Source organism: Maribacter aestuarii, from assembly GCF_027474845.2.
In the GTDB taxonomy this organism is placed as follows: Bacteria; Bacteroidota; Bacteroidia; order Flavobacteriales; family Flavobacteriaceae; genus Maribacter; species Maribacter aestuarii.
This window is the reverse complement of the sequence record NZ_CP107031.2, coordinates 518,505-576,175: the sequence shown is the minus strand read 5'-3', so window position 1 is coordinate 576,175 and position 57,671 is coordinate 518,505. Positions and strand designations below refer to the sequence as shown.

General features: G+C 42.2%; 35 protein-coding genes and 1 pseudogene (1 of these 36 only partly in view). 20 read left to right on the top strand and 16 right to left on the bottom strand.

What is annotated here, in order from left to right; genetic code table 11:
- The first annotated feature begins 55 nt into the window (after positions 1 to 55).
- The 3 genes from rpoB to N8A89_RS02405 are packed head-to-tail and all read left to right on the top strand — an operon-like array spanning position 56 to position 8,588.
- On the top strand, positions 56 to 3,865 hold the full coding sequence (gene rpoB / locus N8A89_RS02415) for a DNA-directed RNA polymerase subunit beta (protein ID WP_281540825.1): 3,810 nt from the start codon (positions 56 to 58) through the stop codon (positions 3,863 to 3,865).
- 58 nt (positions 3,866 to 3,923) lie between these two features.
- Positions 3,924 to 8,222, top strand: coding sequence for a DNA-directed RNA polymerase subunit beta' (gene rpoC, locus N8A89_RS02410; protein ID WP_281540824.1), 4,299 nt, complete (start codon positions 3,924 to 3,926; stop codon positions 8,220 to 8,222).
- A gap of 51 nt (positions 8,223 to 8,273) precedes the next feature.
- Positions 8,274 to 8,588: a DUF3467 domain-containing protein gene (locus tag N8A89_RS02405; protein WP_281540823.1), complete on the top strand. Its 315-nt coding sequence runs from the start codon at positions 8,274 to 8,276 to the stop codon at positions 8,586 to 8,588.
- 33 nt (positions 8,589 to 8,621) lie between these two features.
- Here N8A89_RS02405 and N8A89_RS02400 read toward each other — a convergent pair whose 3' ends face one another.
- Positions 8,622 to 10,211, bottom strand: a complete 1,590-nt coding sequence (locus N8A89_RS02400; RefSeq protein ID WP_281540822.1) for a peptide chain release factor 3 — start codon at positions 10,209 to 10,211, stop codon at positions 8,622 to 8,624.
- A 371-nt stretch (positions 10,212 to 10,582) separates the two neighbouring features.
- On the opposite strand from N8A89_RS02400, the gene N8A89_RS02395 reads away from it, so the two are divergent.
- The 13 genes from N8A89_RS02395 (at position 10,583) to N8A89_RS02335 (ending at position 39,916) form a co-directional block, all read left to right on the top strand.
- Positions 10,583 to 14,458, top strand: coding sequence for an Ig-like domain-containing protein (locus N8A89_RS02395; protein ID WP_281540821.1), 3,876 nt, complete (start codon positions 10,583 to 10,585; stop codon positions 14,456 to 14,458).
- 12 nt (positions 14,459 to 14,470) lie between these two features.
- On the top strand, positions 14,471 to 15,424 hold the full coding sequence (locus N8A89_RS02390; RefSeq protein WP_281540820.1) for a PorP/SprF family type IX secretion system membrane protein: 954 nt from the start codon (positions 14,471 to 14,473) through the stop codon (positions 15,422 to 15,424).
- A gap of 13 nt (positions 15,425 to 15,437) precedes the next feature.
- On the top strand, positions 15,438 to 17,378 hold the full coding sequence (locus N8A89_RS02385; RefSeq protein WP_281540819.1) for an OmpA family protein: 1,941 nt from the start codon (positions 15,438 to 15,440) through the stop codon (positions 17,376 to 17,378).
- 241 nt (positions 17,379 to 17,619) lie between these two features.
- Positions 17,620 to 21,249: a beta strand repeat-containing protein gene (locus N8A89_RS02380; protein WP_289644851.1), complete on the top strand. Its 3,630-nt coding sequence runs from the start codon at positions 17,620 to 17,622 to the stop codon at positions 21,247 to 21,249.
- 235 nt (positions 21,250 to 21,484) lie between these two features.
- Positions 21,485 to 26,491, top strand: a complete 5,007-nt coding sequence (locus tag N8A89_RS02375) for a GEVED domain-containing protein (protein WP_281540816.1) — start codon at positions 21,485 to 21,487, stop codon at positions 26,489 to 26,491.
- A 510-nt stretch (positions 26,492 to 27,001) separates the two neighbouring features.
- A complete protein-coding gene (locus tag N8A89_RS02370) occupies positions 27,002 to 34,120 on the top strand; it encodes a DUF7151 family protein (RefSeq protein WP_281540815.1) in 7,119 nt (2,372 codons plus the stop codon).
- Between the two features lie 26 nt (positions 34,121 to 34,146).
- The gene (locus N8A89_RS02365) at positions 34,147 to 36,165 is read left to right on the top strand and encodes a T9SS type B sorting domain-containing protein (protein ID WP_281540814.1); all 2,019 of its coding nucleotides are present in this window, start codon (positions 34,147 to 34,149) and stop codon (positions 36,163 to 36,165) included.
- A 4-nt stretch (positions 36,166 to 36,169) separates the two neighbouring features.
- On the top strand, positions 36,170 to 37,123 hold the full coding sequence (locus N8A89_RS02360) for a PorP/SprF family type IX secretion system membrane protein (RefSeq protein WP_281540813.1): 954 nt from the start codon (positions 36,170 to 36,172) through the stop codon (positions 37,121 to 37,123).
- An 87-nt stretch (positions 37,124 to 37,210) separates the two neighbouring features.
- Complete coding sequence (gene idi, locus N8A89_RS02355) at positions 37,211 to 37,744, top strand: isopentenyl-diphosphate Delta-isomerase (RefSeq protein WP_289644850.1); 534 nt, start codon at positions 37,211 to 37,213, stop codon at positions 37,742 to 37,744.
- Entirely contained in the window at positions 37,741 to 38,148 is a 408-nt protein-coding gene (locus N8A89_RS02350) for a 6-pyruvoyl trahydropterin synthase family protein (RefSeq protein WP_281540812.1), read from the top strand. The genes idi and N8A89_RS02350 overlap by 4 nt, the downstream gene beginning before the upstream one ends.
- On the top strand, positions 38,148 to 38,594 hold the full coding sequence (locus tag N8A89_RS02345; protein ID WP_281540811.1) for a peroxiredoxin: 447 nt from the start codon (positions 38,148 to 38,150) through the stop codon (positions 38,592 to 38,594). Before N8A89_RS02350 ends, N8A89_RS02345 begins: the two co-directional genes overlap by 1 nt.
- A gap of 32 nt (positions 38,595 to 38,626) precedes the next feature.
- Positions 38,627 to 39,589 (top strand): type I phosphomannose isomerase catalytic subunit, encoded by a 963-nt coding sequence (locus tag N8A89_RS02340; RefSeq protein ID WP_281543326.1) that lies wholly within the window; start codon positions 38,627 to 38,629, stop codon positions 39,587 to 39,589.
- Between the two features lie 57 nt (positions 39,590 to 39,646).
- Positions 39,647 to 39,916 (top strand): hypothetical protein, encoded by a 270-nt coding sequence (locus N8A89_RS02335; protein ID WP_281540810.1) that lies wholly within the window; start codon positions 39,647 to 39,649, stop codon positions 39,914 to 39,916.
- Between the two features lie 47 nt (positions 39,917 to 39,963).
- On the opposite strand, the gene N8A89_RS02330 is transcribed toward N8A89_RS02335, so the two are convergent.
- The 8 genes and pseudogenes from N8A89_RS02330 to N8A89_RS02295 form a co-directional block, all read right to left on the bottom strand.
- Positions 39,964 to 40,662: a DUF4369 domain-containing protein gene (locus N8A89_RS02330; RefSeq protein WP_281540809.1), complete on the bottom strand. Its 699-nt coding sequence runs from the start codon at positions 40,660 to 40,662 to the stop codon at positions 39,964 to 39,966.
- Between the two features lie 85 nt (positions 40,663 to 40,747).
- Positions 40,748 to 42,020, bottom strand: a pseudogene (locus N8A89_RS02325) (DUF819 family protein).
- A 35-nt stretch (positions 42,021 to 42,055) separates the two neighbouring features.
- Positions 42,056 to 42,859 carry a Cof-type HAD-IIB family hydrolase gene (locus N8A89_RS02320; RefSeq protein WP_281540808.1) on the bottom strand — a complete coding sequence of 268 codons (804 nt, stop codon included), beginning with the start codon at positions 42,857 to 42,859 and terminating at the stop codon, positions 42,056 to 42,058.
- Between the two features lies 1 nt (position 42,860).
- A complete protein-coding gene (locus N8A89_RS02315) occupies positions 42,861 to 45,059 on the bottom strand; it encodes a DUF5916 domain-containing protein (protein ID WP_281540807.1) in 2,199 nt (732 codons plus the stop codon).
- An 87-nt stretch (positions 45,060 to 45,146) separates the two neighbouring features.
- Complete coding sequence (locus N8A89_RS02310) at positions 45,147 to 47,345, bottom strand: DUF5916 domain-containing protein (RefSeq protein WP_289644849.1); 2,199 nt, start codon at positions 47,343 to 47,345, stop codon at positions 45,147 to 45,149.
- A gap of 61 nt (positions 47,346 to 47,406) precedes the next feature.
- On the bottom strand, positions 47,407 to 47,574 hold the full coding sequence (locus N8A89_RS02305) for a type II toxin-antitoxin system antitoxin (RefSeq protein ID WP_281540806.1): 168 nt from the start codon (positions 47,572 to 47,574) through the stop codon (positions 47,407 to 47,409).
- A gap of 74 nt (positions 47,575 to 47,648) precedes the next feature.
- The gene (locus tag N8A89_RS02300) at positions 47,649 to 48,500 is read right to left on the bottom strand and encodes an SPFH domain-containing protein (RefSeq protein WP_281540805.1); all 852 of its coding nucleotides are present in this window, start codon (positions 48,498 to 48,500) and stop codon (positions 47,649 to 47,651) included.
- 57 nt (positions 48,501 to 48,557) lie between these two features.
- Entirely contained in the window at positions 48,558 to 50,819 is a 2,262-nt protein-coding gene (locus N8A89_RS02295) for a transglycosylase domain-containing protein (RefSeq protein ID WP_281540804.1), read from the bottom strand.
- An 88-nt stretch (positions 50,820 to 50,907) separates the two neighbouring features.
- Between N8A89_RS02295 and N8A89_RS02290 the strand changes: the two genes are divergently transcribed.
- On the top strand, positions 50,908 to 51,681 hold the full coding sequence (locus N8A89_RS02290) for a S1/P1 nuclease (RefSeq protein ID WP_281540803.1): 774 nt from the start codon (positions 50,908 to 50,910) through the stop codon (positions 51,679 to 51,681).
- Positions 51,682 to 51,696: 15 nt separating this feature from the next.
- Here N8A89_RS02290 and N8A89_RS02285 read toward each other — a convergent pair whose 3' ends face one another.
- From N8A89_RS02285 to N8A89_RS02275, 3 genes are all read right to left on the bottom strand, one after another.
- Entirely contained in the window at positions 51,697 to 51,975 is a 279-nt protein-coding gene (locus N8A89_RS02285) for a TIGR03643 family protein (protein ID WP_281540802.1), read from the bottom strand.
- 163 nt (positions 51,976 to 52,138) lie between these two features.
- The gene (locus N8A89_RS02280) at positions 52,139 to 52,735 is read right to left on the bottom strand and encodes an alpha-ketoglutarate-dependent dioxygenase AlkB family protein (RefSeq protein WP_281540801.1); all 597 of its coding nucleotides are present in this window, start codon (positions 52,733 to 52,735) and stop codon (positions 52,139 to 52,141) included.
- On the bottom strand, positions 52,735 to 53,607 hold the full coding sequence (locus N8A89_RS02275; protein ID WP_281540800.1) for an AraC family transcriptional regulator: 873 nt from the start codon (positions 53,605 to 53,607) through the stop codon (positions 52,735 to 52,737). The genes N8A89_RS02280 and N8A89_RS02275 overlap by 1 nt, the downstream gene beginning before the upstream one ends.
- Before the next feature lie 218 nt (positions 53,608 to 53,825).
- On the opposite strand from N8A89_RS02275, the gene N8A89_RS02270 reads away from it, so the two are divergent.
- The gene (locus N8A89_RS02270) at positions 53,826 to 54,410 is read left to right on the top strand and encodes a T9SS type A sorting domain-containing protein (RefSeq protein WP_281540799.1); all 585 of its coding nucleotides are present in this window, start codon (positions 53,826 to 53,828) and stop codon (positions 54,408 to 54,410) included.
- 55 nt (positions 54,411 to 54,465) lie between these two features.
- On the opposite strand, the gene N8A89_RS02265 is transcribed toward N8A89_RS02270, so the two are convergent.
- From N8A89_RS02265 to N8A89_RS02255, 3 genes are all read right to left on the bottom strand, one after another.
- The gene (locus tag N8A89_RS02265; RefSeq protein ID WP_281543325.1) at positions 54,466 to 54,825 is read right to left on the bottom strand and encodes a DoxX family protein; all 360 of its coding nucleotides are present in this window, start codon (positions 54,823 to 54,825) and stop codon (positions 54,466 to 54,468) included.
- 2 nt (positions 54,826 to 54,827) lie between these two features.
- Positions 54,828 to 55,463, bottom strand: coding sequence for an MOSC domain-containing protein (locus tag N8A89_RS02260; RefSeq protein WP_281540798.1), 636 nt, complete (start codon positions 55,461 to 55,463; stop codon positions 54,828 to 54,830).
- Between the two features lie 67 nt (positions 55,464 to 55,530).
- A complete protein-coding gene (locus tag N8A89_RS02255; protein WP_289644848.1) occupies positions 55,531 to 55,884 on the bottom strand; it encodes a DUF6249 domain-containing protein in 354 nt (117 codons plus the stop codon).
- 127 nt (positions 55,885 to 56,011) lie between these two features.
- On the opposite strand from N8A89_RS02255, the gene N8A89_RS02250 reads away from it, so the two are divergent.
- Both N8A89_RS02250 and N8A89_RS02245 read left to right on the top strand, forming a co-directional pair.
- Positions 56,012 to 56,593 (top strand): RNA polymerase sigma factor, encoded by a 582-nt coding sequence (locus tag N8A89_RS02250; protein ID WP_281540797.1) that lies wholly within the window; start codon positions 56,012 to 56,014, stop codon positions 56,591 to 56,593.
- Between the two features lie 42 nt (positions 56,594 to 56,635).
- Positions 56,636 to 56,998, top strand: a complete 363-nt coding sequence (locus N8A89_RS02245; protein WP_289644847.1) for a hypothetical protein — start codon at positions 56,636 to 56,638, stop codon at positions 56,996 to 56,998.
- On the opposite strand, the gene N8A89_RS02240 is transcribed toward N8A89_RS02245, so the two are convergent.
- Positions 56,995 to 57,671, bottom strand: the 3' portion of a protein-coding gene (locus tag N8A89_RS02240; RefSeq protein ID WP_281540795.1) for a hypothetical protein. The gene runs 661 nt beyond the window's last position; the window shows 677 of its 1,338 coding nt (coding positions 662–1,338); its start codon lies beyond the right edge, outside the window; the stop codon is at positions 56,995 to 56,997. The two genes, N8A89_RS02245 and N8A89_RS02240, sit on opposite strands and share 4 nt — an antisense overlap.

The following is a 57,671-nucleotide window of genomic DNA, read 5'->3' as shown; positions in this document are numbered from 1 at the left end:
TATATGAAGATATATGCCACCTAGTTAGTACTCACGATCAAAACACTGTCCGTAGATGTTCACAAATCAGACTGAAAGAATAAATTTTGCCTCAGCTAAGAATACGCCAGACTATCCGGATTTCTTAGATATTCAGATAAAGTCCTTTCAAGACTTTTTCCAATTGGAGACTAAATCTGACCAAAGAGGCGATGAAGGTTTATATAACACCTTCATGGAAAATTTTCCAATAACTGATACAAGAAATCAGTTCGTTCTGGAATTTTTAGATTACTTCATCGATCCGCCTAGATACTCCATCCAAGAGTGTATAGAGCGTGGTCTTACCTATAGCGTTCCGTTAAAGGCTAGGCTCAAGCTTTACTGTACCGATCCTGAGCATGAAGATTTTGAAACAATTGTTCAAGATGTATATTTGGGCACCATTCCCTACATGACTCCTAGTGGGACATTTGTAATTAATGGCGCCGAGCGGGTCGTTGTATCTCAACTTCACCGATCGCCAGGGGTTTTCTTTGGTCAATCATTCCATGCTAACGGGACTAAATTATATTCTGCTAGGGTAATTCCTTTTAAAGGCTCTTGGATAGAATTTGCTACCGATATCAATGGCGTCATGTATGCCTATATCGATAGAAAGAAAAAATTACCGGTCACTACACTGTTCAGGGCTATTGGTTTTGAACGTGATAAGGATATCTTAGAGATTTTCGACCTTTCAGAAGAAGTTAAGGTTTCCAATGCCGGACTTAAAAAGGTGTTGGGCCGTAAGTTAGCCGCTAGGGTATTGAACACATGGCATGAGGATTTTGTGGATGAGGATACCGGGGAGGTTGTTTCCATTGAAAGAAATGAAATAATCCTGGACAGGGATACCGTTCTTGAAAAAGACCATATTACACAGATTTTAGAGGCTGATGTAAAAACTATCCTTTTACATAAAGAAAATAATGCGCAAAGTGATTATGCTATTATTCACAATACGCTTCAAAAAGATCCTACAAACTCTGAAAAAGAAGCTGTCGAACACATTTACAGGCAGTTGCGTAACGCTGAGCCGCCCGATGAGGAAACGGCTCGTGGTATTATAGATAAATTGTTCTTTTCAGATCAGCGTTACAACTTAGGTGAGGTTGGTCGTTATAGAATGAACAAGAAATTACAGTTGGATATTGGAATGGACAAGCAGGTCTTGACCAAGGAAGATATCATAACTATCATAAAATATTTGATTGAGCTGATTAATTCCAAGGCTGAGATTGATGATATTGATCACCTTTCCAATCGTCGTGTTAGAACGGTAGGGGAGCAACTGTCTTCACAGTTTGGAGTTGGTCTTGCGAGAATGGCGAGAACTATTCGTGAGCGCATGAACGTTCGTGATAATGAGGTATTTACACCAATTGATTTGATTAATGCCAAGACCTTGTCTTCGGTCATAAATTCTTTCTTTGGTACGAACCAATTGTCTCAGTTTATGGATCAAACCAATCCATTGGCAGAGATTACGCATAAAAGAAGATTGTCTGCATTAGGACCAGGTGGTCTTTCCAGGGAAAGAGCAGGATTCGAGGTTCGTGATGTTCACTATACGCATTACGGTCGTTTATGTCCTATTGAAACTCCTGAAGGACCCAATATTGGATTAATCTCTTCACTTTCAGTGTTTGCCAAAGTAAACCCAATGGGCTTTTTGGAAACACCATATAGAAAGGTCGAGAATTCCAAAGTTGACATCAATAATTATGTTTATCTAAGTGCAGAGGAGGAGGAAGGTATGAAAATAGCCCAGGCTAACATTCCTCTAAAAGATAATGGCACCATTGATACGGATAAGGTAATTGCTAGGGAAGAAGGAGATTTCCCAGTAGTGGACCCAAGTGAAATTCACTATACGGATGTTGCCCCTAATCAGATTGCGTCCATTTCGGCCTCGTTAATTCCATTTTTGGAACATGATGATGCCAACCGTGCCCTGATGGGATCTAACATGATGCGTCAGGCAGTACCATTATTAAAGCCACAGTCCCCTATTGTAGGGACAGGATTGGAGCGACAAGTCGCTTCAGATTCCAGGGTATTGATAAATGCCGAGGGCGATGGAGTTATCGAGTATGTAGATGCGGAAAAAATCACTATTAAATACGATAGAACGGATGCTGAGCGATTAATCAGCTTTGAAGAAGATCAGAAGACGTATTTCTTGGTGAAATTCAGAAAAACCAATCAAGGTACAAGCATCAACCTTAAGCCAATTGTTAAGAGAGGTGATAAGGTTAAAAAAGGACAAGTACTTTGTGAAGGTTATGCTACTGAAAAAGGTGAATTGGCTTTAGGTAGAAACCTTACCGTTGCATTTATGCCATGGAAGGGGTATAACTTTGAGGATGCCATCGTGATTTCTGAGAAAGTGGTGCGCGAAGATATTTTTACCTCTATCCACGTGGACGAATATTCCTTGGAAGTGAGGGATACGAAACTAGGTGCTGAAGAATTGACGCATGATATTCCTAACGTTTCTGAAGAGGCTACAAAAGACTTGGACGAAAATGGAATGATTCGAATCGGTGCCGAAGTAAAACCTGGTGATATTTTAATCGGTAAGATTACACCAAAAGGTGAATCGGATCCAACTCCTGAAGAAAAATTGTTACGTGCCATCTTTGGTGACAAAGCAGGTGATGTAAAAGATGCTTCGTTGAAAGCTTCCCCTTCCTTAAGAGGTGTGGTTATTGATAAGAAGTTGTTTTCAAGGTCTGTAAAGGATAAGCGCAAACGTTCTGAGGATAAAGAGGATCTTTCCAAATTGGAATTGGAATATGAAGTAAAGTTCCAAGAATTAAAGGATATTTTGGTAGAGAAGTTGTTTACGCTGGTAAACGGTAAAACATCACAAGGTGTCTTGAACGATTTGGGTGAAGAAGTATTGCCAAAAGGTAAAAAGTATACCATGAAAATGTTGAATTCGGTTGACGATTTCGCGCATTTGGTAAGTGGTAGCTGGACAACGGATAGCAAAACGAACGATTCGGTTGCGGATTTACTTCACAATTATAAAATAAAGCTTAACGACCTTCAAGGAAATCTAAGAAGGGACAAGTTTACCATTTCTGTGGGTGATGAATTACCTGCCGGAATTATGAAGTTGGCCAAAGTTTATATCGCTAAAAAGCGTAAGCTAAAAGTTGGTGATAAAATGGCAGGTCGTCATGGTAACAAAGGTATCGTTTCTAGAATTGTACGTCAGGAAGATATGCCATTCTTAGAGGATGGAACACCAGTTGATATCGTTTTAAATCCGCTAGGTGTACCTTCTCGTATGAATATTGGACAGATTTACGAAACTGTTTTAGGATGGGCTGGTCTCAAACTAGGCAAAAAGTATGCTACACCAATATTCGACGGAGCTACATTGGATCAGATTAATGAGTATACCGATGAAGCGGGTATTCCAAGATTTGGACATACTTACCTTTATGATGGTGGTACAGGTCAACGTTTTGATCAGCCTGCAACGGTAGGGGTCATTTATATGTTGAAACTAGGTCACATGGTAGATGATAAGATGCACGCACGTTCTATTGGACCTTACTCCTTAATTACGCAACAACCATTAGGTGGTAAAGCCCAATTTGGTGGTCAGCGTTTTGGAGAAATGGAAGTGTGGGCATTAGAGGCCTATGGTGCTTCTGCCACGTTGCGTGAAATTCTTACGGTGAAGTCCGATGATGTTATCGGAAGGGCTAAAACGTATGAGGCAATTGTTAAAGGAGAGACTATGCCAGAACCTGGTTTACCAGAATCTTTCAATGTTTTAATGCACGAACTTAAGGGATTAGGTTTAGATATTAGACTTGAGGAATAAGTACATAGTTGAAAGACTATCAAGAAACAAAAATTAAAATCATTATCAGCACGCTATTATGGCTAGAATAAAAGATAATAACCCAATAAAAAGGTTTGATAAAATTTCAATTGGATTAGCTTCCCCGGAAGCAATTTTAGCAGAATCCAGAGGTGAAGTTTTAAAGCCTGAAACAATTAACTATAGAACGCACAAGCCGGAACGTGACGGGCTTTTCTGTGAACGCATTTTCGGTCCTGTAAAGGATTACGAGTGTGCCTGTGGAAAATACAAGCGTATCCGATACCGTGGTATTGTTTGTGACCGTTGCGGTGTGGAGGTTACAGAAAAGAAAGTACGTAGAGATAGGGTAGGGCATATCAATTTGGTAGTGCCTGTTGCTCATATTTGGTACTTCCGCTCTTTGCCCAACAAGATTGGATACTTACTTGGACTTCCGTCCAAGAAATTGGATATGATAATCTACTACGAGCGTTATGTGGTTATACAGCCAGGTATTGCCAAAGGCCCTGAAGGTGAGGAAGTACAGAAAATGGACTTCTTAACAGAGGAAGAATACCTAAACATTCTGGAATCAATTCCTCAGGAGAATCAATACCTAGAGGATTCCGACCCTAACAAGTTCATCGCTAAAATGGGCGCCGAGTGTTTGATTGACCTTTTAGGAAGAATCAATTTAAAGGAACTTTCCTTTGAACTTCGTCACAAAGCGAATACGGAAACTTCTAAGCAAAGAAAAACCGAGGCCTTGAAACGTCTCCAAGTGGTTGAAGCTTTAAGGGAATCCCAAGACAATAGGGAAAACCTTCCGGAATGGATGATAATGAAGGTGATACCTGTTATTCCGCCGGAATTGAGACCATTAGTACCGTTGGATGGTGGTCGTTTTGCGACATCGGATTTGAACGATTTATACAGAAGGGTGATTATTCGTAACAATCGTCTAAAAAGATTGGTTGAAATCAAAGCTCCTGAAGTAATTCTGAGAAATGAGAAACGTATGCTTCAAGAAGCGGTGGATTCGCTATTTGATAATACGCGAAAAGCTTCTGCTGTTAAGACCGAGTCTAACAGACCCTTGAAATCCTTATCGGATTCACTTAAAGGAAAGCAAGGTCGTTTTCGTCAGAACTTATTAGGAAAGCGTGTGGATTATTCTGCGCGTTCCGTAATCGTGGTTGGTCCAGAAATGAAATTGTTTGAGTGTGGACTTCCAAAGGATATGGCTGCTGAACTTTACAAACCTTTCGTAATCAGAAAATTGATTGAAAGAGGTATTGTTAAGACGGTAAAATCTGCCAAGAAAATAATTGACAAGAAAGAGCCCGTAGTTTGGGATATTTTAGAAAATGTATTGAAAGGACACCCGGTATTATTGAACCGTGCGCCTACATTACACCGTTTAGGTATTCAAGCTTTTCAGCCGAAATTAATTGAAGGAAAAGCGATTCGTTTACACCCATTGGTATGTACAGCATTTAACGCGGATTTTGATGGTGACCAAATGGCAGTGCATTTACCACTAGGCCCTGAAGCTATTTTAGAGGCACAATTGTTAATGCTTGCCTCTCATAATATATTGAATCCTGCCAATGGTTCTCCAATTACGGTACCATCTCAGGATATGGTCTTGGGTTTATATTATATGACCAAAGAGCGTAAATCTACACCCGAAGTACCTATTAAAGGTGAAGGAATGACTTTTTATTCCTACGAAGAAGTGGAAATTGCCTTTAATGAGGGAATGGTAAACTTGAATGCGGGCATTAAGGTTAGGGCTAAGGATTTCAATGAAGAAGGAGAGTTAGTAAACAAGATTATTCCAACAACGGTTGGTAGGGTTTTGTTTAACATGGAAGTGCCGGAAGCTGCCGGTTACATCAACGATGTATTGAACAAAAAGTCTTTAAGAGATATCATCGGTGGTATTTTGGCGGTGACCGATGTTCCGACTACAGCAGATTTCTTGGATAAGATCAAGACCATGGGATATGAGTTTGCCTTTAAGGGTGGACTATCCTTTAGTTTAGGAGATATTATTATTCCTGAAGAAAAGCACGAGATGATTTCCGATGCTAACGGACAAGTGGACGGTATTATGGCCAATTACAATATGGGTCTTATTACCAACAACGAACGTTACAATCAGGTTATTGATGTTTGGACTTCAACCAACGCTATGTTGACGGAGTTGGCCATGAAGCGAATTCGCGAGGACCAGCAAGGCTTCAACTCGGTTTATATGATGCTTGATTCTGGTGCAAGGGGTTCTAAGGAACAAATTCGTCAGTTGACAGGTATGCGTGGACTAATGGCCAAACCTAAAAAATCTACTGCGGGTGGGGGTGAAATTATTGAAAACCCTATTCTTTCTAACTTTAAGGAAGGATTATCCATTTTGGAATACTTTATATCAACACACGGTGCGCGTAAAGGATTGGCGGATACGGCTTTAAAAACTGCGGATGCGGGTTACCTAACCCGACGTTTGGTTGATGTTTCACAAGACGTAATCATTAATACAGAGGATTGTGAGACACTTAGAGGCGTAGAGGTACAAGCGCTTAAAAAGAACGAAGAGATTGTAGAGACGCTGGGAGAACGTATCCTTGGTAGAGTTTCATTGCACGATGTTTACAATCCTATGAATGAGGAATTGTTGCTCACCGCCGGTCAGGAAATCATGGAGTCCGATGTTAAGAAAATAGAGGCATCCCCAGTTGAGAGAATTGAGGTAAGGTCAGCATTAACTTGTGAAGCGGACAAAGGTATTTGTGCCAAATGTTATGGTAGAAACCTATCTACGAACAAAATGGTTCAACGAGGTGAGGCAGTTGGTGTTGTAGCGGCCCAATCTATTGGGGAGCCGGGAACTCAGTTGACGCTGAGAACCTTCCACGTAGGTGGTATTGCAGGTAACATTTCAGAGGACAATAAGCTTGAAGTTAAGTTTGCCGGTATAGCGGAAATTGAGGATTTAAGAACTGTAAAAGGGGAAAATTCAGAAGGAAAGCCTGCCGAAATTGTAATTTCTAGAACTTCGGAAATCAAAGTAGTTGATGCCAAGACAGGGATTACATTAAGTACCAATAACATTCCGTACGGTTCTCAACTTTTCGTGAAGGACGGAGCTAAGGTCAAGGAAGGTGAGGTCATCTGTTCATGGGATCCGTACAACGGTGTAATCGTTTCGGAATTCCCAGGTAAAATTGCTTATGAAAATATTGAGCAAGGAGTTACCTACCAAGTAGAGATTGATGAACAAACTGGTTTCCAAGAAAAAGTTATTTCAGAATCGAGGAATAAGAAGTTGATACCCACCTTGTTAATTCAAGATGGTAAAGGCGAAACCCTTCGTTCGTATAACCTACCGGTAGGATCACATATCATGGTAGATGATGGGGATAAGATTAAGGAAGGTAAGATTTTGGTGAAGATTCCACGTAAATCTGCAAAATCCGGTGATATTACCGGTGGTCTTCCAAGAGTAACGGAGCTTTTTGAAGCTCGTAATCCTTCTAATCCAGCGGTTGTTTCTGAAATTGACGGAGTAGTATCCTTTGGCAAAATCAAAAGAGGTAACCGTGAAATCATTATAGAATCCAAATTAGGCGAAGTCAAAAAGTATTTGGTGAAGCTTTCAAATCAGATTTTGGTTCAAGAAAATGATTATGTGCGTGCCGGAATGCCACTTTCTGACGGGTCTATTACCCCAGAGGATATTTTGGCGATAAAAGGACCATCGGCAGTACAGCAATATTTGGTGAACGAAGTACAGGAAGTTTATCGTTTGCAAGGTGTTAAGATAAACGATAAACACTTTGAGGTTGTAGTGCGTCAAATGATGCGTAAGGTTCGAATTGTAGATCCAGGAGATACCATATTCCTTGAGAATCAATTGATACACAAGGACGACTTTATACGCGAAAATGATGAAATTTACGGTATGAAGGTAGTGATGGAAGCTGGTGAATCCGAAAACCTTAAAGCTGGTCAAATTATTAGTCCAAGAGATTTAAGGGATGAAAACTCATTGTTAAGACGAGCGGATAAAACATTGGTTGAAGCCAGGGATGCGGTTGCAGCCACTGCGACTCCAATACTACAAGGTATCACTAGAGCATCGTTACAGACAAAATCTTTCATTTCCGCGGCTTCTTTCCAAGAAACCACAAAGGTGTTGAACGAGGCTGCTGTAAGCGGTAAGGTAGACACCCTGGAAGGACTAAAGGAAAATGTAATTGTTGGTCATAAGATTCCTGCAGGAACGGGAATGCGAGACTACGAAAACATTATCGTGGGTTCTAAAGAGGAATACGATGAAATCATGGCCAGAAAAGAGGCCTTAAGATTCTAAAACTAAACCCTCAACTATGTTGGGGGTTTCTTTTTGTATAATTTTCAAGATATGAGCGATAGTAAAAAACAAAATCAAAAACAGATAAATATAGAATTGGACGAAAAAGTGGCAGAAGGTATCTATTCCAACTTGGCCATTATTAATCATTCCGTTTCTGAATTTGTCGTTGATTTTATTAGTATGATGCCCGGTGCTCCAAAGGCTAAGGTGAAAAGCAGAATAGTGCTTACCCCACAGCATGCCAAGAAATTTTTAAAGGCCTTGAACGATAACGTTCAGCGCTTTGAGAAAGCACACGGGACCATTAAAGATTATGAGCAACCCCCAATTCCGATGAATTTTGGACCGACAGGGGAAGCATAAAAAAACCCAGCTAAGTTTTAGCTGGGCTTTTTTTTAGTCGAACTCCGATGTAAAATGGAGTTTCACGGACGGATATTTTTGCTGTGTCATTTGTAAGGAAAACTGGGAATCTGCAAGGAAAACAAGTTGTCCACGTTTGTCTTTTGCAAGAAATTTTTGTTTTACCCTTACAAATTCCTTGAACTCGTCACTTTTTCTATTCTCCGTGCCTACCCAGCAAGCTTTGTATACCGGAAAATTTTCATAGCTGCATTTGGCACCATATTCATGCTCCAATCGATACTGAATGACTTCAAATTGCAGGGCACCCACTGTACCTATTACTTTGCGTCCGTTCATTTCCAACGTAAAAAGTTGAGCGACACCTTCATCCATTAACTGGTCTATACCCTTATTCAATTGCTTGGATTTCATTGGGTCTGCATTATTGATATACCTAAAATGCTCCGGAGAAAAACTCGGAACACCTTTATAGTGTAAAACTTCCCCTTCAGTAAGGGTATCACCTATTTTAAAGTTACCGGTATCATGTAAGCCTACAATATCACCGGGAAACGATTCGTCCACAATTTCCTTTTTTTCCGCAAAAAATGCGTTGGGACTGGAAAATTTTAATTTTTTGTTGTGCCTTACATGAAGATAGGGCTTGTTTCGCTCAAATTTACCGGACACAATTTTCACAAAAGCTAATCGATCTCTGTGCTTGGGATCCATATTGGCATGAATTTTAAACACGAAGCCGGTTAATTCCGGTTCATCCGCAGTTACCAATCTTTCCTCTGCCATTTTTGGCTTTGGTGCCGGGGCAATTTCTATGAAACAATCCAATAGTTCCCGTACTCCAAAATTATTTAATGCCGACCCAAAGAAAACAGGTTGTTGTTCCCCGGCTAAATAAGCTTTTTTATCGAAAGGCGGGTAAACGCCCCAAACCAATTCTAAATTATCCCGTAGTTCCTGAGCGGCTTTTGAGCCGATAATCTTTTCCAGTTCCGAACTGTTGATATCGTCAAAAGCGATGGTTTCTTCAATATTCTTCTTGTTGTCCCCTGTAAATAGATTTATATTTTTCTCGTATATATTGTATATGCCTTTGAAGTCATAACCCATCCCTATTGGAAAACTCAATGGTGTAACAGATAAACCTAATTTCTGCTCTAGCTCGTCCAATAGGTCAAAAGCGTCCTGTCCTTCCCTGTCAAGTTTATTTATGAATACAAGCATAGGTATGTTTCGCATCCGGCAAACTTCTACTAGTTTGACGGTTTGTTCCTCAACACCCTTTGCGACATCAATAACAACGATAACGCTGTCCACAGCAGTTAATGTGCGAAAAGTGTCCTCGGCAAAGTCCTTGTGTCCGGGGGTATCTAGAATGTTTATTTTTTTATCCTTATAGATAAAGGCCAAAACAGAGGTAGCAACAGAAATTCCTCTTTGCCGCTCTATCTCCATAAAATCACTGGTAGCAGTTTTTTTGATTTTGTTATTCTTAACTGCACCGGCCTCTTGTATGGCTCCCCCAAACAATAGTAGTTTTTCGGTAAGTGTAGTCTTACCGGCATCGGGATGTGAAATAATTCCAAACGTCCGCCTCCTTGCTATTTCTTGCTTAAATGTCATTCATAAAATTTGGGCAAAACTATACAATTTATAGCTATTGTGATAAAACCTATGAGCATAATACATAGGCACCCTTAGTAGTCCTATTCTATAGATTTTTCACAACATGCCAAGTGCCTTATGTTTTTGGTCGAATAATATTACTTTTCAAAGTATAAAAAACTAGGTAGAATATTGTGGAACCTCAATAATATGGTAGTTTATCGAATAAATTTGCTATTGGAAGTGTTACGATTTTTTATCGATACAAACAATTTGAGGTTTATGATATAAGAATTATCTTGCGTTGTATTTTTGAAAGGTAAGCCCCACTTCTTACAACTATTTTTTTCCTACATGCCATGGTGATCAGTTGACTAAAACTATCATTTATGGAAAATATTACAATTCCGATTATTGGTTATAAATGGCTTACCAAGGCTTTGCTAATAGCCCTTTTCCTTACTGCTCAAACAAGCTTTTCCTTTACTATGGAAACTGAGAGTTCTTTGGAAGACGTTTCACTTACGTTATATACGGATACGGATGGCGATAAAGTTCCCAATCATGTTGATATAGATGATGATGGTGACGGAATCATAGATAGCGTGGAAGATGCCAATGAAGATGAAGATAACGACCCATCCACTCATCCTACAGATACGGACGGAGATGGTATTCCTGATTATTTGGACATTGATTCTGACAATGATGGAATTCTTGATAATGTAGAAGCGCAGTTGTCTGAAAATTTTATTGCTCCGTGTGGTATAGATTCAGATGGAAATGGATTGGATGATCATTATGAGGAGACTCCTGGAAGTTGTGGTGGACTTATTCCTGTTGATACTGATAGAGACCATATTCCTGATTATTTGGACATCGATTCTGATAATGATGGAATCTTGGACAATGTAGAGGCCCAGACAAGCACGGATTATCAAGCTCCATGCGGAATGGACAGTGATGGTAATGGTATTGATGATCATTATGAGCATAAACCAGGGTCTGGAGAAGGTCTAACGCCAGAGGATACCGATAGTGATGCTAGACCCGATTTTAGGGACTTGGATTCGGACAACGATGGAATCTTAGACAATGTTGAAGCGCAATCACCGGATGATTTTCAGGCTCCCTGCGGAATGGATAGCGATGGAAACGGACTGGATGATCACTATGAAAATACGCCAGGTTCAGGTGAAGGAATTACTCCGATTAATTCGGATAATGATACAAATCCAAATTTTAGGGACATCGACAGTGACGACGACGGCATCCCCGACAACGTTGAGGCGCAGACTACCGACGGCTATGTTGCCCCTAACGATGACGACGCGGCGACCTACGCCTCGAACGACGGTATCAACAGTGCGTACGCCCCCGAGGGTCTCGACCCCGTGAACACGGACGGTACGGACGCGCCCGACTACCTTGACGGTGACAGTGACAACGACCTTGTACCGGACAACAACGAGGGCAACGACTTCAACTTCGACGGTGTCCCCGACCAGGCCTATACGGGCACGGACACGGACGGCGACGGGCTGGACGACGGCTACGAGGGCAGCGATGTTGACGACGGCTTCGACGTTAACGATGAGATCGACGACCCCGCGAACGACCTTCCTGACACGGACGGGACGGAGGACGTGAACTACAGGGACCTTGACGACGACGGCGACGGTATAGACACCCCCGACGAGGACGCGGACGGTGACGGCGACCCTACCGACGACGATACGGACGGCGACGGTACGCCGGACTACCTCGACCCTGACCCAGACCCTTCTCCTGACCCTGATACCGATGGTGACGGCGTAACGGACAGCGTCGACCTTGACGACGACAACGACGGGGTACTGGATACTACGGAAGACCCCAACATCGACGGCGACAACGATCCGTTGACCGACCCTATCGACACGGACGGTGACGGTTACCCTAACCATTTGGACATCGACAGTGACGACGACGGCATCCCCGACAACGTTGAGGCGCAGACTACCGACGGCTATGTTGCCCCTAACGATGACGACGCGGCGACCTACGCCTCGAACGACGGTATCAACAGTGCGTACGCCCCCGAGGGTCTCGACCCCGTGAACACGGACGGTACGGACGCGCCCGACTACCTTGACGGTGACAGTGACAACGACCTTGTACCGGACAACAACGAGGGCAACGACTTCAACTTCGACGGTGTCCCCGACCAGGCCTATACGGGCACGGACACGGACGGCGACGGGCTGGACGACGGCTACGAGGGCAGCGATGTTGACGACGGCTTCGACGTTAACGATGAGATCGACGACCCCGCGAACGACCTTCCTGACACGGACGGGACGGAGGACGTGAACTACAGGGACCTTGACGACGACGGCGACGGTATAGACACCCCCGACGAGGACGCGGACGGTGACGGCGACCCTACCGACGACGATACGGACGGCGACGGTACGCCGGACTACCTCGACCCTGACAGTCCAATGATTTTAGATGTAGTAGACGATGTCGCTTCCACGGAAGAGGACACTCCCGTTGACATAGCTATATTGGACAATGATACTGGTATCCCCAGCGATGGTACCTTGACGGTAACCGATGCATCGAACGGGATCGTAACGATAAACGACGGCCGAACCCCGGACGATATTACGGACGATACAATCACGTACACACCTAACGACGGCTTCAACGGTACGGATACTTTCGAGTATACGGTGTGCGACGCCATGGACAACTGCGATACCGCCACGGTCACTATAACCGTGGGCACACCTCCAATGCCGGATGTAGTGGACGATGTCGCTTCCACGGAAGAGGACACTCCCGTTGACATAGCTATATTGGACAATGATACTGGTATCCCCAGCGATGGTACCTTGACGGTAACCGACCCTTCTAACGGAACGGTTACGGTAAACGACGGCGGAACCCCGGACGATATTACGGACGATACAATCACGTACACACCTAACGACGGCTTCAACGGTACGGATACTTTCGAGTATACGGTGTGCGACGCCATGGACAACTGCGATACCGCCACGGTCACTATAACCGTGGGCACACCTCCAATGCTGGATGTAGTGGACGATGTCGCTTCCACGGAAGAGGACACTCCCGTTGACATAGCTATATTGGACAATGATACTGGTATCCCCAGCGATGGTACCTTGACGGTAACCGACCCTTCTAACGGAACGGTTACGGTAAACGACGGCGGAACCCCGGACGATATTACGGACGATACAATCACGTACACACCTAACGACGGCTTCAACGGTACGGATACTTTCGAGTATACGGTGTGCGACGCCATGGACAACTGCGATACCGCCACGGTCACTATAACCGTGGGCACACCTCCAATGCCGGATGTAGTGGACGATGTCGCTTCCACGGAAGAGGACACTCCCGTTGACATAGCTATATTGGACAATGATACTGGTATCCCCAGCGATGGTACCTTGACGGTAACCGACCCTTCTAACGGAACGGTTACGGTAAACGACGGCGGAACCCCGGACGATATTACGGACGATACAATCACGTACACACCTAACGACGGCTTCAACGGTACGGATACTTTCGAGTATACGGTGTGCGACGCCATGGACAACTGCGATACCGCCACGGTCACTATAACCGTGGGCACACCTCCAATGCCGGATGTAGTGGACGATGTCGCTTCCACGGAAGAGGACACTCCCGTTGACATAGCTATATTGGACAATGATACTGGTATCCCCAGCGATGGTACCTTGACGGTAACCGACCCTTCTAACGGAACGGTTACGGTAAACGACGGCGGAACCCCGGACGATATTACGGACGATACAATCACGTACACACCTAACGACGGCTTCAACGGTACGGATACTTTCGAGTATACGGTCTGCGACGCCATGGACAACTGCGATACGGCTACGGTTACCATAACGGTAAGTGCTCCAGAAGTTTCTGCAATAGAAGTCAATCAATTGGTTACGCCTAATTCGGATGGAAGGAATGATTTCCTATTTATCCGTGGAGTTGAAAACATAAGAAATAGTACATTAAGAATTTTCAATAGATGGGGTGTTGCGGTGTATGAAGGTGAAAACTACAATAATCAAAACAATGTATTCGATGGTCGTTCAAGAGGTAGGTCCACGCTAAGTGTAGAGGAATATTTACCTTCGGGGATATATTTTTACATTTTTGATTACACAACTTTGGATGGAGTTAATAATGTGGATAGTGAGTATCTTTACATCAGTAGATAATAGCATAACTATATGAATATCAGGAATAAGTTTTCAGCTTTATTAATTTTATTGTTCGTAGGTCTTGTCACGGTCAGCGCCCAACAAGATGCCCAATATACCCAGTACATGTTCAATACTATGAGTGTAAATCCAGCATACGCAGGATCTCGTGGACAATTGAGCATTGCCGCCTTGTACAGGGCACAATGGGTTGGGTTAGACGGTGCTCCGACCTCTCAGACACTTAACCTGCATTCACCTATAAGGAACAGTAAACTTGGTTACGGTATTTCTATCGTAAATGACGAAATTGGGGACGGCACGGTGCAAGAAACTTATTTTGACGGTGTCCTTTCCTATACGATTGATGTTTCTGCAGAAGGCAAGCTATCCTTTGGACTAAAGTTCGGAGGTAACCTCTTGAATCTTGATTTTAATAAACTTAGAAATTTTGATTCGGAACCAGTGAATTCCGATAACATTGAAAATAGATTTTCACCAAATTTTGGACTTGGTCTTTATTATCACTCCAATAAGTTTTATGCCGGTCTTTCTGCTCCCAATCTCTTACAAACGGAACACTTTGATAATTCACAAAGGGATGCCAATTCCGTACAGTTTTTATCGCAAGAGCGGATCAATTTCTATTTTATTACGGGCTATGTGTTCGATTTGAATGGGAACTTAAAATTTAAGCCCGCATTATTGACTAAGGTAGTTGGAGGAGCACCGCTACAGGTAGATTTTTCGGCAAACTTTATGTTCAATGAAAAATTCACTTTTGGAGCAGCCTATCGCTGGGACGCAGCTTTAAGTGCCATGGCAGGTTTTCAAATCTCAGATCAATTTATGTTGGGCCTAGCATATGACAAGGAAACAACAGAATTGGGTGGAACACAATTTAACGATGGTTCATTTGAGGTTTTCTTAAGGTTTGAGTTGGTCAAATCTTTCCAAAGATTAGTATCACCCCGTTTCTTCTAATATGAACAAATAGATGATGAGAAAATTACAGTTTTTGCTTTTTGTTTTTTTACTATGTGGTTTGGGTAGTAGCTTAGCACAGGAAAGACTCATTAATAAAGGAAACGAGAAATATGAGGAATATTCCTTTAGCCCCGCTATAGATATTTATAAGAAAATTATTGATAAGGGCTATGTTTCTGCCGAGATTTTAAAAAAATTAGGTAATTCCTACTACTATAATGCGGATTATAAAGACGCCGCCGAGACCTATAGGCGTTTGGTAACGGATTATGCCAGTGATGCCTCTCCAGAAGACTGTTTTAAATATGCACAAACTTTAAAATCCCTTGGGGATTACGAGGGTTCCAATCTTGTAATGGCCAAGTTCGTAGAGCTTACCAGTAACGACGTTCGTGCTCAATCCTATAAAAATGAAAGAGACTACCTAAAAGAAATCAAAGAAAATTCAGGTAGATACGATATTAAGTCATTTGAGTACAATTCGCCTTACTCTGATTTCGCTCCGTCATATTATAAAGAAGGGCTAATTTTTTCTTCGGATAGGGATACCGGTAATTTTGCCCGTTATCGCCATACATGGAATGCAAAGGACTTTTTGGATTTGTACAAGGTGAATTCCGATAGCACATCGATTAACGAAGTTATCAAAATAGGCGAAAATGTAAATACAAGATTGCATGAATCTACCTCGGTAACCACTAAAGACGGTCAGACATTATATTTTACTAGGAATAATTTTATCGATGGTGATTATATCAAGGACGAGAAAGGAATAATAAGGCTCAAAATTTTTAGAGCACAGATGGTTGATGGTGTATGGTCGGAAATTGAGGAACTTCCGTTTAATAACAATGCGTATTCGGTTGCCCATCCGTCCTTAAGTCCTGATGAGAAAACTTTGTACTTTGCTTCGGATATGCCCGGAACTTTGGGGGAATCAGATCTTTTTATGGTGACCATAAACGACGATGGCACATTTGGTACCCCTCAGAATTTGGGTCCAAACATTAATACGGAGGCTCGGGAAACTTTTCCTTTTATGACCAATGAGGAAATATTATATTTTTCATCCGATGGTCATCCGGGACTTGGTGGTTTGGATGTTTTTGCTACAAAGACAAAGCGGCAAGATTTTACCGGAAAAGTTTTAAATGTTGGGGAACCTGTAAACGGTAAAAACGATGATTTTACTTTCATCTTCAAAGAAGAAGATAAAACAGGATACTTTGCCTCTGACCGTGAAGGTGGATTGGGAGCGGATGATATCTACGGCTTTGTAGAAAAGGAACCGTTGGTATTTGACTGCATTCAAAAAGTTACAGGAACTGTCAGGGATAAAATCTCAAATGAAGTGCTTGTTGGTGCTACCGTCAAGGTTATAGATGAGAACAACAATGAAATCATGACAACAATAACGGATTCTGATGGCAATTATAGTCTGCAACTGGATTGTAACAAAGGGAACTTTGTAAGAGCGCTTATGGATGGTTACATTCCCTTTGAAGAGTACATTGGAGAATCCGATGGCAAACCAAAGATTATAGATTTTTATCTAGAACGTGATACGATAACCGCCGGATTTGGAGATGACTTGGCCAAATTACTTCAATTGAGTACCATCTATTTTGACTTCGATAAATATAACATCCGAAAGGATTCCGAAATAGAAATAGAAAAGGTAATTGCCGCAATGGAGAAATACCCTAGTTTGAAATTAAAGGTTAACTCGCATACGGATAGTAGAGGTCCGGCAGCTTACAATTTGTGGTTGTCTCAAAAGAGAGCTGAATCTACAATTAACTATATGATTTCCAAAGGTATTGCTAGTAATCGATTAGAAAGTGAGGGTTACGGCGAAACGAAGCTCATCAACGAATGTGCTGATGGGGTCAAATGCTCCTCTGAAAAACATGACCTGAACAGGCGTTCGGAGTTTATCATTTTAGAATAGCCGAAAAAATAGTTTAATAAGAAGGGGGTCTATAAAAGGGCGCCCTTTTTATTTTTTAGTCTATATGCGTATATTCTTATATCCCAGAGTAAGGGCATAATAAAACCTAAAAATTGCCAAACCCCAGTTTTATTGGACTACACTCCGTGTATAACCACTTATACAACAATTATTTATTAGAACCCTTTGATAAGTATAGCTTTACCTAAAATCCAGGTTGTTTCAAACCCTTTAGCAGTTTATGAAGATTTTAGGAAGAATAGTATTTTTAGTTTTATTTTCTCTTGGTTACACGTATGGCCAGTGCCCAAATTCCGGCACGAATTCTGGAATAACCGTAACGCCCACTACTACTTCCCAATTTACTGGGGACATAAGGGCAGGCCGTTATTTTACCATGAACGTGACCAATGGTAGAAGTTATACGGTGAGTACTTGCGGATTAGCTACCTGGGACACACAATTAACTATATACAGGACAACCGGGGCATTCGTTGCCTATAATGATGATGCTTGTGGTACGCGATCATCTACAACATTTACGGCCAATTTTACAGGACAGGTAAGGGTAATTGTAAATGAATTTAATTGTGGGTCAGCAAATAATAGGCGGACCCAAGTAGAATATTTTCAGTTACCTATTAGTGTTGCCGTTTCCAACGTAACAGTTGCAGAGGAGGATGGGAATGCGGTTTTTACATTAACACTCAGTGGTGATGTTTCAGGAGGTTTTTCAGTGGATTATCAATCCTTTGATAACTCCGCTTACGCTGGGGTAGATTACTCAGCTGTTTCGGGAACCGTGAGTTTCTCTGGTACGGATGGAGAAACGCAGACAGTAAGCGTTCCACTAATTGACGATGCATTTGGTGAACCAACAGAGTTCGTCGGCTTATTTTTAAATAATGCTACGAACGGCGTTTCGATATCGGATAATACTGGTTTCGCAACCATTACCGATACTGATACTGCAAATGTTCCCCTAGATCTGTTTGAAGAGTTCAATGGGTATTTTGACTACGCAGTTACGGGGGGAACCTTACGAACAAACGATAATGTTACTGATCCTTGTTCCATAACTACAAGTTCTTCCAATACGTTGACCACAGCCATCCCTGGAACAGCAACTATTAAAAAAGCTTATTTATACTGGGCGCATTCCGGTCTAAATATAGACAACCAGGTTACTTTTGAGGGTCAGACCGTTACGGCAGATGTAGAATATAACAGCTATTTAACCGGTGGAAGGAATCTATTTGGATTAGTGAGTGATGTTACGACTATTGTACAAGGTGTTGCAAATCCTTCAACGAATTCATATGATTTTTCAGATTTAACGATTGATAATGATGATATAGGACCTGATTATTGTTCAACCTCAGTGGTACTAGGAGGTTGGTCCTTGATGATTTTCTATGAAGAACCTACTTTACCAGCGGTAACCATTAATCTGTACCAAGGATTCAATGGCTTGAGCAATGCTGGTACTTCATTTACCCTAGACTCGTTTTTTGCTATTGCGGGTGCTGGGGCAAAAGCCACGTTTTTATCATGGGAAGGCGATAGTACTTTGGATGGTGCTAGTGCGGGCTCGACCAATCCTGAGGAACTTTCGGTAACCAATCAGTTGGGATTTACAAATGTACTCTCAGGTGATGGGGGAAACCCAGGTAATAATGCCTATAATTCCACTATTTTTGACAATACAGCAGGTATAAATTTGAGCAATATTCATGGCTTGGACCTTGATACTTTTGATATTTCAGGATTTATTAATCCGACGGATAATCAGGTGACCGTAAATGTGGATGTAGGGCAGGATTTTGTTATTTCCAATGCTGTAGTAATTAAGGTGCCTTCTAACCTCATATCGGGTACAGTTTTCGAAGATGTGAATTATGGTGGTGGAGATGGTAGAAACCAAACGGATGCTTCAGGAATTTCTATTGCAGGAGCCATCGTGGAACTATATAATAGTCTTGGAGCGCTGGAGGCTACTACAACCACCGATATTAACGGAGATTATTCTTTTGGTGGTATGGCAAATGGTACGTATTCCATTCGTGTAGTAAATTCTTCATTGGTATCCAATAGGGGCGGGGGCAGTAGCTGTACCACATGCTATGCAGTACAAACGTATAGAAGTGAAAACATAACTGGGCCATCTGAGATTATTGGTGAAGTAGGAGGGGCAAACCCCGCTTCGCAAGATGTAGGTCCGGGAACATTAACAGGTGCCCAGTCTATAAGTACGGTTTCCATTGCGAGTAATGGAAAAGGAAATATAGATTTTGGCTTCAACTTTAATACTATTGTGAATACGAACGAAGATGGCCAAGGTTCTTTGGAACAGTTTATTGTAAATTCCAATAACCTGGACGAAACAGGTCTTGATATTGAGTCCAATAGTATTTTTGACCCCGCTCCTGGAGAGGATACTTCTATATTTATGATTCCACCCACGGGTGACCCTCAAGGCCGAACAGCGGATGCCAATTTTGGTAGTGGCTATTTCGATATTTTTATTTCTAATGCAAATCCTCTAAGCGCCATATCATCGGACAACACCAAAATTGATGGACGTACACAGACCGCTTATTCATCCAATACAAATGCTGGAGCGGTCGGTTCCGGCGGGACTTCTGTAGGTACTTCTGCCGTAGTTTTGCCAACGTATGAGAGGCCAGAGATACAGGTACATAGAAATGCAGGTGATGTTTTTATAGTGGATGCCAATGACATAGTAATCCGTAATTTATCGGTGTATGCCAATAACAATGCGGGGATACGGTTAGATGGAGGTTCTCTTGACATAATTTCTAATTTAATAGGGGTTAATGCCGCGGGAGCAAACGCAGGAAATATAAAGGACGGAATAGAAATTAGAGGAGGCCAAACGGTTGTTGATAGTAACTACATTGCCACCAATACCGATTCGGGTATATGGATTCAAGGTGGTTCTTCTACCCTGGTTCAAAATAATCATATTGTCTCCAATGGAAATGCTCCTTGCGATGATAATATTACGTTGATTAGCGGTTCGAATATAAGTATTCAACAAAATTTAATTGAGAATGCGGCTTCCTTGGGCATAGACGGGGACGGTATTGCTGGAAATATCGCTATTACTGAAAATACGATTACTGGTTCGGGTCAGGATGGGGGAACTTGCTCAGGAAATATTGAGAATGCCGGTATTCTGCTAGACGGAGACAATTCAACCATAAGCAACAATATCATATTTTCTAATGGAGGCCCTGGACTTGTATTGGCGGGTGGAACGACTTCCGGGAATCTAATTTCTCAAAATTCTTTCTACGCTAATGGAACTGCGGCAAACTCCCTTGGAATTGATTTAGATAATTCAGACTCGATAGGGGACGGGGTTACACTTAATGATAGCGGTGACGCAGACGCCGGTCCCAACGATTCTCTAAATTTCCCATTAATATCTGGTACATATTTAGCCGGCCCTAATTTGATTGTTGAGGGATGGTCTAGACCTGGCGCAATCATAGAATGGTTTATTACGGATATCACCGAGGGGACCGCAACGGCTGGTGATAATCAACTAGGTTTGATCAATGATTACGGTGAGGGGCAGACTTTTATTGGCTCTTTTGTGGAAGGTAGCGCTGATGATACCGATACAAGACAAAGTAATTATGTCGATAATGATGGAAATACGGATAATACCAATAAATTTAAATTCACGATACCCGCGCCACCTGGTATCACTTTGGCAAATCTTGTGACCGCTACGGCAACCATTTCCAATTCTACCTCCGAGTTTTCTCCTGTTAGTGAGGTAAGGACCTATACCGTAATCACCAACCGTAAGATTACGTATAGGGTCAAAAAAGACCAATAGTAATAAATTACTTACAATTGTATTAGTTAATACTTACCTATATAATATTGGTTATCAATCCTTTAAAGAATAATTATTGCTTAGCCACCTCACTATTAAATAGTTTTACCTTGATATAACCCACTTTCGCAACAAAATTTTTAACACTTCCATCAAATAGTTAATCTTTAAACTCGAAAAGAACTGTTTGAAGTATGCTTTCCCCCAGATTCGTACAGCTTTAGAGTCATTAAGAATGTATAGAAGTCTATTGGTTAAAATAATACTATTTCTTTGTTTGGGAACCTGCATGTATTCAGGTGCACAAACTACGATTTCCTCCCAGGTATCACAGGGTAGTGATGATGCAGAAGAACGTATTTCTAGTGGAAACATTAGCCTCACGAGTTCCGATTTGGAAATTACAAGTGACGGGGCTAACAACCAATTGGTCGGTATACGTTTTCAGAATATTTTCATCCCACAGGGCACAACTATATTAAGCGCGAGTATTCAATTTACGACGGATGAAACCGATAGTGGAACCACCTCCGTGGTTATAACCGGGGAAGATGCAGATAATGCCTCGACCTATACATCATCTATCGGCAATATTTCTTCGAGAACCTTAACGACTGCTTCAGTTGCATGGAATACTATACCGGCATGGAACACCGTTGGGCAATCTGGTTTTAATCAGCGAACACCGGATTTGACGAATATTGTACAGGAAATTGTAAACAGGGGTGGTTGGACTTCAGGTAACGCGATGGCCTTTATCATTAATGGCATAGGGGAAAGAACAGCTGAATCGTACAATGGCGATCCTGCGCGAGCACCAGTACTAAACATTGTTGCCGATTTTATTACCGATCCGTTGCCGTCTATTGTTCCTAATTCAAATAGAGGCTTACCTTTTATCTATTATATTGCCGACAATAGATCCGAACTTTATTCAGTGGCTCCAGACCCAACGGCATCGCCACTTCCTTCACCAACCTTTACCAACATCACCTTGGGTGGATCACCTATCACTTTTTCTGGAGAAGGCGGGGGTTATAGATCTACGGATCGTTTGGTTTACGTATTTATTGGCGCCGACCCCACAAATTCATCCGACTTATATTCCATAGACCCGGCCACAGGTGTAGCTACTTTGGTAAAGTCCAATATTGTACCCGGTCATGTTGATGGGGCTGAATTTTACATCAATAATGCAACTGGTGAGGAGGTTTTTCTAATACTGTATCAAAACGGGACCAGTGGTGGACCCGACCGGATTATGGCGGTAAATCCCAATGCAAGTGCAACAAGACCAGCCTGGTCTCCTTATGCAGGATATCCGGTTGTTCTTTCAGGTGCACGCACGCAAGCGGATGGTCTCTCATGGAACCCTGATACTGCAGAGTTCTATATTCAAAATGATAACAATGTTGATTATTATACGGTAGACATAACCACTGGAAACACAACGTTCGCCTTTACAACTTCCTTGGGAGTTGATGGCGAGGGAATAACTTATGCTAGTGATGGAACGAATTATATTGAGGATGAAAATATTGCAGGGCAGGGGCGCACGATTTTCATTGTTGATACCGATACCGGTAATTTGATTCCTGCAGCCCAATTAGGAAGTACCGGAGATGTGGAATCGATTATGGGCAACTTGGGCGTTAGAAACGACGCAGGTGATGCTCCGTCCTCGTATGGCTATGCCGCTCATATTTTACCAGTTTTAACGGCAACGGGGGTATCTATTTATTTGGGGAATGTTCCTCCAGATAGTGAGGATCCCTTTGGTAACTTCAGTATTGGTACTGCCGATGACAACAATGGTGACGATGAGGATGGGGTGACAAGCGGAGGTTCTGAAATTAGTGGGCAGGTTTTTGATCTCGGTCAGACCAAAACCCTTGATATAGTGGCAAATGGATCAGGATTACTTAATGCATGGATCGATTTTAATCGTGATGGTGATTTCAACGATGGTGGTGAGCAAATTGCTTCTAATGTTGCACCTTCAGGAGGCTCCATCACGTTAAATGTGCCTATACCAATTACTGCAAATAGTGGTACGTCTTACGCTCGTTTTAGATATTCATCAGAAGCAGGACTATCCCCCGGAAACTCAGAAGCGACCGATGGTGAGGTCGAAGATTATAGAATAGTTTTAAGGGATGCGACGGCATGTTCCGCGGGGTTTACCTTATATGAGCGTACGCACTATAATTATATATCTGCAACAGCAGTAATTATTGATAATAGTGTGGGTAATGAGAACAACGCACTCGGTAGTAACAATAATACAACGGCTTCCTTTAATAATAATAATGACGAATTAATTTTAGAAATGGCCTCCATCATCAATAGTGGTGATCTTGCCACCGTGAACGGTCCAGACGGGGATAGTTTTGATGTCTGGATATCATCCAGTAGTACGGGACCGTGGACATTTCTAGGTTCTAACGCACTTGATTACTCCTTTACTTCACCCATAGACTGGCAATATATAAGACTGAGAAGGGCGTCGGGCAGCACTGTAGAAATAAGTTATATCGAAGCTGAGAAATCAATTTCATCGTATACCTGTGAAGCCGATTTTGATGGGGATAGCATTCCGGATTTTGCGGACTTAGATGACGACAATGACGGAATCACGGATTGCGTTGAATCTTCCGATCAGGTTACTTCGGGATTTGCATGGTCGTTGAACAATCCCGCCGGTAATTTGACCATGGACACGGTGTATGATTCAAAAATCACGGATTGGGCCATTGATGCAACCACTAACATGGTCTTGACTACCGGGATATATTCAGTTGTGGGTTCCAATGTGCATATCACCAGTATGTCCGCCACCAGCCTGGAGAGTGCCATAATCAATAACGACTTTATCGAGGTGTCCTTTACAACAGGTATTCAAACCAGTTCTTATGTCATTGATAATATTATATCCGGATGGTTTCAACCTACGCAAGGGGATTCATACCGTTCTACACTAATGTATTCTGAAGGAACTACGGGAACTTGGTATACCTTGGCTAAAGACGTATTTCATACAAATGACGGTAGCGGCAGTTCGTACCTGACTTTTGACCATCTTAATGCCTCAGCTCTAGAATTAAAATCCAACACACAATATAAGTTCAGGGTCTACACTTATGGTCAAATAGATGATTCTTCGGAAAGCTACTCTATTTTTGATGATTTCACTTTTAATATTTCGGCATGCCGAGCCCAGGATATTGATACGGATGCATCAAGTGATCATCTTGATGGTGATAGTGATGGAGATGGGTGTAGTGATGCCAATGAGGCTTATGCCGATTCGAATGCTGATGGAGGGGATAATGATTACTTTGGTAATGGGAATCCGCCACCTACAAATGCAGACGGTACCGTAATTAGCGCTTCTTATGCAACCCCAGCGGATACTGACAGTAACGGCATCCCTGATCATGAAGAGGCAGGCGCAACGCCCATGGTAAATACCCAACCTCAAGATCAAGAGGTAGCTGACGGGGCTGATGCTACGTTTTCGGTTTCGGCGAGTGGGGGTATTTTAAGCTATCAATGGCAGGTAAGTACGGACAGTGGTATCAATTACTCGGATATATCGGGTGCTACGGCCAATTCATATACCGAGAACGGAGTGTCAGCAGCGGAAAACGGTAGTTTTTATCGTGTCATAATTTCAGATGGCAGTTTTGTCTGTGGAACGACAACCTCGAGCTCTGCTCTGCTCATTGTCTCAGCCGATTCAGATGGCGATGGAATTATTGACAAGACCGATTTGGACGACGACAATGATGGTATTCCAGATAATGAGGAATTAAGCACCGTAGCAGGTAATTCCCAGCCAGCCTGTGGAGGGGACACTTCAATGGATTTTAGTGCAAGTGCCACCCTGGTTTCAGGAACAGCCTTGCTTCAAGGAGCCGTTTACCGAATTGCGAATGTAACGACGGGTGTGGATGCCCTGGTAACGATTGCAAAAACGGTAAACGCCACGCCTACCAACATCGATAACAACTCTTCCGATACTTCGGCCTTTCGACCACAGACGGCTTTTAACCTAACCAATATAGGAGATCGCGGATATATAGAGTATAACATTCAGTTTGTTAGTGCTGGAGGTTCATCCCCTGTGGTCATCAATAAATTTTTCATGAATTTGAATGATATTGACGGGAACTCCAATTATGCTGAGCAAATATGGACGGATAATCCAACGAGTTATACCATTTCAAATCCTACGGAACTGACCATGACTACGGACGGCTCCTGGGTAATTGGTACCGCCGGAACCAGTGAGTTTCCCGGAGCTGGAAATACGTTTCCAGAAGTGAATTTTGGAGTAAGTTATACCTCCAAGTCTTCAATGTCCATAAGAGTAGGTGCTGAGGCAAGAGTGGCGGGTGCGAATGCAGGTGGAAGACAGCATAATATAGAATTTAGTTGCCTTACCAATTACAACAACCCGGAGAACTATGGTATTGATATTGACTCCGATGGGGTGGCAAATCACTTAGATTTAGATAGTGATAATGACGGTATTTATGATGCGGTAGAAGCTGGACATAACAGACCCCATAACAATGGGGTGCTCATAAGTACCTTTGGAGGAAACGGGTTGGCGGATTTGGTCGAAACGCTTCCTGAAAGTGGTACGTTGAACTACACTATTCTTGATACTGATGGTTCGGCCCCGCCAAATTATTTGGATACGGATAGCGATGATGATGGTTGTAGTGATGCCAATGAAGCTTATGCAGATGCCAATGCAGATGGAGGCGACAACGAGTATTATGATGTAGGGGATCCACCTACCACAGATGCCAATGGTAGGGTTACTTCTGCCACGTATCCAGTCCCGGTAGATTCTGGTGGTAATGGTACACAGGACTATGTGGAAGATACCGCTCCGGTGATTTTAACTCAACCTTTTGATGTAGCAATCTGTCCCGGTTGTAGCACACAATTTCCCGTAGTGGCCTCCAATGCGGATAGCTACCAATGGCAACTGTTTAATGGTTCAATTTGGGTCGACTTGACGAATACAGGAATTCATAGTGGTGCAACAACGGATACTTTAATCATCACTAATGCCACCCCGGCTGACAATGGCAATGAATATAGGGTGCTCATTTCTTCTGACGACTATATTTGCGGCCCAATCATATCGGATACGACAATCTTAACAGTTCGAGTAACGACCGTCATTACAAATCGTAGAATTACATATCGGGTTCGTAAAAATTAAAAAAAATTCTATTCAAAGGATTTGAGGGCGTAAAGCAACACCCAGAATTATTACCAACGCACAAATAGATTATCGACGTAATTCTTTTTGGAATTTGTAGCTCAATATTGAAGGTCAAACCCCGTAAATAATTTTGAATATACGCAATTGCGAAGTGAAAATTCTGATGCAATTCTCATCTCACTTTAACAAATTTATAGCACGTTTCAACGAGTTTTCAGAGGATTCAAAGAATGCGGAAAGATTATATAATTCAATGGGTCTTCGACGAAAAGTACTTCTTTGTTTGAACTATTTCTTCAAACCTAAACCTCATGTTTGCGTACATATACTGTGCAAATATACCTCTACACAACATTTATTTTAAGGAGCTGTCTTTATAATGAATATTTGTGGGATGTGATTGCAGGTAATCCATTTTGTCAAAGGCAATAGGAAAATCTGGAATTATTAATTATAGATACCAATATGACTATCGAAATTCTGAAAGTGAACTTGAATTTTAAAATTATGAAGAGTCAAGCAAATACAACTAGGAGCTGTTCCATTAAGGGTTTAATGGTAATTGCAGCTTTATTGTTGTCTACTATCTCTATAGCCCAAACAACCGTAACATTAGAAGACCAATGTAATTGTGAAGTACTACAGGGCACTGATGTATCCGCACCGGGAGCTACCACTCCAATTGGGGCCGACTTAGGTGATTTATATGTAAATACTACAACGGGTACTATCTATTTCTGGGATGGGGATTCATGGGAATTAACAACAGCAGCAAATACAGACAATCAGCAACTTCAAAATTTCAGTTTTGACACAACTACCAACGAATTAACGTTAACCCTTGAAAACGGTGGAACGGTATCGGCTGATTTAAGCACTTTGCAGGATGTTTTTACAGACACCAATACTACTAATTTCAGATTTGAGGTTGTTGGGGCGAATTTAGTAATTACGGACTCGGACAATAATATAGTTAGTGTTCCTTTGGCGGATATTGCTGCACAGGTAAATACCGATAATCAACTTTTAGAAAATTTCCAAGTCAATGGTGCAAATTTAGAAATTGGTATCTCCAATGGTAATACAGTTAGTATTCCATTGAATACTATAAGTAGCGATGATCAGACTTTAGCTGAGGTTTTAACGGAAGGAGCCGATGCGGCCGGTACGGTAATCACGGGACTCGGAACACCCGTTGCGGGAACCGATGCCGTGACAAAGGACTATGTGGACGCCCTTGCGGACGACGATGTGAGCGCCGCCGTTCTCGACGCGCCGACGAACGTACTGACGATCAGCGAGGGGACGACCGACGTAACGGTGGACCTGAGCGACCTGGACGACTCCGCCGGAGTGGCCGCCAACGCAGCCGATATCGCCACGAACACTACGGACATTGCGACCAACGCCGCGGACATCGTGAACAATTCCAACGACATCGCCACGAATGCCACGGACATTGCTGACCACATCGCCAACGACAACGATACCGATGACCAGAACGAGATACAGGACTTGGCCAACGTACTCGGTGAGGGCGCCGATGCGGCCGGTACGGTAATCACGGGACTCGGAACACCCGTTGCGGGAACCGATGCCGTGAACAAGGCGTATGTTGACGCCCTTGCGGACGACGACGTGAGCGCCGCCGTTCTCGACGCACCGACGAACGTACTGACCATCAGTGAAGGGACGACCGACGTAACGGTGGACCTGAGCGACCTGGACGATTCCGCCGGGGTTGCCGCCAACGCAGCCGATATCGCCACGAACACTACGGACATTGCGACCAACGCCGCGGACATCGTGAACAATTCGAACGATATCACCACCAACGCCACCAACATTGCGACCAATACAACGGACATAGCGACGAACGCCGTTGACATCGTGAACAATTCCAACGATATTACGACCAATGCTGCGGACATCGTGAACAATTCCAACGACATCGCCACGAACACTACGGACATTGCGACCAACACTACGGACATAGCGACGAATGCTACGGACATTGCTGACCATATCGCCAACGACAACGATACCGATGACCAGAATGAGTTACAGGATCTGGAAGAGGTAGTGCTTCGGGACCCAAGTGCTGGCGGGAACGTAATCACGAACCTGGGCGCGCCGACCAATCCTAACGATGCCGTGAACAAGGCGTATGTGGACGCCCTTGCGGACGACGACGTGAGCGCCGCCGTTCTCGACGCGCCATCTAACGTGCTGACAATCAGTGAAGGAACGACCGACGTATCGGTGGACCTGAGCGACCTGGACGACTCCGCCGGAGTGGCCGCCAACGCAGCCGATATCGCCACGAACACTACGAACATCGCTACGAATACAACGGACATCGCGACCAACGCAGCGGATATCGTGAACAATTCCAACGATATCACCACGAACGCCAACAGTATTGCGACCAATACAACGGACATCGCCACGAATACCGCTGACATCGTAACCAATGCCAACGATATTACGACCAATACTTCGAACATTGCCACGAACACTACGGACATAGCGACCAACGCAGCGGATATCGTGAACAATTCCAACGATATCACCACGAACGCCACCAACATTGCGACCAATACAACGGACATCGCCACGAATGCCACGGACATTGCGACCAACACTACGGACATAGCGACGAATGCTACGGATATTGCTGACCATATCGCCAACGACAACGATACCGATGACCAGAACGAGATACAGGACTTGGCCAACGTACTCGGTGAGGGCGCCGATGCAGCTGGTACGGTAATCACGGGACTAGGAACACCCGTTGCGGGAACCGATGCCGTGACAAAGGACTACGTGGACGCCCTTGCGGACGACGACGTGAGCGCCGCCGTTCTCGACGCACCGACGAACGTACTGACGATCAGCGAGGGGACGACCGACGTAACGGTGGACCTGAGCGACCTGGACGATTCCGCCGGAGTTGCCGCCAACACAGCCGATATCGCCACGAACACTACGGACATTGCGACCAACGCCGCGGACATCGTGAACAATTCCAGCGACATCGCCACGAACACTACGGACATAGTGACGAACGCCACTAACATTGCGACCAACACAACGGACATCGCCACGAATGCCACGGACATTGCTGACCATATCGCCAACGACAACGATACCGACGACCAGAACGAGTTACAGGATCTGGAAGAGGTAGTACTTCGGGACCCAAGTGCCGGCGGGAACGTGATCACGAACCTGGGCGCGCCGATCGATCCTAACGATGCCGTGAACAAGGCGTATGTTGACGCCCTTGCGGACGACGACGTGAGCGCCGCCGTTCTCGACGCGCCATCTAACGTTTTGACAATCAGTGAAGGAACGACCGACGTAACGGTGGACCTGAGCGACCTGGACGACTCCGCCGGAGTTGCCGCCAACGCAGCCGACATCGCCACGAACGCCACCAACATTGCGACCAATACAACGGACATCGCGACCAACGCAGCGGATATCGTGAACAATTCCAACGACATCACCACGAACGCGAACAATATTGCGACCAATACAACGGACATCGCCACGAATTCCGCTGACATCGTAACCAATGCCAACGATATTACGACCAATGCTTCGAACATTGCCACGAACACTACGGACATAGCGACAAACGCTGCGGACATCGTGAACAATTCCAACGATATCACCACGAACGCCACCAACATTGCGATCAATACAACGGACATCGCCACGAATACCACGGACATCGCTGACCATATCGCCAACGACAACGATACCGACGACCAGAACGAGTTACAGGACTTGGGATTATCAGGTGATAATCTTTCCTTGAGTAACGACCCAACGCCTACGGTAATAGACTTATCTGATTATAGAGAGACTGTCACCGGAATTAACGATATAACGGTAACGGATGATGGTAACGGGAACTATACTGTCGACTACGTCGACGGGGATAAAGATTCAACCAATGAGCTCACGCTTAGGGGTACTGGAGGTCCCACGGGAGCACCTGCAGAAGGGACCACATATGTGGACACGGCAAGCGGACAATTATATGTATATGACTCAGGTGCTTGGATACCAGTTGGTGGTAGTGCCACACCTGGTGACGCTAGCGATACGAACGAACTTATTACTTTTTTCGGTATAAACGGAACCGATCTTCGTATCACGGAGGCGGGTACGGACTTCGATGTTCCCTTGAGTAGTATCGGAACCGACGAACAGGACATCAGTACGGACAATAGTCCGGGTAACATAACCATAGACAACGGTAGTACGCTGACCTTGAACGTGAATGATGCAGATTCGGATATAACAAATGAAATCAACACTAGATTTCAGGTGGTTGGTAGTGACTTGGAAATAGAAGATGATAACGGTATTTTGTCTGTACCTCTGGCTGATATTGCTGCTGGTGGTGCGGTGGGTCCCCAGGGTCCAATGGGTCCGCAAGGCCCGATAGGTCCACAAGGCCCCGATGGTAATCAAGGTCCACAAGGTCCCGACGGTAACCAAGGTCCTGACGGTAACCAAGGGCCACAAGGCCCGATAGGTCCACAAGGCCCCGACGGCAACCAAGGTCCTGACGGTAACCAAGGCCCGATAGGTCCGCAAGGACCCGACGGTAACCAAGGTCCCGACGGTAACCAAGGTCCCGATGGTAATCAAGGTCCACAAGGCCCGATAGGTCCACAAGGACCCGACGGTAACCAAGGTCCCGATGGTAATCAAGGTCCGATAGGTCCACAAGGACCCGATGGCAACCAAGGTCCTGACGGTAATCAAGGTCCGATAGGTCCACAAGGCCCCGATGGTAATCAAGGTCCACAAGGTCCAATAGGTCCGCAAGGCCCGATAGGTCCACAAGGCCCCGATGGTAATCAAGGTCCTGACGGTAACCAAGGGCCACAAGGCCCGATAGGTCCACAAGGACCCGACGGTAACCAAGGTCCCGATGGTAATCAAGGTCCGATAGGTCCACAAGGACCCGATGGCAACCAAGGCCCAGATGGTAACCAAGGTCCGATAGGTCCACAAGGACCCGATGGCAACCAAGGTCCTGACGGTAATCAAGGTCCGATAGGTCCACAAGGCCCCGATGGTAATCAAGGTCCACAAGGTCCAATAGGTCCGCAAGGCCCGATAGGTCCACAAGGCCCCGATGGTAATCAAGGTCCTGACGGTAACCAAGGGCCACAAGGCCCGATAGGTCCACAAGGCCCCGACGGCAACCAAGGCCCCGATGGTAATCAAGGTCCACAAGGCCCTATAGGTCCACAAGGACCCGACGGTAACCAAGGTCCCGATGGTAATCAAGGTCCACAAGGTCCCGACGGTAATCAAGGCCCCGATGGTAATCAAGGTCCACAAGGCCCAATAGGTCCACAAGGACCCGATGGCAACCAAGGTCCTGACGGTAACCAAGGTCCGATAGGTCCACAAGGACCCGATGGTAATCAAGGTCCACAAGGTCCCGACGGTAATCAAGGCCCCGATGGTAATCAAGGTCCACAAGGCCCAATAGGTCCACAAGGACCCGATGGCAACCAAGGTCCTGACGGTAACCAAGGTCCGATAGGTCCACAAGGACCCGATGGCAACCAAGGTCCTGACGGTAATCAAGGTCCGATAGGTCCACAAGGTCCAGATGGTAATCAAGGTCCTGACGGTAATCAAGGTCCACAAGGCCCGATAGGCCCGCAAGGCCTCGACGGCAACCAAGGTCCTGACGGTAACCAAGGACCCGACGGTAACCAAGGTCCACAAGGCCCCGATGGTAACCAAGGCCCCGATGGTAATCAAGGTCCAATAGGTCCGCAAGGTCCTGACGGAAATCAAGGTCCACAAGGCCCGATAGGTCCGCAAGGTCCTGACGGTAACCAAGGTCCTGACGGTAACCAAGGTCCTGACGGTAACCAAGGTCCAATAGGTCCGCAAGGTCCTGACGGTAATCAAGGTCCAATAGGTCCACAAGGCCCCGATGGTAACCAAGGTCCTGACGGTAATCAAGGTCCGATAGGTCCACAAGGACCCGATGGCAACCAAGGCCCGCAAGGCCCGATAGGTCCACAAGGTCCCGACGGTAATCAAGGCCCCGATGGTAATCAAGGTCCACAAGGCCCCGATGGTAACCAAGGTCCTGACGGTAATCAAGGTCCGATAGGTCCACAAGGTCCTGACGGCAACCAAGGTCCTGACGGTAATCAAGGTCCACAAGGCCCGATAGGTCCACAAGGTCCCGACGGTAATCAAGGCCCCGATGGTAATCAAGGTCCACAAGGTCCAATAGGTCCACAAGGACCCGATGGCAACCAAGGTCCTGACGGTAACCAAGGTCCGATAGGTCCACAAGGACCCGATGGCAACCAAGGTCCTGACGGTAATCAAGGTCCAATAGGTCCACAAGGCCCCGATGGTAACCAAGGTCCTGACGGTAATCAAGGTCCGATAGGTCCACAAGGTCCTGACGGCAACCAAGGTCCTGACGGTAATCAAGGTCCCGATGGTAATCAAGGTCCGATAGGTCCACAAGGTCCCGACGGTAACCCAGGTGCTGATGGTGCTGATGGTCCTCAAGCCTTGGTACTAACCTCTGCAGAAGCAGCAGGTGCCAACTGTGCTGATGGAGGTATACGAGTTGATACTGGGATAGATGATAATGATAACGGTATTTTGGAATCTATTGAAATAGATAATACGGAATATGTATGTAACGGAGCAGATGGCGCAACCGGCCCAGCGGGTCCTACAGGAGCTCAAGGTCCTCAAGGAAACGTTGGTCCACAAGGTCCAGCAGGTCCATCCGGTCCTACAGGGGCTACCGGTCCACAAGGACCAGCAGGAGATCCAGCTACAGATGATCAAACATTGGCAACAACAGGTGCGCCAGGTCAGATTTCAATAACTGGAGGTAACGCCATTACATTAAATGTAGACGATGCGGACTCCGTCATCGGTAACGAATCGGTGACGAACCTAAGCTTCGACGGTACTACCTTGACCTTGGAACAAGATGGAGCCCCAAATGAGACTGTTGATCTAAGCTCTGTAAATGCTGCTAATATCTATAATACAGATGGTACATTAACAGGTAATAGAGCTGTAACCCAAAACAATTTTGACCTGAACTTTGATGCCAATACTTTGGTAGTGAGTGGAGATGATAATAGGGTTGGTATCGGAACAGCAGCTCCATCCACGGATTTAGATGTCAACGGTAATGCAAGGGTAAGGACTCTTCCAGCTAGTGCGGATACCGATCAGTTGGTATCGGCCGATGCGAACGGAAATCTTAGAAAAGTTAACTCTTTAAAGGCTTCCAAAGTATTTTATCCGCCTTCTATAGCTATTGATGCCTCGGCGACAGGGACGTATTCCATCAATTTATATGATCAGTATATTGCTCAATTTGGTTCGCCAGTAGTTAGTAGTGCGGGGACTATTCCTACCTACTTGGTTTCAGAACTTGATTATCATGTCACGTATGCGGACCCGGACGTATTTGGTAATGGTACCACAGTTCAAAATATGTCGGTAAACGCAGCAGGAGTTCTTTCTTATGAAGTGTTCAACACACCTGCCGATTACAATACTTTGATTAACGTAGTATTCGTTGTAAAATAATCAACTAGAAAACGACCCAAATCGATTTGAAAAGAACCCTTTCATATAAAAAGCTATTCCTCAGTTGTGTTCTTACACTACTGGGAATAGTTGCATCCAACGCACAGTTTTTGCTTCAGGCTCCCAACAGTTCCGATGAAAACAATTATCGGTGGTACGAAGCCTCGGATACGAATACTGTTTTGGGTACGGATTTCTTTTATGAGGTTACCACTCCCGGTATTTATTTCGCTACGTATGACGGTACCTTATGTGGTTCTAATGCAACGGGTTATTTTATTGTAACGAATTGCAATGCTCCAGATAACCAAGTTACCCTGGATATTAGCTCCAATGTAACTTCTGGTGCTTCCGTTAGCTGGAGTCCGGCTGTATCTGGAGACCAACTGAGGCCTGTGGTCACATCAACCCAGACTGTGGTACGCTACACGGCCACGGTGACAAAAGTTGGTAACGCTGTAAGTCTTCCCAATTTTACCGTAGTATGTCTGCAACAAGCGGCAACCTTAGTAGATGACGTGGTCGTCACTGACGAGGATGTTTCCATAGTAGTGGATATTTATGATAATGATTCTGATTTACCAACAACAGGAACATTAACAAGAACGAACCCGACCAATGGAACGGTTTCTATAGATGACAATGCAACTCCAAATGACCCAACCGACGATGTAGTAACCTATATTCCAAACCCGGATTATAATGGAACGGATAGTTTTGATTATACCGTTTGTAACGATAGTGGTGCTTGTAGTACAGCAACGGTCTCTATGACCGTGCTCCCAATTTTGGACACTTTAGATGATTTTGCAACAACAGAACAGGATATTCCTGTTGTAATTGATGTGTTGGCCAATGATAATGATATACCAACTACGGGAACCCTAACCGCAACGAGTCCAACCTCAGGTTCTGTGAATCTTGATGACAACGGCACACCTAACGACCCTTCAGATGATACGATTACGTATACACCAAATCCAGGTTTTGATGGAACAGATACGTTTACCTATACGCTTTGCGATACTTTAGGGAATTGTGATACCGCAACAGTCACCGTTCTGGTAAATGCTCCGGGCTCCGATTTGGATAGTGATGACGATGGTATCGTAGATAGTTTTGAAGACTTAAACCTAGATGGAGATAATGATCCTTCAACGAACCCTACAGACTCCGATGGAGATGGGTTTGCGGATTATTTGGACATAGATAGCGACAACGACGGTATTCCAGATAATATTGAAGCACAGACTACCCAAGATTATCTACCACCAAGTGGCGTAGACGCCAATGGTAACGGATTGGATGACGCCTACGAGGCCAATGGTAATGTCGGTATATTCCCTGTGGATACAGATGGAGACAGTTTACCTGATTACCTAGACGAAGATAGTGACAACGATAATGTTCCGGATAATATTGAAGCACACGATCAGGACCATGATGGTATTCCCGACGTAGTTTTCATCGGCTCGGATAAAGATGACGATGGTCTTGATGATGGTTACGAAGGTGCAATTACGGTAGATATTGATGTAAACGACGAAATTGATGATCCTTTTGGACAGTTGCCTAATACAGATAGTGACAATGAATCCGATTACAGGGATACTGATGATGATGATGATGGAATTGAAACAATTGATGAGGATTTAGATTTGGATGGTGATTATGCCAATGATGACTCTGACGACGACGGCATTCCAAATTATCTGGATTCGGACTTAGGAGAACAAGCGGAGACTATTGAGGTGTTTAATGTGATAACTCCTAATGGCGATGGAGTCCATGATGTACTTCAGATCAGTGGTTTGGAGAACTATCCGAACAATACAATTAGAATTTATAACCGATGGGGTGTATCTGTATTCACCACAAGAGCTTATGATACCGAAGGAAACGTTTTTGACGGTACCTCTCAAGGCAGGATTACGGTTGATCAGGATAACAAACTGCCGGTTGGTACTTATTTCTATATCCTTGACTATGAAGAACCTAACGGAAACATGAAACAATTATCGGGTTACCTGTATATTAATAGATAAGAATATGTCCATATTTATAAAAATGATGAAAGGAAATACCTCTAGGAACTTGGGACTACTACTTGTAGTGCTTTGTACCGGGATATTTTCTTATGGACAGCAGGATGCCCAGTATACACAATACATGTATAATACGGTTAGTGTAAACCCAGGATACGCAGGTTCTAGGGGGCAAATTAGCATTGCAGCTCTACACCGTTCCCAATGGATAGGTTTGGACGGTGCACCCGTTACGCAAACTTTTAATATTCACTCGCCGATCGGGTACCGAGGGGTAGGTTTAGGTTTATCTGTAGTAAACGATAAGATTGGCCCTACTTCCGAAACTAATTTTGATGTTGACTTCTCCTATACTATCTGGACATCAACGGAAGGAAGGTTAAGTTTTGGACTCAAAGCCAGTGCAAACCTACTGGATGTCCGATTTTCGGAACTGAACCAATTTGCTCCCGACCAGACTTTACAACAGGATATAGACAATAGACTTTCGCCAAACATCGGCGCAGGAGTATATTACCATACAAATAATTTTTACGCAGGTCTTTCGGTTCCAAGATTTTTAGAAACCTCTCATTTTGAGGAATCTTCGCTATCCACAGCAAAGGAACAAATGAATTTTTATCTTATTACAGGATATGTTTGGGATGTTAATCCGTTTTTAAAATTTAAACCTACACTGCTCACAAAGGTGGTTCAGGGAGCACCGTTGCAAGTAGATTTATCCGCAAATTTCATGTTCAGCGAAAAATTCATCCTGGGTGCTGCCTACAGATGGGATGCTGCTTTCAGTGGAATGGCCGGATTTAACGTATCCAATAAATTTCTCATAGGTGTGGCATACGATCGTGAGATTACCGAGCTTGGTAACGCCGCATTTAACGATGGTTCTTTTGAAGTTATTTTGAGATACGACTTCATTTCTACCAAGGAAAACTTGAAGTCTCCACGATTCTTTTAGAGGTCCGATTAGGAACGTCTATTTTCATATCTATTTATTTTACTCCATGTTGTGCCTAGGCTTGTGCAAAGATGTTATTTTTGTATCATGAAGGAAGAGGAAGTTATTCTTGTGAACCAAAATGATGAGCAGATTGGTACCATGCCAAAAATGGAAGCTCATGAGAAAGCAAAACTACATAGAGCGTTTTCTGTATTCATCCTAAATGAGCATGGCGAAATGATGCTCCAACAAAGGGCATCAGAAAAGTACCATTCTCCATTACTATGGACCAACACCTGTTGTAGCCATCAAAGGGTGGGGGAGACCAACATTGAGGCAGGTAAAAGAAGGTTGAAAGAAGAAATGGGATTTAGTACCGACCTTAAGGAATTATTCTCATTCATTTACAAAGCTCCCTTTGATAACGGTTTAACAGAGCATGAACTTGATCATGTTATGTTAGGATATTATAATAATCCCCCGGATATCAACCCAGAAGAAGTTGGTGACTGGAAATGGATGTCACCAAATGCCGTAAAACAGGATATAGCAGAAAATCCAGCCAATTACACGGTATGGTTCAAAATTATATTTGAAAAATTCTATGAGCATTTGCTCTCTAATATAGATACTAGATGAAAGTAAAAATAAGCAGAAAGGCCCATTTTAATGCAGCCCACAGGTTATACAGGAAGGATTGGGACGATGCAAAAAATGACAGCGTATTTGGAAAGTGCAATAATCCTAATTTTCATGGTCATAATTATGAACTTATTGTAAGTGTAAATGGAGAAATTGATTCCGATACCGGCTTTGTAATGGATATGAAGGTGCTAAAGGATTTGATTAAAGATGAGATTGAAGATGCGTTGGATCACAAAAATTTGAACTTGGAAGTTCCCGAATTTAAGGAACTGAACCCGACTGCAGAAAATATTGCGGTAGTCATATGGAACAAATTACGTCCGCACATCGCTAAGGAAAATGAACTGGAAGTCGTTCTTTATGAAACACCACGTAATTTTGTAACCTACTCTGGATAATGGCTTTAAAAGTTGGTGATACCATTCCGGAATTTAGTTTACCCGACCAAAATGGCGATATATTTTCAATAAAAGACTTTTTGGGTAAAAAACCTTTTGTCCTCTTTTTCTATCCAAAAAATAATACGTCAGGTTGTACCAAGGAGGCCTGTGACTTCAGGGATAGCTATGAAAATTTTACATCAAAAGGAGTAGAGGTAATTGGTATAAGTGCAGATTCGGTAAAGAGCCATCAAAAGTTTAGGGAAAAGCACCGACTACCGTTTGTGTTATTGTCGGATGCTCGAAACGAGGTAAGAAAACTTTTTAAGGTGAAAAATAGTCTTTTGCTGCTCCCTGGAAGAGAGACTTACGTAGTTGATGATACCGGGAAGGTCATCATGGTTTTCAACAGTATTAGTGCTTCGGAGCATATGAAAAGAGCTTTAAAGGCAGTTTCAAATTAACGAATCATCCTATTAGAAAATAATCGATGAATATTTATCCCATAAAATTCAGACCAATTTTAAAAGAACGTCTCTGGGGCGGTACGAAGTTGAAAGAAGTGCTGGGTAAACCCATAGATAGTGATATCACCGGGGAGAGCTGGGAAATATCAACCGTAAAAGGGGATATTTCATCAGTCGCCAATGGAGTGTATGAAAACAAATCCTTGCAGGATTTGATAAATGAATATCCGGAGGAATTATTAGGAAAAAGCGTGGTGGACAGATTTGGAAGGGAATTTCCCATTCTAATTAAATTTATTGATGCAAAACAGGATTTATCCATTCAATTACATCCCAACGACGCCTTGGCCAAAGAACGACACAATTCTTTTGGAAAAACGGAAATGTGGTATATTATGGATGCTGATCCGGAGGCCGAACTTATTGTTGGGTTCAATAGAGATGTAACAAAAGATGAATATGCTGAAAGCCTTACAGAAAATCGATTACTGGATTTACTGAATTACGAAAAGGTTAAGGAAGGGGATACTTTTTTTATAAATACTGGCAAGATCCACGCTATTGGGGCAGGGGTTCTTTTGGCAGAAATTCAACAAACTTCGGACGTTACATATCGCGTTTTCGATTTTAATAGAAAGGATAAGGACGGCAATTTAAGGGAGCTTCATACGGAATTGGCTTTAGATGCCATAGACTATGAGAAGAAAGATGATTTTAAAGTAGATTATGCGGTCGGTAAGAACACCGCCAATGAGATGGTAGACTGCCCATATTTTAAGACTAACTTTCTTCATCTTACAAACAATCTAGAACAAGATATTACAAAGAGGGATTCCTTTACCATCTACATGTGTGTGGGCGGTAGTGCACGAATCCAGACTGGGGACGCGGAGGAGTCCATACAGAAAGGTGAAACAGTATTGATTCCGGCTACGACCAATAGTGTAAGAATCAACACTTCTAATGCGAAATTGTTGGAGGTCACTATTTAATTGGAATTTTAACTTTGACGGTCGTAAAGTTGTATTTTTGCGAAAAATAAAATTAAAATGGCAAGTATTAGAGATTTAAAAAAAGATATAAATTATGTCCTCGGGGATATCATTGAGGCTGTATATATTGTTGAGGAGGCTAATGGAAAACCAAACTCTAAAGAGGGAGCTAAGGTTATTGATGGTGCCATCGCTACTTTTGATGACTTAATTGCAAAGGTCAATAAGAGGGATGTTGAGAATAGGCAAAAACACTTAAAAGAAGTACGTGCCGAATTGGAGACCAGGGCAAAAAAATTGGTAGACGACCTCAATAAACTGAACTAGAATCAATAGTTTTAAGATATAAAGCATCCAAGGTTTGGATGCTTTTTTTATTCTTTATTTTTCAAATATTCTTGAAGTTCTCGCCCATATTTAGAGTCCGCCACCTCTGGGGATAACACACTAAAAATGGAATCAAGATACTTCCTATTGGCATCAGGCACTTCCTTCAGCGCAATGTAGGGAGCAATATAAGAATCACTATTATTAAGGGCAAAATTGATAGCATAGAGATAGCCCCTCTTCACATTGTTGTTCGTTACCTGCTCTATGGAATCTAGCTCTGATTGCTGTAAGGGGTTTTCATTTTGTACGGACATCTGCATGAGTTCCAAGCTTCTTTTGTTAATTCCAGACATGACCTTCCTATATTCCTTCAGTTTATCATGACTTTTGGAACCGGTAATTTTGGCATTGGTATCAAATGTATTCCAATTCGTTTGTACATTGATAATACCTGGTTCCCCAAAAAATGTTATTCGATCATTAATGTCGTTGTTATCTTTTTTGTCCAAGTATAAATAAAAGATTTCAGGGCTTTCTACCTCCGTTTTGAAAGTAAATTTGCCATCGCCATCAATTTCTAAAGAATCGATAGTAATCAATGCTGTGTCCCTTACATGTTGAAAATGTAGTGTACCTTTTTTAAGCCCTTTGATAGTCCCAGTTAGGGTCATTGTGTTTTCCGTGTCCCCACCACAGGAGCTAAGTAGAATTGAAATACTTAAAACAGCTAGTAATTTCTTCATAAAAATTAATTAAGGCGCAAATATCACTATTTTTTTGCGACTAATAATTCAAAATACCAGGGAATCCATCAAGAAATCAGTTGTATTAAACGGTAGATGCAACTTCCATTAGGTAAGCGCACAGCAATGCCCCCTGTACCAACTACATAGCCCAAAACTGCCAGAAGTACGCCTACCGAGGTCAACGATGGGTGGAACTCTGCCGCAACTACTGGTGCTGATGCAGCCCCTCCAACATTGGCCTGACTTCCCACCGCTAAGAAGAAATAGGGAGCTTTAATGAGTTTTGCCACGAGAATCAATAATCCGGCATGAATTGTAATCCAAATAAATCCGATGGCAATTAGCCCAGGGTTTTCCAATACTTTGCCTAAATCCATTTTCATGCCTATCGTTGCAACTAGGATGTAAATGAACATACCGCCAATTTTACTTGCTCCAGCACCCTCGTAACTCTTAGCCTTAGTAAAGGAAAGGGCAATACCTACCGCCGTAGCGATTACCACCATCCAAAAGAAAGCAGAGCCTAAAAACGACAGAAAGCTTTTTGTATCGCTTATCGCATCAAAGTTATTGGTAAGAAATTCACTTATATGGTCTCCGAAAAAATGCGCAAAACCGGTAGCTGCAAAAGCCAAACATAACATTATCATATAATCATTTAATGTGGGAACCCTAGTAATCCTTTCTGTGAATTCCGTAACCTTTATTTTTAAGGTTTCTATAGCGCTAGTATCCGCCTTTAACCATTTGTCAATCCGTTTTGTCTTACCGACACCCAAAAGTATAATGGCCATCCATACATTGGCAACAACGATATCAATGAGTACCATTCCACCATATTTTTCAGGATTATATTGGAAGATTTCTAACATGGCCGCTTGATTGGCTCCGCCGCCTATCCAACTTCCGGCTATGGTAGACAAGCCCCTCCAAATAGCATCGAAATCATTACCGCCCACCGTCTCAGGCGAAAAGATAGATACTATTAAAATGGCCAGTGGTCCACCGATAATTATCCCCGCACTCCCCGTTAAAAACATTATCAGTGCTTTGGATCCCAAATTGGCTATAGCCTTTAAGTCTATACTCAAGGTCATCAATACCAAAGCGGCGGGCAAAAGATATCTGCTTGCCATAAAGTATAAATTGGATGTTTCATCGGAAATAAGACCACTGCTGGCCAAAATTGCGGGTAACAGATAGCACATCAAAACCGCAGGTACAACGGAATAGAATTTTTTCCAAAAACCGGAGGTCAGGGAAGAGGTGTAAAAAATGAAACCTAAGGCAAGTGCCAAGAGCCCAAAGACAACGGTATCATTCGTTATCAATGGCTGTGCTATGGTGTTTTCCATACTTTAGTGAAAAGGTTGTGGTTTTTCAAATATACTCAAATAACAAGATGGTGTTTTATAAATTCTGCCACCCCGTTTTCCGTATTGCTTACGGTCACATAATCTGCTATTCTCTTCAATTCTGCCCTTGCATTGCCTACCGCCACTCCTATTCCACAATGGCTTAGCATTTCCAAATCATTGTAATTATCACCAAATGCAAGCACATCCGCCAGTGTTTCAGTTGGTTTAAGGAGTTGTTTTATGGCTGTAAGCTTGGAAACCGTTTTGGGAGCTATCTCGATTAAGGTATCATTGGAACGATAAATATTAATTGAACTTCCTAATTTCTCGTTCAGGATGGGAATGAGTATATCTGAACTTTCCTTAGTGCCCATGAGCATGATTTTATGGGCACCTAAATCTCTAGCTTGCCAATCTGTAATAGTTTCTGATGTAGGTCTAAAAATAGCCTTTGTTCGCGTATATTTTATTTCCTTTTCAACCCTTTCAGAGCTTTCAGGAACATACCATTCATCCTTATAATAGAGACCCAATGCTGTTTTCAGAGGTGCACAGTGGTTAGAAATCTCGTGAACGATATTTAGGGGAATAGTTGTAGAATGGACCTCCTTTTCATTATCTATTATAAGTGCACCATTATAACATATAATAGGTTGTTTTTCTATGTTCAACCTTTTTTGAAGGTAGCGCATACCGCTTGGCATTCTTGCGGAGACTAAAATAATTCGGACAGTGCGCTTAACTCGATTTAACTGTGCAATCGTAAACTCCGAGACATCACTTTTGGTGATGAGCAATGTGCCATCTAAATCTGAACATAAGAGTTTAGGCTTCATATTAAATGTTTAACCAGTAGCTCAACTTTAGGTTGATGGAACGGAATTTAGGCTCAATGATACTCACTGAATAATTATCATTATACACGATGAAAAGGTCGGACAATGGAGCAAATCGCCATTGTAACCTAGAATTGATGCCCAAGTTATCCCTTTGGTTGCTGTATTGTATTAATGTAGACCAGAAAATGGACTTGCTAAAGGTAATATCAACTTTAGGGCTTATCAGCCAAATAGCAGCGCTTGGAAATGGATCTGGTAAATCTATTTGGTCATAATTAAAGGTCATTGACAATTGTGCCTTAGGTTGAAAGCGCATGACCATACGGCCTTGTAACGAGAATCGATTTCCGTTGAAGAATCTTCCTAATGTAGACTGGATATTATACGAAAAGAGTCTTCGCTGATCAGATTGATATCCAACCTCTGCGTTGTTATAATGGTACCCTACTTCTCCGGGCAGGGGAATGGCTCCTTCTGTACCCGTGGGGTCAAAATCGTTAAATAAAAAGGTGTAGGTATTGGTGAACTCAATTCTGGCCTGAGATTGATCGTTGAATTGTACCTCGTATCGGCCTCGAAAATCATAATCCGTATTTTGGAAATTTCTGCTGGGACTCCATCTGATATTAGGAAAAAACTGAATTGAATGATTTTGGACAATTCCTGTTTTTGGCCAAAATACCCGTTCCATACTTAGTATCTGCTTAAAGATATCTGTCCTGCGTACAAAACCTAAATCGGAACGAAAATCTTCGTCCACAAACGTACTTTTAGCAAATAGGTTGAACTTTCTAGTGTTATAGCGCATAGCTATTCCAGAAGCAAAATTTCCTGTGTTATCCCCTGGTTGGAATGATTTATGGGTGAAAAATTTGCCGTTCCAGGTGTTGTTCTTAGAGGCGAGATTATAGTCAATACCTAAAACTCGGTTGTACGCATCATTAGGTTCAACAAAATCGTAATCTTTAAAAGATTGTTTGTTAATAAAGAATGCTCCGATGTTGGAGCGAGAAAATACACGCTGCTGTATGGCTAGGACGGTATTGTTATTAGAAGGAATTTCGTTTTCAAGGTCTTCTGCCGTCTGAATGTTCAGCACACCAATTCTAGTGTCGTTTGTTATTTTACCACTAAGGCGTACCCCTCCCAGAAGGTTATTTTCTATGGTATTGCCAACGGTGTCTTGGGCGATTCCTATACGTCTAGAGAAAAACGGACTCACATCAAAACCATCACCGAAACTTGCAAAAAGATCATTATTATCAATAAAAAATTGGCGTCGCTCCGGTAAAGCAATCTCAAAACGGGTAAGGTTGGTTATAAAATTGTCTACCTCTACCGTAGAGAAATCCGGGTTAAGAGTTAAGTCAAGATTTAAGCTATTGCCTATTGATACTTTGGCATCTGCACCTACCTTAAAATTATCCAGATTTTCGCCATTGTCAAAATCTCTTGCCTGAATACCATTTACATAGGGGATGAAAGCAAAAGGTGTCCTTGATTTCCCCAACGGTTTCTCAAAGACCATATCTCCCATGAAAGCGAGATTGTATATCTGCTGATTTTGTGGGATTCTTGTCCAAGTACTTCGTTCATTAGATTGCGTTTCAATACGATAGCTGTTAAACCGCCATTTGGTGGACCCTTCTTCAAATTTCAAGGAGGTAAGCGGAATAATCATTTCTGCCGTAAAATAATCGTCGTAAATTTTAGCATCTCCTTTCCACTTTACGTCCCAAGAGAGATTAAAATCATCTTGTCCGGTACCACCGTTCGCAATAAGGGCTTCACGTCGAACACCATAAGGGTTTATACCAAATAAAAAAGCATTGGTGCCATCATTAAAAGTGTCAAAAACTAGAGAAAAACTATCGCTCCCGCTACCTCTAAAATCACGTTGTAGCGATTGGGTAGCATAATTTGTACCACTGGAGTAAGCCTTTATCCCTACATAGATATTCTTGTCGTCATAAAGAATTTTAATTTGAGATTGCTTTCTTGCCTGTATGGAATCTGTCGGAAAATATTCCCAAAATTCATTGGCGATTCCAGCCATCTCCCAGATGGGCTCGTCTAAATTACCGTCGGCGATAATGGTTTCGGAAATCTGTTTAACCATGAATGTCTTACGTTCTTTTTGAGAAAAAAGGGTAGTAAAAATCAAGGAGAAAATAAATACTAAAAAAGCTCTCGTCATAGGAGTTTCTTCCAAGTGGATTCCAAATTTAAGAGTTTAGTCGGATAACTAAATTCAATTACGGTAATTTATGCCAATACATTTAAATTAGATATTGAGCCAATAGGTCAACTTAAGGTTGATGGAACGGAACTTCGGCTCTATTATATTCACGAAATAGTTGTCATTATAAACAATGAAAAGGTCCGATAAAGGAGCAAAACGCCATTGTAATCTTGAGTTGATGCCTAGATTATCCCTTTGATTGCTGTATTGCAAAAGTGTTGACCAAAAAATCGATTTACTAAATGTAATACCCACTCGTGGACTTACCAGCCAAAGGTCCGCACTGGGGTAAGGATCGGGTAAGCTAATTCTATCATAGTTAACATTAAGGCTCAGACGTACTTTGGGTTGCAACCGTAATGTTGCTTCAGCGCTTGTCGAAAAACGTTCACCGTTAAAAAAGCTGCCAATTGAAGCATCTGCCTCAATGGCAAATACATTGGCTTGATTAGACTGATAGCCTACGCTTACGGAACCAAAAGTATATCCTTGGTTTCCTGGTAGTTCAACAGCGCCATCGGTACTGGTAGGGTCAAAAGACTCCGTTAGGAAAATATAACTATTGCTATACTCCACTCCAAATTGAGAAAAGTCTTTCATATTGAACCGATAGTTCAACATGATATCATGGTCGGTTTTTTTATAGTCAAGACTTGGACGCCAAGTTATAATTGGAAAAATTTCCAAACCATGGTTGTTAATCGGTCCCTTTTTAGGCCAAAAAAGCCGTTGTACCGAAGTGGCAGATTTAATGATATCTGTTCGTCTGATAAAACCAAGGTCCGACCTAAAATCATTATCAACATAAGCTAAATCCGTAAAGACGTTCCAAAACCTTGAATTCCTACCTAAAAAAGCACCCGCAGAGCCGTTACCCTCACTATCTCCAGGTTGGAAGGACTTGTGCGCATAGAATTTTCCGGACCAAACATTATTCTCACTGGCGAGGTTATAATCAATTCCCATAACCCTATTGTATTCATCCTCTTCCGTTATATAGGATTCATTTCCGAAGGCTTGGCGGTTGATGAAAAACACCCCTATGTTAGAACGTGCAAATACGCGTTGTTGTAAGGCAAACATCATATTATTATTCGATGCTATTTGCTGCTCTTCATTCTTGGCGGTCTGTATATTCAGAAATCCTAGTCTTAAGTTGTTATTCAGTTTGCCGCTTAAACGGATTCCCCCTAGAATATCATTTTGAACAGAATTACCTGCACTGTCCGTAGCTATACCTATTCGTCTTGAAAAAAAGGGGTTGGCGTCCCTACTGCCACCAAAGCTTCCGAACAGGTCATTATTGTCTACGAAAAACTGCCTTCTTTCCGGCAAGGACACTTCAAAACGGGTAAGGTTGGTAAAAATGGCATCGACTTCAACATTGGAAAAATCCGGGTTTACGGTGACATCCAAGTTCATGCCGTTACCAATGGCTATTTTTGCATCGCCCCCAATCTTTAAACCACTAGTGCTCGTATCCGTCGTAAAATCCTTGTCGGCAATCGTGTTCACGTAGGGGATAAGCGCTAACGGTGTACGAGAGCGCCCTAGAGGTCTTTCAAAATACATATCCCCCATAAATGCAAGGTTGATAACGCTTTGGTTCTGTGGAATTACGAACCAATTGCTTCTTTCGTTGGACTGCATGTCAAATCGGTAACTTTGAAAACGCCATTTCGTCTCTCCTTCCGAAAATTTCATAGAAGTTAAGGGTATGGCCATTTCAGCAGTGTAATAACCATCGTAGATTTTACTTTCCCCTTTCCACTTTACATCCCAAGAGGTGGTAAAACCTCTCAAGTCCTGCCCACCCCCCGAAATTAGAACCTCTCGCTGCACTCCGTAGGGGTTTATTCCGAACAAAAATGCATTTGTACCATCATTGAAGGTATCGAATATAACACTAATGTTGTCGTTGCCACCGGCCCGAAAATCCCGTTCCAGAGAGGGAATCACGTAATCCTGGCCCGGAGTATATACCTTAAGTCCTACGTAAAGCGTAGTTTCATCCGTAAGCATACGGATATCGGTCTGGTATTGTGCCGGTACATCATCCGAGGGAAAATACTGCTGGAATTCACCTGCACTTTCGGCAAGGGCCCAAGCTGCTTCGTCTAGAACGCCATCGATAACAAATTTATACGTTGTATGTTTTACTGTAAATGATTTGATAGGGTTCTGGCCATAACTGCCGAAGGAAAAAAATAAAAGTGCTATCGCACTTAAAGCTCTGGTCATTACAAGTTAGAATTAGCTGGCTTCAAATTTAAACTAATTCATCGTTAAGAAAATCCCAAATCTATTCGTTTTTTTTGCTTTTTGGTTCTCGTTTAGCCTCTTTTAAACTCTTCATTAGCATCCATTCAATCTGCCCGTTAGTGCTGCGGAATTCGTCCGCAGCCCACTTTTCAATAGCTTTTAGCATATCTTCACTTACCCGTAATGCAAATGCTTTTTTCTTACTCATCTATTTCGATAATGTACATCGATATTCAAGAATTTTTTCAAATCAATTTCAGCATTCTAATCCTTGGAAAACCTTTAGTGATTTAAAGTACCTGTATTAACAATGGGAGCTACATCTTTATCCGAACAAAGTACCACCATTAAATTACTCACCATGGCCGCTTTCCTTTCTTCGTCCAAATCTACCAATTGCTTTTTACTGAGTTCGCCTAGTGCCATTTCTACCATACTTACCGCTCCCTCCACGATTTTATGCCGTGCCGCTACAATGGCGGTTGCCTGTTGTCTCTTCAGCATAGCGTTCGCTATCTCTTGCGCATAGGCCAAATAACCAATCCGTGCTTCCAGAACCTCTATACCCGCCATGGAAAGTCGTTCCTGGACTTCTTTCTCCAAAGCTTCACTGACCTCATTGAGACTGGAACGTAATGTAATATCCTCATCAAGGCCTTCATCCGCAAAATTGTCATAAGGATACATGCTTGCCAGTTTACGAACGGCAGCATCGGTCTGTACGCGAACGAAGTTTTGATAATCGTCGACATCAAATGCGGCTTTGTACGTGTTGGTAACTCGCCAGACTAAAATGGTGCTGATCATGATAGGGTTACCCAGTTTGTCATTCACTTTAAGTCTTTCGCTATCAAAATTACTTGCCCGCAAAGAGATTTTCTTTTTGGTGTAAAATGGATTCACCCAGAAAAAACCATTTTTTTTGATGGTTCCCACGTAATTTCCAAAGAGTAATAGGACTCGGGAGCCGTTCGGATTTACCATTACAAAGCCAGCAATACATATAATCGCTGCAAAAATCATAAAAGCACCCACATAGATTCTTAATAACGCCACTCCCGGGATAACTAGAAATAGGCAAATAACAAGCATTACATAACCGTTAAATGGACTGTAGTTTTTTTCAGTTGACATAGTATATGATATTAAAATGATATCATAAATATATCACTTAATTTTTAATATCTTCCTTTATCCCCGAAATTTCTTGCTTTTTTTCTTGTTTGGATTTTTGAATAAACGTTTAAAGAAACCGTCTCGCTTTACAGGTTCACAATCCAAAGCGGTAATTACACCTTCGTCGGGCGGAGGAAATTTGGCCTTGGTGAACTTATTAAAAGAGGAGTCTTTGTTCAGTTTTTGATACCAAAGTGCAAATAGCGGTAGGGCGGCGTTGGCGCCCTGACCTAAATTTGTGCTTTTAAAGCCTATTTCATGATTGTCCAACCCTACCCAGGTAATGTGCACCAATTTTGGAGTTAGTGCCACGAACCAAGCGTCCTTGTTGTTTTGAGTGGTACCTGTTTTACCCGCGATGTCGTTAGATAAACCATAGGTTGTTCTAATTCTTGATGCAGTTCCTTTATTTACGGTAGACTTCATCATTTCTAACATAATTTGTCCGTTTTCTTCTGAAAATGCGGCTTTATCATCATTTTTAGGCTCAAATCGGGCTAGAACGCTATCATTTCTATCACTAATTGATTTAATGATGAATGGTTCTACGGATTTGCCTTTGTTGAGGTAGCTAGTATACGCTTTAGCCAATTCAGTTATTTTTATTTCACCAGTTCCCAAAGCCAATGAAGGCTGGTTGGGAAGTTCCGCTGTAATTCCCATTTTTTGGGCTTGAGCTAAAACATTGTCAATCCCTGTTTTCTCCAATACTTTAACCGCTATGGTGTTCACCGAGTTGCTTAGACCTTCCTCCATGGAATAGTTGAGGTAAGCCTCATCTTTTTCGCCGGAATTACTGGGAGACCATCCTTTTAGATTTTCATAGGCCACTTCCTGTGCAGAAAAATAGGTGCAAGGTTCAATACCTTGTTCCAATGCTGCCGTGTAAACGATAGGTTTAAATGTTGATCCTACCTGACGTTTGCTCTGTGAAATATGATCGTACTTAAAGTGTTTAAAATTAATCCCGCCAACCCAAGTTAGTACCTCCCCAGTTTCAGGATTTAATGCTAAAGAACCGGTGTTTAAAAATTTGAGGTAATGTTGAAGACTATCCATGGTACTCGCCTGTTTCTCTATATCACCATCCCAACTGGCCAAGGTCATTTTACGCTTTGTCTGCTTTATACTATCCATTATTTGGGTTTCCTCAAGCCCTTGCTTTTTTAAGTTTTTATAAGCCGATGTTTGTCGAGCCATTTTACGAAGAAATTTATCATCTTTTAACCATGGCGCATTTTGACCGTAACTTTTCTCAAATTCTTGTTGAAGTTTGGCCATATGGTCCACCATAACTTCTTCAGCAAGTTTTTGCATTTCATAATGGAGGGTCGTATAGATTTTAAGACCGGATGTGTATATATTCAATTCATTTCCAGACTCGTTTTGTTGCTTTATCCAAAAAAGCATTTGTTTGCGTACTTCTTCCCTAAAATACGGTGCTAATCCGGAATTGTAATCGTACTCCCTATAATCTAGTTGTAAAGGGCTCGCCTGTAAATTTTCGAGTTCATCATTGGCAATAAAGCCATTATTTTTCATAGTGGTCAAGACAAGGTTGCGCCTAATGCGACTCTTTTCCGGAAATATTCTAGGATTGTAGCTATATGTTGCCTTTAGCATTCCTACTAAGGTGGCGGCCTGTAATAAGTTTAAATTTTCTGTACGGACATTAAAGAACTTGAGGGCGGCACTTTCAATACCAAAAGTGTTATCCCCAAACGAGACCGTATTCAAATAATGGGTAAGGATTTCTTCCTTGGTATATAGGCGCTCCAATCTTTTGGAAATAATCATTTCCTTGATTTTATCGACAATTATATTGGTGTTGTTCCTATCCTTCCGGGGATACAGATTTTTGGCCAGTTGTTGGGTAAGGGTACTGCCTCCGCCAGAAGATTCATCTCCCATTATAACGGTCTTTACTCCAACCCTGAACAGACTTGGAAAGTCTACGCCAGAATGTTCGTAAAAACGCTCGTCTTCAATAGATACTAAGGCCTGCAACAGGTGTTCTGGGAATTCCTCATAAACGATGGGCTGTCTGTCATTTAAGTAATATTTACCGATAAGAACACTGTCCGAAGTAAATACTTCCGATGCTACCTGATATTGGAAACTGGAAAGTTCTTTTTTACTAGGTATTGTACCCCACAGCCCTATATTGATACTAAGCAGAAATATAAGGAGCAACGTAAATATACACAAGAAGCCCAAAATTGAATAACGTAGGTACGGCGATTTAATTTTTTTAAAGGCAGATAGTATCCTGTTCATTTTCGCAAGGTCTAATTTATAATTGAGCTGAAGGAAGTTTTAACAATACCTTAAAATTTGATGTCCTATTTTTGAGCAAATTTAGACCATGCGAACAATTTACTTTTCATTCCTGATAATCTTTCAAGTTTCTTTTGCCAATGATATGGTTTGGTCCAAGACCGGTCATAGGGTAGTGGGAGATGTAGCCGAGGAGCACTTAAGCCGCAAGGCCAAAAGAGCTATTACTGATTTGCTGGATGGACAAAGTCTGGCGGCAGTCGCTAATTTTGGTGATGAGATAAAGGCGGATAGGAAATATAGGGAGTTCAGTGCCTGGCATTATGTAAATTTTCCTGCGGATAAAAAGTATACCGATGTAGAGCCTAGTGAGTACGGTGATTTGGTTATAGGCATCAATACATGCATAAGTACTGTCAAAAACTCCAATAGCAGTAGGGAGGATAAAATCTTTTATTTGAAACTTTTGGTGCACCTCATAGGCGACTTGCACCAACCTATGCACATAGGGCGGTTAGAAGATAAAGGCGGAAATGATCTCCAATTGCAATGGTTCGGAAGAGGAAGTAACCTACATAGGGTCTGGGATAGTAACATGATAGATGACTATGGGATGAGCTATACCGAACTGGCGGACAAGCTCCCAAAACTATCCAAAGAGGAACTGAAGGAGCTGAAAAAAGGGTCTGTTTTGGATTGGGTTGAGGAGACCCAAGAAATCACAAATCAGCTGTATGAATCTGTAGCCCTAGGTGAGAAATTAGGATATCAATACGGTTACAAATGGTGGGGCACTGTTGAGGAGCAACTACAAAAAGGAGGTATTCGTTTGGCCGTGGTTCTGAACGATCTCTTCAAATAAACATGTAAGACTTTACTATCGCTTTGAAATCTTGTTGCCTGTAATTTGCTTTTGACGGGAACTTTTGAATCGATCAACATCCGTAGGTCGGAGTTTAGCGTGTTTCGTAGCCCTACCTTGAACCCTTTTACGCCACATTCTAAAGCTGCTCGGCTTCATTTCCCTGCGCATGATTTCTATGGTCTCTTGTTCGGATATTCCAAATTGAAAGGTAATGGCGTCAAAGGTTGTACGGTCTTCCCAGGCCATTTCTATAATACGGTCCAATTCCCGTTCTGTAAATTCTTTTTCCATCGCACTGCAAATATACGAACCATATAGGGAAATCTTTTTGGCATGACATTTGAAAAATCATCAATGCGTTTAGAGATAAGGACTTTGGAATAGTTAGCTTCTATTTTAAAACAGTCTTAAATTCGGGAAAATGTATAAAAATCGGTTCTCACAGCCAATCTTTTTATTTGATGATTCGAAAAGTTAGGTTGATCCGCTCGCCTATTTCGCGCGCTGTTTTCGCAATCTGGTGTTTCCAAAAATGTTGTGTTTCCCCTTTCATGAGTAGGAGGCTCCCATGTTCTAATAGCAATTTATGTTTTTCGGGTTTGGTGTTGTGTTTCATATGAAAAAACCGCTCTGCACCCAAACTTACGGAGGCAATGATTGGGTTTTGCCCCAATTCCTTTTCATTATCGGCGTGCCAGCCATTGCTATCTCTTCCATTGCGGTAAAGGTTTAACAAACAGGTGGTAAATTCGCAATTGGCCAAAGTATCAATTTTCTCCTTTAATTGAAGAAGTTCTGGACTGAAAGCTTTGGGATACATGGTAATGTTAGAATAGGAATAGGCTTTATCATTATTGGAATAAAGTGCCGTAAGCCGTGGCTGGGGATAGACCTTTCCAAAGACCTTAATATCATCCTGTTGCCAAGCAATGGATTTTTTTAAAATTTTAAAATACGAATCGGCTACTTCCGGACTTAAAAAGTTAGGATAGTAGTTTACGTCCGCATCGGGGAGACTTAAATCTAAATTATTATTAAATAGATTTGACATTAGGTCAAGACCGTTTTAAGCTGATTTCTGTATTCCGACGGGTTCTGACCGGTGAAGGCCTTGAACGACTTGTTAAAATGTGAGAAGTTATTGAATCCACACTCAAAACACACCTCCGTAATGCTTAAGGGTTTTTCGGCAAGTAGCTTGGACGCATGCACTAAACGATATTCGTTCACAAACTGTATAAAGGTCTTGTTTGTTATTTTCTTGAAGTAGCGGCAGAAAGAGGGAATGGTCATACTCACCATATTTGCTATTTCTTCCAAAGTAATCTCTTCCTTGAAGTTATTCTTAACATGGTTGAAAACAATATTGATGCGGTCGTTGTCCTTTACATCGGTTTCCAAAGAAAAACCTTCTGCATTGAGCAAACGAAATTCCGTAGAAATACTTAGTTCATTAAGGATATTTAAAATGGACAACAAGCGTTGAAAATCCGATTGATACTCCAAAACCTCCATCTTTTCTCCAATCTTTCGTTTGGTGGCCCCAGAAAATGTAATTCCGGCGTTCGCAGTTTGAAAGAGGGTCTGTATTTTTTTCATTTCGGGTATGTTGAAAAAATCGTTCCCCAAAAAATCCAGTTTCATCTGTATGACCGTCTCGCTGGTATTTCCCGTGAGTCTGTCCGTTAATCCACAATGGGGCAGATTACTTCCTATTAAAATAAGTTCACCATTCGTATAATAGGAAACATGGCTACCTATTTGCCGTTTTCCCGAACCTCCGTTCACATATACCAATTCAATTTCAGGATGATAATGCCAAACATAGTTTTTGTTCAATTTTTGTTCATCGAATTTCTGATAGGTAAAGGAGTGACCAAAAGTAGGTTCAATAGCTTCAAAAGTAGGTTTCTGTGCAATCATATAAGAACTGTTTCTAATTATAAAATTAGACAACCTCTATTTAGGAGATATTTGCAAAATTACCTAAAATATGTTGAAAATTACCTTTTATTACTATTTAACACTTTGTTAAGGGTAAAAAAGAACATAAATCGGAGAAATATGAAGTAGTCTAACCTTGAGTTTGGTCGTAAGTTTGTCCTGTTACTTATTTATTAATCTTAAAAAAACAGATTATTATGAAAACAGTTTTAAAATTAACAACAGTTATCGCCTTTTTACTTATTACAGTAGTTTGTACTGCAAGAGAACCAAAGGTAAACTTGATAGCTTCTAGCGAAGCAAAAAGTTTAGTTTTAACGATGAACAATACATCTTCAAAGTTTGGTATAAAATTCATGGACGAAGACGCACATGTAATTTATTCCGGAAAACTTTCCGAGGGTAGTTTTAGTAGAAAATTCGATTTAAGCAGTCTAAAAGATGGATTGTATTTTGTTTCTGCCGAGGATGAGTTTAATACCTACGTCTATACCGTTAGTATAAAAGGAAAGGAAGTTAAAATTGTAAATATGGAAGAAGCGTATAAACCCTTTTTTAGAAGAACTAATGATAAAGTTTACATAAACTTCTTGAACTTGGATAAGTCTGATGTATCGGTTAAAGTCTACGATGCCGACTATAGGGAAGTTTATACCGAAACGTATACCAATACGTTAATCGTTGAAAAAGCTTTCAATTTTGCTGGTGCCTATAAGGGAAGTTATTCGGTAGTAATCTCCGACAATGACAACACCTACACAGAAAGTTTTGTAGTTAATTAAGTTGGTTTAATTTAGTTTCAATTAAAAGGGGGCTGGAGAGTCCCCTTTTTTCGTTTTAGAACCTCAGGTACCAGTACGCCCAGAACATTAATCCAAATTGAAGGGGTATTCGCAATAACAGTATCCATTTTGGTATACCGGCTGCTGCTTTCTTGTCGCTTAACATATAGAAATGAACCAAAAGAAAAATGGTCAACATCAATATAATACCATAAATAGCCATGTTCTTAGTAAGAGCAAAGCATAATCCTATTCCCAACAGAACTTCAGCTATGCCACTTAAGAAAACCAGATTTTTATGGTTGGGCAGGTATCGGGGCATTATCCTGAGATAAGCCTTCGGTTTTATAAAGTGCATGATACCAGCAAATATGTACATAGCCGCCATAAGGTATAGGTGCCAGGGATAGGCCATACTCATGATAAGTACTTTTTAAATCGGTCCTTCTTGTATTGCGGGACCGCTTCATTGTTCATAAAAAGTTGCAATAGTTCTTTTGGTTTTTCCTTTAGGAACATCAATTCATAAAATTGCTGAACGGTAAGTGTGTTTTCCGATTCCTTTACTAATTCTATGCTATCGCCCTTGGCCACATTGCCCTCCTTTAAAACCTTTACATAAGTCCCCGGATGGTTGTGGTCTATAAACTGTTTTAAGATGTCTTGAGTGCCAAAACGAACACCCAATTTATAACAGGGCTCCCTGGGTTGTGAGACCTGGACCATAGCTTCACCTATTTTGTAGATATTGCCAACCTTAATCAGTGATTCGTCCAGACCTTCAACAGTAAGGTTTTCACCGAACATGCCCCAATCCCATTCATGCTCTGGATATACCTTTTTCCAATAGGGGTAGTGGGCGGCTGAAAACAGGTAACATGCCTTATTTATTCCAGCGTGGTGTACGCGATCAATGACCGTATCGTTTTGTACATCACTTTTTGTTAGAAAAAGAGGGTTTTCAGTGGGATATTTATAAATTCCAGTTTGTTCTTCTTTCCCGTTCCATTCAAAAGTTACGGGCTTGCCAATATTGGTGGAGATTACCTTCATGGTATAAAAGTAGAAAACCACCGTGACAGCACAGTGGTTTTTACGTCAATTTTTATTTCCCATATTATTATTCTTCCTTATCTAATTTTTTAGTCAAAAAGAAACCTATTAAAAGCCCAGTGCCTGCCATTAAGAATATAGAACCTGGCATAGCAATATCTTCATCTACATTAAAGGAACTATCTAGGACTCCTCCAATCATGATACCAGCACCTATTCCCATTAGTAATAAAGCAAGATTTAATATTAAGATTTTCCAAAAAGGAGCCGCCTTTTCTCGTTTGCCGCGAACAAAGATACTTGCTTCTGCACCTTTTTCAATTAACGCTAATCGTTCTTTGTTTCTGGTTGAAAAAAAGAGGTAACATATACCGAATACGACTAAGAATAAGCTGATGAAAATAAATGTTGGTCCTACCATTTTGATTGTTTTTTAATTGATTAATAAACTCTAGTTGCCCATATGACGTCAATTTTTAAAGTGAGGTTACACTTTTAATATTTTTTTATCTGTAACCTTGGTCATCTTTTTTACGTCTTATAGTCAAATGAGCCAAAATACAGACCAACCAATAATAAAGCTCATCCTGGCAGGGGATACAAAGTCATATGCCAAATTGATAACAAAGTATCAACATATGGTCTATAATTTGGCCTTAAGATTAGTCGGTAATAAGGAGGATGCGGAAGAGGTGGCGCAGGATACATTTTTAAGGGCGTTCAATGCCTTGGCGGATTTTAAAGGTGAATCCAAATTTTCAACATGGCTCTATAGAATTGCCTATCATAAAGGATTGGATGTGATCAAGAAAAAAAGAGAATTAAAGGTTTCCTCAATTGACAGTTATCCAAATTTAGATGTTATCTACTTGGAGAGCAGTTGGGACTCCTTAGAGGGTAAGGAGCAAAAAAGAACCATTAAGGAGGCGATGGAAGATTTAGACGGTGACGATGCTTTTTTATTGACGTTATTTTATTTTAAGGAACTATCTTTAAGTGAAATTGCTGAGATTAAATCACTACAGGCCAATACGGTAAAAGTGAAATTGTTTAGGGCCAGAAAACGACTGGCTAGTATTTTAAAGAAAAAAATGGAACCTGAAATAATAGAAGGTTATGAAAGAAAGTGAGCAGAAGCAAATGGATTTATTTCTAAAAAAACCATTAAGCATTTGGAATTGGAGCAGGTTCCACCTGAATTTACGGGCTCAGTAATGGCAAAATTGGAACAGTCTCAGATAAAAAGCCAAAAAACAGCCTATAGACCGTTGATTTCAAAACCTACTTGGTATGTTATGGTCCTGGTCGTAATTGGTGCTGGAATATTTTTAGGTTCTAGTACAAAGATTGAGAGCATGGAGTGGTTTTCTGTTATAAAGTTGAATATTATAGGTAGCACAAATTTTTTGAGTATGCTACAAAGTTTAACGATATCGGATACCGCTGTTTACGGTTTAGTGGGACTACTTATTTTTATAGTAATTCAAATAGTATATCTGAGACGGTTTTTCGCTACGCGTAGGGTGATTATTTAATCATCTGTAAAATACCAAAACGGAATAAGTGCATCGGTCACATCTTCTATTTTTTCATTTCTTTTTCTTTTGCGTTTTATTCTTAGAATGTGTTTCCCATCCTCTAAGTCGCCTATAGCCAGATAGGTTTCAAAATAGATATGGTCTTTATTATTGTTGGAAATGATAAAATCGGCATCCAGTTTCAAAGTATCGATAAGGAAATAATGGGTTTCGTTGAACATGTCCATATAAACTTTTCTAAGACTATCTCTTCTTTTGCCAGCAATAAGATTTTTTCTCCAGTTCCCTGTTACGGTTATTTCAGACCGGAGTCCTCTACGGTCTTTTTCAGGTTTTAATCCCTCGTTATAATTAAAGAGTTGATCTTCAATATTGTCGTCAAACGGTATAAGAATTTGTAGAAAGGAAGAATTAATCACTTTAGAGGGTATAGCTGCGTTTTTTATATAATCGCCTTCCTCGGTAATTTCATCCAAGTAATTTCTATGGTCGGCAAAAATGGCAGAGGCATTTTGCTCAGGGTCCAAATAATTGGATTTATTATAATTGAATGATGTTAAAAACAGAATTACTGCATAAACAGGGGTTAGGACTAACAATAGCCTTTTGCCGAATTTATGATCTAAAAAATTATAGAGTAACGGTCTGTACAAAAAGGATAGGGTTATAA

What these genes read in the sequence shown, in the direction of transcription:
- N8A89_RS02315 (WP_281540807.1), bottom strand. Translation starts at nt 45,059, where the DNA reads ATGACGAGAGCTTTTTTAGTATTTATTTTCTCCTTGATTTTTACTACC.
- N8A89_RS02405 (WP_281540823.1), top strand. Translation starts at nt 8,274, where the DNA reads ATGAGCGATAGTAAAAAACAAAATCAAAAACAGATAAATATAGAATTG.
- N8A89_RS02400 (WP_281540822.1), bottom strand. Translation starts at nt 10,211, where the DNA reads ATGACATTTAAGCAAGAAATAGCAAGGAGGCGGACGTTTGGAATTATT.
- N8A89_RS02350 (WP_281540812.1), top strand. Translation starts at nt 37,741, where the DNA reads ATGAAAGTAAAAATAAGCAGAAAGGCCCATTTTAATGCAGCCCACAGG.
- N8A89_RS02290 (WP_281540803.1), top strand. Translation starts at nt 50,908, where the DNA reads ATGCGAACAATTTACTTTTCATTCCTGATAATCTTTCAAGTTTCTTTT.
- N8A89_RS02280 (WP_281540801.1), bottom strand. Translation starts at nt 52,735, where the DNA reads ATGTCAAATCTATTTAATAATAATTTAGATTTAAGTCTCCCCGATGCG.
- N8A89_RS02385 (WP_281540819.1), top strand. Translation starts at nt 15,438, where the DNA reads ATGATGAGAAAATTACAGTTTTTGCTTTTTGTTTTTTTACTATGTGGT.
- N8A89_RS02300 (WP_281540805.1), bottom strand. Translation starts at nt 48,500, where the DNA reads ATGTCAACTGAAAAAAACTACAGTCCATTTAACGGTTATGTAATGCTT.
- N8A89_RS02250 (WP_281540797.1), top strand. Translation starts at nt 56,012, where the DNA reads ATGAGCCAAAATACAGACCAACCAATAATAAAGCTCATCCTGGCAGGG.
- idi (WP_289644850.1), top strand. Translation starts at nt 37,211, where the DNA reads ATGAAGGAAGAGGAAGTTATTCTTGTGAACCAAAATGATGAGCAGATT.
- N8A89_RS02370 (WP_281540815.1), top strand. Translation starts at nt 27,002, where the DNA reads ATGAAGAGTCAAGCAAATACAACTAGGAGCTGTTCCATTAAGGGTTTA.
- N8A89_RS02330 (WP_281540809.1), bottom strand. Translation starts at nt 40,662, where the DNA reads ATGAAGAAATTACTAGCTGTTTTAAGTATTTCAATTCTACTTAGCTCC.
- N8A89_RS02390 (WP_281540820.1), top strand. Translation starts at nt 14,471, where the DNA reads ATGAATATCAGGAATAAGTTTTCAGCTTTATTAATTTTATTGTTCGTA.
- N8A89_RS02380 (WP_289644851.1), top strand. Translation starts at nt 17,620, where the DNA reads ATGAAGATTTTAGGAAGAATAGTATTTTTAGTTTTATTTTCTCTTGGT.
- rpoB (WP_281540825.1), top strand. Translation starts at nt 56, where the DNA reads ATGTTCACAAATCAGACTGAAAGAATAAATTTTGCCTCAGCTAAGAAT.
- N8A89_RS02345 (WP_281540811.1), top strand. Translation starts at nt 38,148, where the DNA reads ATGGCTTTAAAAGTTGGTGATACCATTCCGGAATTTAGTTTACCCGAC.
- N8A89_RS02375 (WP_281540816.1), top strand. Translation starts at nt 21,485, where the DNA reads ATGTATAGAAGTCTATTGGTTAAAATAATACTATTTCTTTGTTTGGGA.
- rpoC (WP_281540824.1), top strand. Translation starts at nt 3,924, where the DNA reads ATGGCTAGAATAAAAGATAATAACCCAATAAAAAGGTTTGATAAAATT.
- N8A89_RS02285 (WP_281540802.1), bottom strand. Translation starts at nt 51,975, where the DNA reads ATGGAAAAAGAATTTACAGAACGGGAATTGGACCGTATTATAGAAATG.
- N8A89_RS02310 (WP_289644849.1), bottom strand. Translation starts at nt 47,345, where the DNA reads ATGACCAGAGCTTTAAGTGCGATAGCACTTTTATTTTTTTCCTTCGGC.
- N8A89_RS02265 (WP_281543325.1), bottom strand. Translation starts at nt 54,825, where the DNA reads ATGGCCTATCCCTGGCACCTATACCTTATGGCGGCTATGTACATATTT.
- N8A89_RS02270 (WP_281540799.1), top strand. Translation starts at nt 53,826, where the DNA reads ATGAAAACAGTTTTAAAATTAACAACAGTTATCGCCTTTTTACTTATT.
- N8A89_RS02360 (WP_281540813.1), top strand. Translation starts at nt 36,170, where the DNA reads ATGTCCATATTTATAAAAATGATGAAAGGAAATACCTCTAGGAACTTG.
- N8A89_RS02395 (WP_281540821.1), top strand. Translation starts at nt 10,583, where the DNA reads ATGGAAAATATTACAATTCCGATTATTGGTTATAAATGGCTTACCAAG.
- N8A89_RS02335 (WP_281540810.1), top strand. Translation starts at nt 39,647, where the DNA reads ATGGCAAGTATTAGAGATTTAAAAAAAGATATAAATTATGTCCTCGGG.
- N8A89_RS02275 (WP_281540800.1), bottom strand. Translation starts at nt 53,607, where the DNA reads ATGATTGCACAGAAACCTACTTTTGAAGCTATTGAACCTACTTTTGGT.
- N8A89_RS02255 (WP_289644848.1), bottom strand. Translation starts at nt 55,884, where the DNA reads ATGGTAGGACCAACATTTATTTTCATCAGCTTATTCTTAGTCGTATTC.
- N8A89_RS02305 (WP_281540806.1), bottom strand. Translation starts at nt 47,574, where the DNA reads ATGAGTAAGAAAAAAGCATTTGCATTACGGGTAAGTGAAGATATGCTA.
- N8A89_RS02320 (WP_281540808.1), bottom strand. Translation starts at nt 42,859, where the DNA reads ATGAAGCCTAAACTCTTATGTTCAGATTTAGATGGCACATTGCTCATC.
- N8A89_RS02295 (WP_281540804.1), bottom strand. Translation starts at nt 50,819, where the DNA reads ATGAACAGGATACTATCTGCCTTTAAAAAAATTAAATCGCCGTACCTA.
- N8A89_RS02260 (WP_281540798.1), bottom strand. Translation starts at nt 55,463, where the DNA reads ATGAAGGTAATCTCCACCAATATTGGCAAGCCCGTAACTTTTGAATGG.